48 protein-coding genes and 1 tRNA gene (1 of these 49 running past the window's edge) are annotated in these 57,671 nt (G+C 69.8%); 31 read left to right on the top strand and 18 right to left on the bottom strand.

What is annotated here, in order from left to right; translation table 11 throughout:
* Positions 1–4 carry the end of a MarP family serine protease gene (locus tag J7E88_RS22430; protein WP_215183854.1) on the top strand. It extends 1,196 nt beyond the left edge of the window, so the window shows 4 of its 1,200 coding nt (coding positions 1,197–1,200); its start codon lies off the left edge, out of view; the stop codon is at positions 2–4.
* A gap of 60 nt (positions 5–64) precedes the next feature.
* Here the strand turns inward: J7E88_RS22430 and J7E88_RS36090 are convergent, their stop codons facing one another.
* From J7E88_RS36090 to J7E88_RS22405, 6 genes are all read right to left on the bottom strand, one after another.
* On the bottom strand, positions 65–253 hold the full coding sequence (locus tag J7E88_RS36090; RefSeq protein ID WP_251023035.1) for a hypothetical protein: 189 nt from the start codon (positions 251–253) through the stop codon (positions 65–67).
* Positions 254–404: 151 nt separating this feature from the next.
* The gene (locus tag J7E88_RS22425; RefSeq protein WP_215183852.1) at positions 405–1,352 is read right to left on the bottom strand and encodes an alpha/beta fold hydrolase; all 948 of its coding nucleotides are present in this window, start codon (positions 1,350–1,352) and stop codon (positions 405–407) included.
* Between the two features lie 76 nt (positions 1,353–1,428).
* Positions 1,429–1,920, bottom strand: coding sequence for a phage holin family protein (locus J7E88_RS22420; RefSeq protein WP_215183851.1), 492 nt, complete (start codon positions 1,918–1,920; stop codon positions 1,429–1,431).
* A gap of 40 nt (positions 1,921–1,960) precedes the next feature.
* Positions 1,961–3,355 carry a Na+/H+ antiporter NhaA gene (gene nhaA / locus J7E88_RS22415; RefSeq protein WP_215183849.1) on the bottom strand — a complete coding sequence of 465 codons (1,395 nt, stop codon included), beginning with the start codon at positions 3,353–3,355 and terminating at the stop codon, positions 1,961–1,963.
* Between the two features lie 266 nt (positions 3,356–3,621).
* Positions 3,622–5,583: an acetate--CoA ligase gene (gene acs, locus J7E88_RS22410; protein ID WP_215183846.1), complete on the bottom strand. Its 1,962-nt coding sequence runs from the start codon at positions 5,581–5,583 to the stop codon at positions 3,622–3,624.
* 306 nt (positions 5,584–5,889) lie between these two features.
* Positions 5,890–8,235, bottom strand: coding sequence for a bifunctional SulP family inorganic anion transporter/carbonic anhydrase (locus J7E88_RS22405; RefSeq protein WP_215183844.1), 2,346 nt, complete (start codon positions 8,233–8,235; stop codon positions 5,890–5,892).
* A 295-nt stretch (positions 8,236–8,530) separates the two neighbouring features.
* Here J7E88_RS22405 and J7E88_RS22400 point away from each other — a divergent pair, with 295 nt between their 5' ends.
* A complete protein-coding gene (locus tag J7E88_RS22400) occupies positions 8,531–9,802 on the top strand; it encodes a hypothetical protein (RefSeq protein WP_215183842.1) in 1,272 nt (423 codons plus the stop codon).
* Positions 9,803–9,858: 56 nt separating this feature from the next.
* Here J7E88_RS22400 and J7E88_RS22395 read toward each other — a convergent pair whose 3' ends face one another.
* The gene (locus tag J7E88_RS22395; RefSeq protein WP_215183840.1) at positions 9,859–10,845 is read right to left on the bottom strand and encodes an ATP-binding protein; all 987 of its coding nucleotides are present in this window, start codon (positions 10,843–10,845) and stop codon (positions 9,859–9,861) included.
* Between the two features lie 101 nt (positions 10,846–10,946).
* Between J7E88_RS22395 and J7E88_RS22390 the strand changes: the two genes are divergently transcribed.
* The gene (locus tag J7E88_RS22390) at positions 10,947–11,777 is read left to right on the top strand and encodes an oxidoreductase (RefSeq protein WP_215183838.1); all 831 of its coding nucleotides are present in this window, start codon (positions 10,947–10,949) and stop codon (positions 11,775–11,777) included.
* A gap of 322 nt (positions 11,778–12,099) precedes the next feature.
* Here the strand turns inward: J7E88_RS22390 and J7E88_RS22385 are convergent, their stop codons facing one another.
* Complete coding sequence (locus J7E88_RS22385) at positions 12,100–12,978, bottom strand: HAD family phosphatase (RefSeq protein WP_215183836.1); 879 nt, start codon at positions 12,976–12,978, stop codon at positions 12,100–12,102.
* 488 nt (positions 12,979–13,466) lie between these two features.
* Between J7E88_RS22385 and ssd the strand changes: the two genes are divergently transcribed.
* From ssd to J7E88_RS22350, 7 genes are all read left to right on the top strand, one after another.
* Positions 13,467–14,570, top strand: coding sequence for a septum site-determining protein Ssd (gene ssd, locus J7E88_RS22380; RefSeq protein ID WP_215183833.1), 1,104 nt, complete (start codon positions 13,467–13,469; stop codon positions 14,568–14,570).
* Positions 14,567–15,715 (top strand): TadA family conjugal transfer-associated ATPase, encoded by a 1,149-nt coding sequence (locus J7E88_RS22375; protein WP_215183831.1) that lies wholly within the window; start codon positions 14,567–14,569, stop codon positions 15,713–15,715. Before ssd ends, J7E88_RS22375 begins: the two co-directional genes overlap by 4 nt.
* A 14-nt stretch (positions 15,716–15,729) precedes the next feature.
* Entirely contained in the window at positions 15,730–16,563 is an 834-nt protein-coding gene (locus tag J7E88_RS22370; protein ID WP_215184114.1) for a type II secretion system F family protein, read from the top strand.
* The gene (locus J7E88_RS22365) at positions 16,560–17,351 is read left to right on the top strand and encodes a type II secretion system F family protein (RefSeq protein WP_215183829.1); all 792 of its coding nucleotides are present in this window, start codon (positions 16,560–16,562) and stop codon (positions 17,349–17,351) included. The genes J7E88_RS22370 and J7E88_RS22365 overlap by 4 nt, the downstream gene beginning before the upstream one ends.
* Positions 17,352–17,450: 99 nt before the next feature.
* A complete protein-coding gene (locus tag J7E88_RS22360; RefSeq protein WP_374196311.1) occupies positions 17,451–17,696 on the top strand; it encodes a DUF4244 domain-containing protein in 246 nt (81 codons plus the stop codon).
* A complete protein-coding gene (locus J7E88_RS22355) occupies positions 17,683–18,219 on the top strand; it encodes a TadE family type IV pilus minor pilin (protein WP_215183825.1) in 537 nt (178 codons plus the stop codon). The genes J7E88_RS22360 and J7E88_RS22355 overlap by 14 nt, the downstream gene beginning before the upstream one ends.
* Positions 18,216–18,626: an Rv3654c family TadE-like protein gene (locus J7E88_RS22350; RefSeq protein WP_215183823.1), complete on the top strand. Its 411-nt coding sequence runs from the start codon at positions 18,216–18,218 to the stop codon at positions 18,624–18,626. The genes J7E88_RS22355 and J7E88_RS22350 overlap by 4 nt, the downstream gene beginning before the upstream one ends.
* On the opposite strand, the gene J7E88_RS22345 is transcribed toward J7E88_RS22350, so the two are convergent.
* The gene (locus tag J7E88_RS22345) at positions 18,517–21,045 is read right to left on the bottom strand and encodes a DEAD/DEAH box helicase (protein WP_251023034.1); all 2,529 of its coding nucleotides are present in this window, start codon (positions 21,043–21,045) and stop codon (positions 18,517–18,519) included. The genes J7E88_RS22350 and J7E88_RS22345 overlap by 110 nt on opposite strands.
* A gap of 80 nt (positions 21,046–21,125) precedes the next feature.
* Here J7E88_RS22345 and bldG point away from each other — a divergent pair, with 80 nt between their 5' ends.
* From bldG to J7E88_RS22285, 12 genes are all read left to right on the top strand, one after another.
* Entirely contained in the window at positions 21,126–21,479 is a 354-nt protein-coding gene (bldG, locus tag J7E88_RS22340; protein ID WP_093799810.1) for an anti-sigma factor antagonist BldG, read from the top strand.
* Positions 21,480–21,572: 93 nt separating this feature from the next.
* Positions 21,573–22,025, top strand: coding sequence for an ATP-binding protein (locus J7E88_RS22335; RefSeq protein ID WP_215183820.1), 453 nt, complete (start codon positions 21,573–21,575; stop codon positions 22,023–22,025).
* 668 nt (positions 22,026–22,693) lie between these two features.
* Positions 22,694–25,102, top strand: a complete 2,409-nt coding sequence (locus tag J7E88_RS22330; protein WP_215183818.1) for a sodium-translocating pyrophosphatase — start codon at positions 22,694–22,696, stop codon at positions 25,100–25,102.
* A 188-nt stretch (positions 25,103–25,290) separates the two neighbouring features.
* On the top strand, positions 25,291–25,878 hold the full coding sequence (locus tag J7E88_RS22325) for a small secreted protein (RefSeq protein ID WP_215183816.1): 588 nt from the start codon (positions 25,291–25,293) through the stop codon (positions 25,876–25,878).
* A gap of 231 nt (positions 25,879–26,109) precedes the next feature.
* Positions 26,110–27,684 (top strand): methyltransferase, encoded by a 1,575-nt coding sequence (locus tag J7E88_RS22320; RefSeq protein ID WP_215183814.1) that lies wholly within the window; start codon positions 26,110–26,112, stop codon positions 27,682–27,684.
* 280 nt (positions 27,685–27,964) lie between these two features.
* On the top strand, positions 27,965–28,162 hold the full coding sequence (locus J7E88_RS22315; RefSeq protein WP_215183812.1) for a hypothetical protein: 198 nt from the start codon (positions 27,965–27,967) through the stop codon (positions 28,160–28,162).
* Between the two features lie 224 nt (positions 28,163–28,386).
* A complete protein-coding gene (topA, locus tag J7E88_RS22310; protein ID WP_215183810.1) occupies positions 28,387–31,257 on the top strand; it encodes a type I DNA topoisomerase in 2,871 nt (956 codons plus the stop codon).
* 313 nt (positions 31,258–31,570) lie between these two features.
* Complete coding sequence (tmk, locus tag J7E88_RS22305; protein ID WP_215183808.1) at positions 31,571–34,789, top strand: dTMP kinase; 3,219 nt, start codon at positions 31,571–31,573, stop codon at positions 34,787–34,789.
* Between the two features lie 331 nt (positions 34,790–35,120).
* Positions 35,121–36,326, top strand: coding sequence for a DNA polymerase III subunit delta' (locus J7E88_RS22300; protein ID WP_215183806.1), 1,206 nt, complete (start codon positions 35,121–35,123; stop codon positions 36,324–36,326).
* 98 nt (positions 36,327–36,424) lie between these two features.
* Positions 36,425–37,960, top strand: coding sequence for an alpha/beta hydrolase (locus J7E88_RS22295; RefSeq protein ID WP_215183804.1), 1,536 nt, complete (start codon positions 36,425–36,427; stop codon positions 37,958–37,960).
* 127 nt (positions 37,961–38,087) lie between these two features.
* A tRNA-Thr gene (locus J7E88_RS22290) sits at positions 38,088–38,161 on the top strand.
* A 374-nt stretch (positions 38,162–38,535) separates the two neighbouring features.
* Positions 38,536–38,727, top strand: coding sequence for a hypothetical protein (locus J7E88_RS22285; RefSeq protein ID WP_215183802.1), 192 nt, complete (start codon positions 38,536–38,538; stop codon positions 38,725–38,727).
* Between the two features lie 87 nt (positions 38,728–38,814).
* On the opposite strand, the gene J7E88_RS22280 is transcribed toward J7E88_RS22285, so the two are convergent.
* The 5 genes from J7E88_RS22280 to J7E88_RS22260 all read right to left on the bottom strand — a co-directional run bounded on the left by J7E88_RS22280 (position 38,815) and on the right by J7E88_RS22260 (position 44,424).
* Complete coding sequence (locus J7E88_RS22280; RefSeq protein ID WP_215183800.1) at positions 38,815–40,311, bottom strand: FAD/NAD(P)-binding protein; 1,497 nt, start codon at positions 40,309–40,311, stop codon at positions 38,815–38,817.
* A gap of 290 nt (positions 40,312–40,601) precedes the next feature.
* Positions 40,602–41,978: an FAD-binding oxidoreductase gene (locus J7E88_RS22275; RefSeq protein ID WP_215183798.1), complete on the bottom strand. Its 1,377-nt coding sequence runs from the start codon at positions 41,976–41,978 to the stop codon at positions 40,602–40,604.
* A gap of 18 nt (positions 41,979–41,996) precedes the next feature.
* Positions 41,997–42,827: a PhzF family phenazine biosynthesis protein gene (locus J7E88_RS22270; protein ID WP_215183796.1), complete on the bottom strand. Its 831-nt coding sequence runs from the start codon at positions 42,825–42,827 to the stop codon at positions 41,997–41,999.
* Between the two features lie 59 nt (positions 42,828–42,886).
* Positions 42,887–43,375: a PhzA/PhzB family protein gene (locus J7E88_RS22265; RefSeq protein ID WP_215183794.1), complete on the bottom strand. Its 489-nt coding sequence runs from the start codon at positions 43,373–43,375 to the stop codon at positions 42,887–42,889.
* Between the two features lie 158 nt (positions 43,376–43,533).
* The gene (locus J7E88_RS22260) at positions 43,534–44,424 is read right to left on the bottom strand and encodes a LysR family transcriptional regulator (RefSeq protein ID WP_215183792.1); all 891 of its coding nucleotides are present in this window, start codon (positions 44,422–44,424) and stop codon (positions 43,534–43,536) included.
* A 140-nt stretch (positions 44,425–44,564) separates the two neighbouring features.
* Here J7E88_RS22260 and J7E88_RS22255 point away from each other — a divergent pair, with 140 nt between their 5' ends.
* From J7E88_RS22255 to J7E88_RS22245, 3 genes are all read left to right on the top strand, one after another.
* Positions 44,565–44,975 carry a hypothetical protein gene (locus J7E88_RS22255; protein WP_215183790.1) on the top strand — a complete coding sequence of 137 codons (411 nt, stop codon included), beginning with the start codon at positions 44,565–44,567 and terminating at the stop codon, positions 44,973–44,975.
* Between the two features lie 199 nt (positions 44,976–45,174).
* Positions 45,175–46,704, top strand: coding sequence for an MFS transporter (locus J7E88_RS22250; RefSeq protein ID WP_215184113.1), 1,530 nt, complete (start codon positions 45,175–45,177; stop codon positions 46,702–46,704).
* Between the two features lie 107 nt (positions 46,705–46,811).
* Complete coding sequence (locus J7E88_RS22245; protein ID WP_215183788.1) at positions 46,812–47,165, top strand: nuclear transport factor 2 family protein; 354 nt, start codon at positions 46,812–46,814, stop codon at positions 47,163–47,165.
* 226 nt (positions 47,166–47,391) lie between these two features.
* On the opposite strand, the gene J7E88_RS22240 is transcribed toward J7E88_RS22245, so the two are convergent.
* Positions 47,392–48,342, bottom strand: a complete 951-nt coding sequence (locus J7E88_RS22240) for a superoxide dismutase (protein ID WP_251023031.1) — start codon at positions 48,340–48,342, stop codon at positions 47,392–47,394.
* 505 nt (positions 48,343–48,847) lie between these two features.
* Here J7E88_RS22240 and J7E88_RS22235 point away from each other — a divergent pair.
* Positions 48,848–49,756: a nitroreductase/quinone reductase family protein gene (locus J7E88_RS22235; protein ID WP_215183786.1), complete on the top strand. Its 909-nt coding sequence runs from the start codon at positions 48,848–48,850 to the stop codon at positions 49,754–49,756.
* A gap of 66 nt (positions 49,757–49,822) precedes the next feature.
* On the opposite strand, the gene J7E88_RS22230 is transcribed toward J7E88_RS22235, so the two are convergent.
* Entirely contained in the window at positions 49,823–50,995 is a 1,173-nt protein-coding gene (locus J7E88_RS22230) for a hydrolase (protein ID WP_215183785.1), read from the bottom strand.
* A 517-nt stretch (positions 50,996–51,512) separates the two neighbouring features.
* Here J7E88_RS22230 and J7E88_RS22225 point away from each other — a divergent pair.
* The 5 genes from J7E88_RS22225 to J7E88_RS22205 all read left to right on the top strand — a co-directional run bounded on the left by J7E88_RS22225 (position 51,513) and on the right by J7E88_RS22205 (position 55,808).
* Complete coding sequence (locus J7E88_RS22225; protein ID WP_308307567.1) at positions 51,513–52,352, top strand: AfsR/SARP family transcriptional regulator; 840 nt, start codon at positions 51,513–51,515, stop codon at positions 52,350–52,352.
* Between the two features lie 45 nt (positions 52,353–52,397).
* Complete coding sequence (locus J7E88_RS22220) at positions 52,398–53,336, top strand: MBL fold metallo-hydrolase (protein ID WP_215183783.1); 939 nt, start codon at positions 52,398–52,400, stop codon at positions 53,334–53,336.
* A gap of 156 nt (positions 53,337–53,492) precedes the next feature.
* Positions 53,493–53,924, top strand: a complete 432-nt coding sequence (locus J7E88_RS22215; protein WP_215183781.1) for a nuclear transport factor 2 family protein — start codon at positions 53,493–53,495, stop codon at positions 53,922–53,924.
* Between the two features lie 76 nt (positions 53,925–54,000).
* Positions 54,001–54,732: an SDR family NAD(P)-dependent oxidoreductase gene (locus J7E88_RS22210; RefSeq protein WP_215183779.1), complete on the top strand. Its 732-nt coding sequence runs from the start codon at positions 54,001–54,003 to the stop codon at positions 54,730–54,732.
* Between the two features lie 41 nt (positions 54,733–54,773).
* Positions 54,774–55,808 carry an LLM class flavin-dependent oxidoreductase gene (locus tag J7E88_RS22205; protein ID WP_215183777.1) on the top strand — a complete coding sequence of 345 codons (1,035 nt, stop codon included), beginning with the start codon at positions 54,774–54,776 and terminating at the stop codon, positions 55,806–55,808.
* Between the two features lie 103 nt (positions 55,809–55,911).
* Here the strand turns inward: J7E88_RS22205 and J7E88_RS22200 are convergent, their stop codons facing one another.
* Complete coding sequence (locus J7E88_RS22200; protein WP_215183776.1) at positions 55,912–57,126, bottom strand: nucleotide disphospho-sugar-binding domain-containing protein; 1,215 nt, start codon at positions 57,124–57,126, stop codon at positions 55,912–55,914.
* 40 nt (positions 57,127–57,166) lie between these two features.
* Positions 57,167–57,671: serine hydrolase (locus J7E88_RS22195; RefSeq protein ID WP_215183774.1), on the bottom strand; the 505-nt coding region annotated here is incomplete at its 5' end.

The following is a 57,671-nucleotide window of genomic DNA, read 5'->3' as shown; positions in this document are numbered from 1 at the left end:
GTAGGGATGCGTCGCGGTGGGACGCTTCGTGATGTGAGGGTGCCCGGGCCGAGCCGTCGCCGGCTCAGGCCCGCGGATGCCGCAGTCGCGCGGACACCCAGCGCGCGCGGCGCCGGAGGATTCGCGGAATGCCCATTCCCTGCCCCGGATGCTCCTGGCTCTCATGCTGAGAGCCACCACTGTCGTGGATGATCGGCCCATTGGCCGAGCGGCGGTTGCGTGCTGCGTCACCGTAGTCGTGCGTCCAGCCCATACCCGGACGTCTGCCCGGGCCTCATGGTCGGTAACCGTGTCAGCGCCCGCCAATTGGCCTATGCGCCGGGCATGTGGCCGTTCGTAGGACAAAGGTTCCACCGGGTGTCCGGACGGATCCGGCCGGCCGCTCCTCGTCACGCCGGGAAGCCTCAGCGATCGGGTTCCGGATCCTTGAGCCAGCTGATGAGTTCGTTCGAGAAGGCCACCGGGTCCTCCTCGTGCGGGAAGTGGCCGAGACCGTCGAACAGCCGCCAGCGGTACGGCGCTTCGACGTACTCGCCGGAACCGGCCGCGCTGCGCGTCCGCATCGCCGGATCGAGTGACCCGTGCAGATGCAGTGTCGGAACCCGCACGGGACGCTTCATCCGGCGGTTGAACTGGATGCCGTCCGGCCGGGCCAGCGAGCGCACCATCCAGCGGTACGGCTCGATCGAGCAGTGCGCCGTCGAAGGGATGCACATCGCGCGCCGGTAGACGCCGACGGCCTCCTCGTCGAGCGGCTGGGGTCCCGACCAGTCCTCGATCAGCCGGCCCACCAGCGCGGCATCGTCGGCGACCAGCTGACGCTCGGGAATCCAGGGCCGCTGGAAACCCCACACATACGACCCGGCACGGCTCTGCGCGAAGTCCGACAGCATCGCCGAACGCCAGCGCCGTGGGTGCGGCATCGAGGACACGGCCAGACGGCGCACCAGCTTGGGGCGCATCACGGCCGCCGTCCACGCCAGATAGCCGCCGAGGTCGTGCCCGACCAGCGCGGCGTCCGGCTCGCCGAGGGACCGTACGACGCCGGTGATGTCGAGTGCGAGGTTGGCCGGGTCGTAACCCCGCGGCGTGCGGTCGCTGCCGCCCACCCCGCGAAGGTCCATCGCCACCGCCCGGAAGCCCGCGTCGGCGAGCGCGGGCAGCTGGTGCCGCCAGGTCCACCAGAACTGCGGGAACCCGTGCAGCAGCATCACCAGCGGCCCGTCGCCCATCTCGGCGATGTGGAAGCGGGCACCGTTGGCCGCGACGTCGCGGTGGGTCCACGGACCGTCGAGACGTACGGGGCCGGCGGGGCTGCCGAAGCCGCCGGGGCTGGAAACAGGTGCCGTCATGCTGATGAGCGTGCCACAACCGGGCACCGTGCGTTTGCCACGCCCGGGCCGGCGGCCTCCGTGCCGGTCCGCCGGGTCACACCGGGACCCTGTCCTCCCGGGAGCCGGCCGGGAGCTCCGGGCGCGCGGGGCGGCGAGGATGCGGCTTGGCGTTCTGCAGCACAGCCGCGGTCTCCTTGGCCGAGGCGACCGCCTTCTGCGGGCCCTTGCCCTTCTTCGCCTTCTTGACGAAGAACAAGCCGATCAGGCCGAGAAGACCTGCCACGGCGACATTGACGGCGAACGACAGCAGGAAGCAGACGGACAGGTGCCAGTCGGTCCAGGCCTGGAAGCCGTAGGCGAGTGCGAAGCTCAGCATCGGCAGCGAGAAGAGCAGCACCGCGCCCGCGGCGGCGAACGCACCGCTGCCGATGCCCGCCTTCTTCACGTCCCGCCGCAGCTGCGCCTTGGCCAGCGCGATTTCGTCGTGCATCAGCGCCGACATCTCGGCGGTCGCCGAGGCGACCAGCTGACCGAGACTGCGGTCGGCGCCGACAGCGTTCGCCGTGGTGTTGCCGGGGTCGGTCATCGCTGACTCCCTCTCCAAAGTTCTACGGTCCGATGTCAGATCATGCCGGACTGTCGCCGCCGTCGCGCGATGCCCCCGCCGCTTCGGCCTTGCGGCGGTGCTCCGCGGCCTTCTCGTCGTAGATGGCGGCCATCCTCAAGTGGTAGGCAGGGTCGTCCTGTTCGTATACGTCGGGGATGCCGGACATGTCCTCGTCGCGCTCCTCCTCCGCCGCCAGCGCCAGGTAGGCACGTACCCGCATCTTGAGGACGATGCCGGAGAGAATTGCGGCGATCAGGGAACCGATCAGGACCGCGGCCTTCACCTCGTCCGTGAGCGTGGCGTCTCCGGCGAAGGCGAGCTCGCCGATCAACAGCGAGACGGTGAAGCCGATACCGGCGAGCGAGGCGAGCGCGAAGATGTCCGGCCAGCGCAGATCCTCGTTCAGTTCCGCCTTGGTGAAACGTGCCGTCAGCCAGGTGCCGCCGAAGATGCCGAACGCCTTGCCCACGACCAGACCCAGGACGACACCAAGTGTCTCGGGCTTGCTGAAGACGTCGCCGAGGGACTTGCCGGTGACCGTGACGCCCGCCGAGAACAGGGCGAACAGCGGTACGGCGATACCGGCGGACAGCGGCCGCACGACATGCTCGATGTGCTCGCCCGGCGAGGACTCCTCGCCGTCCCGGCGGCTGCAGCGCAGCATCAGGCCCATCGCGACACCGGCGATCGTGGCATGGACGCCGCTGTTGTACATCAGGCCCCAGACGGCCAGGGCGAGCGGCACGTACACGTACCAGCCCCGCACACCCAGGCGCAGCAGCAGCCAGAAGAGGGCGAGGCCGGCGAAGGCCCCGCCGAGCGCCGCGAAGTTCAGGTCGTCCGTGAAGAAGACCGCGATGATCAGGATGGCGAAGAGGTCGTCGACGACCGCGAGCGTCAGCAGGAACGCGCGCAGCGCCGATGGCAGCGACGTACCGATGACCGCGAGCACGGCCAGGGCGAAGGCGATATCGGTGGCGGTGGGGACAGCCCAGCCGGCCGTGGAGCCGTCGCCGAACGTCGTGACCAGCAGGTAGACGAGGGCGGGCATGATCATGCCGCAGAGGGCGGCGATCACGGGCAGGGCGGCGGCCTTCGGGTCGCGCAGTTCTCCCACGACCAGCTCACGCTTGAGCTCGATACCGGCGACGAAGAAGAAGACGGCCAGCAGACCGTCCGCCGCCCAGTGCTGTATCGACAGATCCAGGCCGAGCGCCTTAGGACCCAGGTGGAAGTCGCGCACGGCGGCGTAGCTGTCACCGATAGGGGTGTTCGCCCAGATCAGGGCGGCAACCGCGGCGAACAGGAGCAGCACACCGCCGACCGTCTCCGCGCGCAGCGCGTCCGCGACGAAGTTCCGCTCGGGCAGGGGCAGACGTCCGAAGAGCCTGGGAGTGGTCTGGGGCGCGGCCACGATGCGTAACCTCCGGTCGGTCGGGCACGACAAAACTGTTGCCGACCAGACTTCCCGGCGCACCTGAGATCGTTCCTTGCGTCATTGACGCGTTCTTTACTCTACCTAACGGCTCCGTCGGCCGTTCGGTGAGCCGCGGCAGACCGTACCGCGGCCCGTCCCCGCCCGCGCGACGGCCTGCCCGCCCCGCCACGCCCCGTACGCGGGCACGGCCCCGGCGCGGGCTGCGCCGGGGCCGTGCCCGCGTACGGGTGCCCCGCCGGGGGTCAGTCCTCGCTGGCGGCGCCGGGCAGGCGGGACTGGATCAGGTCCATCACGGAGGAGTCCGTCAGCGTGGTGACGTCACCGAGCTGACGGTTTTCGGCCACATCGCGCAGCAGGCGGCGCATGATCTTGCCCGAGCGGGTCTTCGGCAGCTCGGCCACCGGCAGGATCCGCTTGGGCTTGGCGATCGGGCCGAGCGTCGTGCCGACGTGGTTGCGCAGCTCGTTCACCAGCCCGTCGTCCTCGCTCGCGGTGCCCCGCAGGATGACGAACGCGACGATCGACTGACCGGTCGTCTCGTCCGCCGCGCCCACGACCGCGGCCTCGGCGACCTTGGGGTGGGAGACCAGGGCCGATTCGACCTCGGTGGTCGAGATGTTGTGACCGGACACGAGCATCACGTCGTCGACGCGGCCGAGCAGCCAGATGTCTCCGTCGTCGTCCTTCTTGGCACCGTCACCCGCGAAGTACCTGCCCTCGAAGCGGGACCAGTAGGTGTCGATGAAGCGCTGGTCGTCGCCCCAGATGGTGCGCAGCATTGACGGCCACGGCTCGGTGAGCACCAGGTAGCCGCCGCCTCCGTTGGGCACCTCGTTCGCCTCGTCGTCTACGACGGTGGCGGAGATGCCGGGCAGCGGGCGCTGCGCGGAGCCGGGCTTGGTCTCGGTGACACCGGGCAGCGGCGAGATCATCATCGCGCCGGTCTCGGTCTGCCACCAGGTGTCGACGATCGGGGTCTTGCCCGCACCGATGTGCTCCCGGTACCAGATCCAGGCCTCGGGGTTGATCGGCTCACCCACCGATCCGAGGATCCGCAGGCTCGACAGGTCGAACTTGGCGGGGATGTCGTCTCCCCACTTCATGAACGTGCGGATCGCGGTCGGCGCCGTGTAGAGGATCGTGACGCCGTACTTCTGCACGATCTCCCAGAAGCGGCCCTGGTGCGGGGTGTCCGGCGTGCCCTCGTACATGACCTGCGTCGCGCCGTTGGCCAGAGGACCGTAGACGATGTACGAGTGGCCGGTGACCCAGCCGATGTCCGCCGTGCACCAGTAGACGTCGGACTCGGGCTTGAGGTCGAAGACGGCATGGTGGGTGTAGGCCGCCTGCGTGAGGTAGCCGCCGGAGGTGTGCAGGATGCCCTTCGGCTTACCCGTGGTGCCGGAGGTGTAGAGGATGAAGAGCGGGTGCTCCGCATCGAAGGCATCGGGGGTGTGCTCGGCGTGCTGACGGCCGACGATGTCGTGCCACCAGACGTCGCGGCCCTCGGTGAACGCGGTCTCCTGTCCCGTGCGCCGCACGACCAGGACGTGTTCGACCTGTGGGCAGCGGGAGACAGCCTCGTCGATCGCGGGCTTGAGCGCGCTCGGCTTGCCGCGGCGGTAGCCGCCGTCGGAGGTGATGACGAGCTTGGCGTCGGCGTCCTGGATCCGGGAGGCGACGGCGTCGGCGGAGAAGCCGCCGAAGACCACGGAGTGGGCCGCGCCGATCCGGGCGCAGGCCAGCATCGCGACCGCGGCCTCGGGGATCATCGGCAGGTAGACCGCGACACGGTCGCCCTTGCGGACACCCAGCTCCGTCAGGGCGTTGGCCGCCTTGGAGACCTCGTCCTTGAGCTCGGCGTAGGTGATGGCACGGGTGTCGCCGGGCTCGCCCTCGAAGTGGATGGCGACCCGGTCGCCGTGGCCTGCTTCGACATGACGGTCCACGCAGTTGTACGCGACGTTGAGCCGGCCGTCCGCGAACCATTTCGCGAAGGGCGGGTTGCTCCAGTCGACGGTCTCGGTCGGTTCGGTGGCCCAGTCGAGCCGCCGTGCCTGCTCGGCCCAGAAGCCAAGCCTGTCCGCCGCGGCCTGTTCGTACGCCTCCGCGGTCACGTTGGCGTGCGCGGCCAGCTCGGCCGGAGGCGCGAACCGCCGCTCTTCCTTCAGCAGGTTGGAGAGTGAAGAACGCTCGTTGGTCATCAGCTCGCCTCCCTCAGAAGGTTGGCCAGGCTTTCGTTGCTCACGACATCTCCCTTTCCCAGGGCGTCTTATGTGCGTAGGTGTCCCAGGCCATAGCTCATCAGCCAGAAGGCCGGGTGACAAGGGCCTTCCGGAAATTGGTTTAGACCTGTGAGGTGGCCCCTCTACCCCGGGCGGTGGGGAAGAGGGGCCACACGTTCTCACGGACGCCGTACGGCACTGGTTCAGCCACGCCCGTGTGCGCTCGGTCACCCACTGTGTGCGTGGCCGCACGCGCGCGTGCCGCGCATCAAGGGGCCGCGCGCGTCAGACGCGGGCCTTCTCCAGGGCTGACGGTGCGGGCGCGACGCGGTCGAAGACCTGCTCGACCTCGTGCTCGGCCGTGTTCGTGAGGAGATATGCCTGGGCCTCACCGACATGGAAGTACATGCCGTGCAGTTGCAGAGTGCCCTCGGCGAGCCGGCGGGCGACCGACTCATGGGCCCGAAGATGCTCCAACTGCTGGACCACATTGGTCAGACACAGCTGCTCCACTGCGTCCGTGGGCATCCGTCCCGAGATCCTGGCCCATGCGTGGTGCCGATTGCGCATGCGCTCCAGGCTGGGCAGACCATGCCGCAGCCAGCGGCGCAGGGGAGTCGGGGCGCCGTCCGGCGGGCTGTTCAGCAGGGCCTGCATCGCTCCGCACCCGGAGTGGCCGCAGACCGTGATGGACTCCACGCCCAGCACCTCGACCGCGTACTCGATCGCGGCCGCGACCGAGTCGTCGCCGCTCTCCTCGCCGGGCAGCGGCACCAGGTTGCCCACATTGCGCACCGTGAACAGATCGCCGGGGCCGCTTGCCGTGATCATGCTGGTGACCAGTCGGGAGTCGGCGCAGGTGAGGAACAGCTGCGAGGGCCGCTGCCCCTCCCGCGCGAGGCGCGCCAGCTCGTCGCGGACCAGGGGGGCCGTATTGCGCTGGAACGAGCTGAGCCCAGTGGCCAGTTGATGGGTCTCGGTCGTCGGCTGCGGGCTGTCGCCGCAGTGATGGTTGCGCCAGGGCGTCCAGGGCCGGCAGCAGCCGTGCGTCTCGTGCGCGGGCTCGCTGATGCGCGACCCCGACCGGCCCGTGAACTCCACGGTGCCGCCGTGTGCGCAGTGCGCGGCCTGCCAGTCGTGCAGCGCCTCGTACGCCGCGTGATCCATGAAGGAACCGTCCAGCTCGACCACACAGTCGACGCCGTGCGGCACCTGCCCCAGCACCCGGCTCAGCCGGGGAACCGCCAGGAACGTCAACTGGCCGCGTACGCGCACCCGGTGCACGTCCCCGCCCTCTTCCTCCACGGTGATCCGGGTCCTGGTGAGCCGGTGCAGCGCCACGCCGACCGCCACCGCGATCCCGATCAGCACCCCTTCCAGCACTCCGGTCAGGACCACCGAGCCCAGGGTCGCCGCGTACACCAGGATTTCGCGGTTGCGCTTCACACTGCGCAGATGCGTGATGCTGACCATCTGCACACCGATCACCATCACCAACGCGGCGAGGGTGGCCAGCGGGATCAGGTCGAGGACCGGCACCAGCAGCAGTGCGGCCACCGCGATCCACACACCGTGGAGCATGGTGGAGTGGCGGCTGACCGCCCCGGCGGAGACGTTCGCCGCGCTGCGGACCGCGACGCCCGTGATCGGCAGTCCGCCGAGGGCACCCGACACGACGTTTGCCGCGCCCTGCCCGGCGAGCTCGCGGTCGAGGTTCACGCGGGGGAGCCGTACGTCCGGGTGCTTGCGGGCCGCCGCCAGCTTGTCGATCGCGACGGCTGACAGCAGTGACTCCACGCTGCCGACGAGCGTGATGGTGAGCACTGCGGCGAGCAGCCCGAGCACGGGTCCCTCGGGCAGCTCGGGCAGCGCGTGCGAGCGCCACGAAGGAAGATCGACGCGCGGCTGGTGCAGCTGGGCGACCGTCGCGAGCACGGTCGCGGCGGCGACGGCGGCCAGGGCGGCGGGCACGGTCCGCACGATCCGGCCGGCTCGCCCCGGGATGCGCGGCCATGCCAGGACCACGGCGACGGTCAGGACGCTGACGGACAGTGCGGCCGGACGGAGATCGGCCAACTGGCCGGGCAGCGCACGTACATTGGCGACGGCCGAACTCTGCGGCGTGCCCCCGAGGACGATGTGAAGTTGTGCCAGGGCGATGGTGACCCCGATGCCGGCCAGCATCCCGTGGACGATCGCGGGGCTGACGGCGAGCGCGGAGCGCGCCACCCGCAGGGCGGCGAGACCGAGCTGGCACAGGCCGGCGAGGACCGTGATGGCGCATGTGGTGCGCCAGCCGTACCGCTGGATCAACTCGGCCGTGACGACGGTCAGTCCGGCAGCCGGGCCGCTGACCTGGAGCGGGGAGCCGCCGAGCCGCCCCGCCACGATGCCGCCGACGGCGGCGGCGACGAGGCCGGCCTGGAGCGGCGCCCCGGTGGCCAGGGCGATGCCGAGGGACAGAGGCAGGGCGATCAGGAAGACGGAGACGGACGCGGACACATCGGCACCCGCGATCCGGAAGCGGCGGTGCGGCCCGGCGGGCGGCGGACTGTGCGGCCGCCGGAAGCGGGCGAGCGGGGGCGTAGGGGGCTGAGATGCATTGTCGGTGCGGGTGGGGACGCAGGACATTCCCGTCTCCTCCAGGGTGGCGCGGTCGCGGAACGTGGGGGCGCGGCCATGAGTCACGGCATGCAGCGGCGGGATGCTCGAATCGCACGAGCGCTCAACGTTGAGTAAATGGATCGTAATGCAGAGTAAAGACTCTGGCATGATTTTCTGGGCAAATAGGGCAATCAATCACCCGATTCGGTGATTAATCATTTGATTGCGGCTCGTCGTTCCGTTCGCCTCCCCCTCCGGTGTGACCGTGTCGGCCTCTCATCACCGCCGAAAGTCATATCGGCATACGAAAGAGGGTGGACGGATGCTGGCTGTCACGAAGAAGGCCGCCGCCGTCGGCGCAGTCGCCACGGCACTCCTCGCGGGACTCGCGGGCTGCTCCGGGCCGGGCGGCGCGAACGGCTCGGGCACCAAGCACGGCGCGCCCGCCCAGAAGAAGGGGGGCGCCGTCCGCCTCATCGGAGACGGCTCCACCGCCTTCACCGGCGCCCAGCCCGGTCTGCTCAAGCCGCAGCGGCTCAAGCCCGGTGAGAAACCCCCGCAGTTCGTGGTGTTCTCGTGGGACGGCGCCGGGGAGGACAGCCAGAAGCTGTTCTCCCACTTCCGCGAGGTCGGCAAGAAGTACGACGCGACGATGACGTACTTCCTCAGCGGCGTCTATCTCCTGCCCGAGAAGAAGCGGCACCTGTACGACCCGCCCCAGCACGCTGTCGGCCGCTCCGACATCGGCTTCAACGACATCAAGGGAATCAGGGACACCGTGCGCGAACTGCGCGGTGCCTGGCTGGACGGCAACGAGGTGGGCACCCACTTCAACGGGCACTTCTGCGGCAACGACGGCGGCGTCGGCACCTGGTCCGTCAAGGAGTGGAAGAGCGAGATCAGCCAGGCCAAGTCCTTTGTGAAGAACTGGAGGACGAACGCCGGACTCCCCTCGGCCGAACCGCTGCCCTTCGACTACGACCAGGAGCTCATCGGCGCCCGCACTCCGTGTCTGGAGGGCCGCGACAACTTCCTGCGCGCGGCGCGGGACCTCGGCTTCCGCTACGACACCAGCGGCGCCAGCGATCAGGTGTGGCCCAAGAAGACGCTGGGCATGTGGGACCTGTCCCTTCAGATGGTCCCCGTCCCCGGCCGAGCCTTCGAAACGCTGTCGATGGACTACAACTTCATGGTCAACCAGTCGGGCACGGCCAAGGGCAGTCCGTCGATGCACAAGTACTGGGGCAACCAGATGCGCGACGGCCTCCTTCGGGCTTTCGACCGCGCCTACAAGGGCAACCGCGCCCCGCTCATCATCGGCAACCACTTCGAGTCCTGGAACGGCGGGACGTACATGAAGGCGATCGAGGAGACGATCGCGAAGGTCTGTGTGAAGAGCGACGTGAAGTGTGTGTCGTTCCGTCAGCTGGCCGACTGGCTGGATGCCCAGGATCCGCTGGTTCTGGAAAAGCTGCGGCAGCTTGAGGTGGGTAAGGCGCCCAAGAGCGGCTGGTCCGACTTCCTCTCGACGCCGCCTGTGGCACCGCCCGCCCCGAAGCGGGAGGCGCAGCGGCAGCAGGAGTCGCGCCACTGAGAGCGGCCGCACAGGGAGCACGAGGGCGGTCCGGCCGGACCGCCCTCGTGTCATGGTCAGCCCGGCTGCGGCACCGGGGTGTGCTCGCTGAGCACGTACGCCGGATCCACCTGGGCCGCCAGGTCCACCCCCGTCTTCGAGTTCCCCCAGCTCTCCGCGTTCTTCAGGTGGAAGTGGACCATCTGGCGGGTGTAGCGCTCCCAGTCCCGGTGCGCGTACGAGTCCTCGGCGGCGTCCTGCAGGGCCTGCAGGGCCGTCCGGTTGGCGGCCTCCAGCAGCTCGAACCGCGGCGGCCTGCCCTTCTCCATCGCCCGGACCCAGTTCGAGTGCCCGACCGTGACCAGCAGGTCCTCGCCCACCTCGTCCCGTAGGAACTCCACGTCGTCCGGGCCCTGGACCTTGTTGCCCACGACCCTGAGCGACACCCCGAAGTCCCGGGCGTACTCCTTGTACTGGCGGTAGACCGACACGCCCTTGCGGGTCGGCTCGGCCACCAGGAACGTCATGTCGAAACGGGTGAACATCCCGGAGGCGAAGGAGTCGGAGCCCGCGGTCATGTCGACGACGACGTATTCCCGCGGCCCGTCCACCAGATGGTTCAGGCACAGCTCGACCGCACCGACCTTGGAGTGGTAGCAGGCGACGCCGAGGTCGGACTCGGTGAACGGCCCCGTGGCCATCAGCCGGATCTCGGCGTCGTCGAGCCGCACGGTCCGTGCGCACGCTTCGTACACCGGGTTGTCCTCGACGACGCGCAGCAGCCGGGAACCTTCTCCTGGCGGCGTGGTCTTGATCATCGCCTCGGCCGAGGTGATCCGCGGATTCGTACCGCGCAGATACTCCTTGATCAACGGCAGATGCGCGCCCATCGCGGGCAGAGCGGCGGCCGCCGCGTCATCGAGGCCGAGCGCGGCCCCCAGATGCTGGTTGATGTCGGCGTCCACCGCGACGACAGGTGCTTCAGCGGCGGCCAGGTGGCGGATGAAGAGCGAGGACAGCGTCGTCTTGCCGCTGCCGCCCTTCCCTACGAAAGCGATCTTCATGTTCACCTAGAGTAGTGGTACGAGTGCGGGCCGTTGTCAAGGTGCGTGAAGAAGACCACTCCAAGGTGGGGCGGGGGGCCCGGGCGGTAGCCTCGCTACCTATGAGTACGAACGCCTCGCCGGCCGACCCTCTCGCCACTCTCGGCACGCTGCCTGGCGTCGCCGACTCCGTGGAGTCCGTGCGCAAAGCCGTCGACCGGGTCTACGGCCACCGGGTCATGCGGCGGCGCAGCAACGAGATCACGTCGGAGGCCGCACTGCGCGGTGCCCGCGCCTCCGCTGCTCTGTCCGGCGCCGACTGGGCGCTGGAGGAGGTGCGCCGGCGCACCGATTTCGGCAGCGACGCCGAAGCGCGCACCGTCGGCGCGGCCCTGAGGCTGACGGCCGAGGCCGGCCAGCTGTTGTCGATCTGGCGGCAGTCACCCCTGCGGGTGCTGGCCAGGCTGCACCTGGTCGCGGCGAGCGGCGGCAGCGCCGACGAGACGGTGGGCAGGCCGCGCCTGGCCGGCGAGCCGGTCGACGAGCCGCTGATCGAGGCCCCGCTGCCCGGCGCGGCCGAGGTGGCGGCGCGCCTGGACGGGCTGGCAGAACTGATCATCACGGGCAGCTCCGCCCCGGCCCTGGTTACGGCCGCCGTGGTGCACGGGGAGCTGCTTGCGCTGCGCCCGTTCGTCTCGTGCAACGGTCTGATCGCGCGGACGGCCGAGCGGATCGTTCTTGTCGGCAGCGGCCTGGACCCGAAGTCGATCTGTCCGGCGGAAGTCGGACACGCCGAGCAGGGCCGCGCGGCGTACACCGCGGCCTTCGAGGGATATCTGTCCGGCACGCCGGAGGGCATGGCGGCTTGGATCGCCCATTGCGGGCGGTCCGTGGAGCTCGGGGTCAGGGAGTCGACTGCGGTGTGCGAGGCGCTGCAGCGCGGTGCCGCCTGAGGCAGCGAAAGGCCCCAAATCCTGCCGAAATGGGTTGCGGCGGTACCAATTGGTACCGCCGCTGGCATGTCCACAGAGTTACCATGCGTCCTCGAAGGTTGCCCATCAGGTCGGGAACTTCGCCCGTCACCTGGTGCGGCTGGCCCGTAATCGACGGGTCGACGTCGCGTGGGTGCTCCGCTTTCATGCTTCGGTCCGTGGGGCCTTGTTTGCGTTTAAAGGTGATCCTTTCGGATGTCCTCGGTCTCGCGGGCCGTTGAATCCTTTGTACTCCAGCAGGCCGGGAAGGGAAAGCCCTGGCCGCCCTTCTTTACTTTTAGGTTCAAATACGGGCGAACCGGTGGTCGAGTCGGCCGGTTGTCCGGGCCGCCCGCGCCGCCACCCGGCGGCGGTTGGCGTACCAGACGAGTCCGGCGGTCGCGGCCGCCGCTCCGACCGCCGCGGCGGCCATCAGCGCCGGGCGTGCAGGCATCGAGAACGCGGGGAGCCGCTGCTTCAGCCGGACCGGCTTGTTGAAGACGAGAACCGGCCAGTTGCGCAGTGCGGCCTCGCGGCGCAGCGCACGGTCCGGGTTGACGACGTAGGGGTGGCCCACCGCGGAGAGCATCGGGATGTCGGTGGCGGAGTCGCTGTACGCGTAGCAGCCGTCCAGGTCGTAGCCCTCCGAGGCGGCGAGCTCCCTGACGGCTTCGGCCTTCGTCGGTCCGTACGCGTAGTACTCCACCTCGCCCGTGAAGCAGCCGTCGTCGCCGACGACCATGCGGGTGGCCACGACGCGGTCCGCACCGAGCAGCTCTCCGATGGGCTCGACCACCTCGGCGCCGGAGGTGGACACGATGACCACGTCCCGGCCGGCCATGTGGTGTTGCTCGATGAGGGAGGCGGCCTCGTCGTAGATGATCGGGTCGATGAGATCGTGCAGCGTCTCGGCGACGATCTCCCTGACCTGCTGCACGTTCCAGCCCTTGCAGAGAGCGGACAGGTACTCGCGCATCCGCTCCATCTGGTCGTGATCGGCGCCGCCCGCGAGAAACACGAACTGGGTATAGGCGGTGCGCAGCGCGGCGCGCCGACTGATCAGCCCGCCTTGGTAGAAGGACTTGCTGAAGGTCAGTGTCGAAGACTTCGCAATGACCGTCTTGTCCAGGTCAAAGAAGGCGGCCGTGCGCGGCAAGGAGTGGTTTTCCACGGGGCTGAGCATATGTGCCCGCCATTCGGCGTACTCTCGGGCGTGTGGGTTTGCCTGAGAAGGCTCTCGGGTACACCATGGAAGTCACGGATCGTTCGCGACCGTGCTAACCCGGTCCGGCTCCTCCCCCCCCGAGTCGGCCGGAGAGACGACCCCCGCTCTCCCCCCCGGCGGGGGTCGTCGCATGTCCGGATGGGTTTCCCCTCATCTCCGCGGCCGTCGCCGCCCGCTGCGCGTCTGCGCCATCTGCGGGTGAGGCGGAAGGTACCTCCCCGAATTCATTACGCTGAGTAGTCATTGTGCTGCGCTGCGGAAACTTTCGAAGGCTCACCGGTATGGGCTACGGGGATATTCACAAGTGGCCGGTTGTCCACAGTTTTTCGGCAAGATCCACACGATTTTTCAGCGGGTTGCACCGTGATTCCAGCCGCGAAGTTCGTGGCTGGAAGGAATCACGGATCTCGCCACCGGGCGAGATCGCTGGAAGAGGGGTGGAGATCGTGGCCGGATCCATCACATCGGACCGTCCCCGTGCTGCCGAGGGGCGGCGCGAAGGACCGCTGATCGTCACCGAGGACGCCGATCTGCTCGACGACCTTCTGCGGTTGTGCGCCGCGGCGGGGGCCGAGCCCGACGTCCACCACACGGTGCCCGAACGCAGGGGTGCCTGGGAGGGCGCTCCCCTGGTCCTCGTCGGGGACGACGCGGCCGAGCGGTGCCGCGGGGCCACCCGTCGGCGCGGAGTGCTGCTCGTGGGCCGTGACCAGGACGACCCGGACGTCTGGCGGCGGGCCGTGGAGATCGGGGCCGACAGCGTCCTGCGCCTGCCGGACGCGGAGAGCTGGCTCGTCGACCGGATCGCGGACGTCGCCGAGGGCGTCGGACGGCAGGCACTGACCGTGGGAGTCATCGGCGGCCGGGGTGGCGCCGGGGCGTCGACGCTGGCCTGTGCCCTCGCCGTGACGGCCGCCCGCGCCGGCCGGAGGACCATGCTCGTCGACGGGGACCCGCTCGGCGGTGGCCTCGACGTCCTGCTCGGCGGCGAGCAGACCGAAGGCCGTCGATGGCCTGATTTCGCCGCTTCGAAGGGTCGTGTCGCGGGCGGGGCGCTGGAGGAGTCGCTGCCGGAGCTGCACCAGCTGCGGGTGTTGAGCTGGGACCGCGGCGATTCCGTCGTCGTCCCGCCGGAGGCGATGAGGTCGGTGCTGGCGGCGGCGCGCAGGCGGGGCGGCGTGGTCGTCGTCGACCTGCCGCGCCGCGTCGACGAGGGCGTGGCCGAGGCACTGGCCCAGCTGGATCTGGGGCTGCTGGTCGTCCCCGGCGAACTGCGCGCGGTCGCCGCGGCGAACCGGGTCGCGTCGGTAGTGGGCATGGTCCTCACGGACCTGCGCGTGGTGGTCCGCGGCCCGTACGCCTCGGGCCTGGACGAGCAGTGGGTGGCGGCCGCCCTCGGCCTGCCACTCGCGGGCGAACTACCCGTCGAGGCCGGGCTGCCGGCGGCCCAGGACGGCGGAGCGCCGCCGGGCGCGGGCGGGCGGGGGCCGCTGGCCAGGTTCTGCACGGCCTTCTGGGAGCAGGCGCTGGCCGGGGAGACGGTCTCATGAGCACAGGACTGCTGGAGGCCGTACGGCAGCGGCTGGCCGAGAGCGGCGCCGAGCCGACACCGGCCAGGGTGGCGGCAGCCCTTCGGGCGCAGGGACGGCTGCTGGGCGACGCCGAAGTGCTGGGCGGCACCGAGAAGTTACGGGGCGAGCTGGTGGGCACGGGCCCGCTGGAGCCCTTGCTGTCCGACCCGTCGGTCACCGATGTGCTGGTCTCCGCACCGGACCGGGTGTGGGTGGACCGGGGCAGGGGCCTGGAGCTCACGGAGGTGACATTCCCCGACGCCGCCTCGGTGCGCAGACTGGCGCAGCGGCTCGCGGCGGTGGCGGAGCGCAGGCTGGACGACGCCCGGCCCTGGGTGGACGCACGGCTGCCGGACGGGACGCGGATGCATGCCGTGATTCCACCGGTGGCGGTTGGCTCCACGTGCCTGTCGCTGCGGGTGGTGCGGCCACGGGCCTTCTCGGTGCGTGAGCTCGTCGCGGCGGGGACGGTTCCGCCGGACGGCGAGCGCGTGCTGCGAGCGCTGATCGCGGCCCGGCTCTCCTTTCTGATCAGCGGTGGGACCGGTTCGGGCAAGACGACCCTCCTGAGCAGCCTGCTGGGGCTGGTGGGCGACCGGGAGCGCATTGTGCTCGCCGAGGACTCGGCGGAGTTGAGGCCCGACCATCCCCATGTGGTGCGTCTCGAATCGCGTACCGCCAATCAGGAGGGCGCGGGGCGGGTGACCCTGCGGGACCTGGTCCGGCAGGCCCTGCGCATGCGGCCCGACCGGCTGGTCGTCGGAGAGGTCCGGGGCGCCGAGGTCACCGAACTGCTGGCCGCGCTCAACACGGGGCACGAAGGCGGCTGCGGCACCGTGCACGCCAACGCCGCGGCGGACGTGCCGGCGCGGCTGGAGGCGCTGGGGACTGCGGCGGGGCTCGACCGGGCGGCGCTGCACAGCCAGTTGGCCGCGGCCTTGTCCGTCGTCGTCCATCTCGCGCGTGACGCCGGCGGACAGCGCCGCATCGCCGAGGTACATGTGCTGGAGCGGGACAAGGCCGGTCTGGTGGTGACGGTCCCGGCGCTGAAGTGGGGCGCGGAGGCGTTCACGCGTGAGGACGGCTGGGCACGGCTGCGTGCCTTGATCGGGGAGGCGCTGTGAGGGCGGCCGAGTCGATGTGCGCGGCGGCGGTCTGCGCCGGCGCCGCCGCCTGGCTGATCACCGGCCAGGACCAGGGCCTGCGCCGTGCGCGACTGCTTCTCGCGGACGGCGGGGCCGTGGCCGGGCCGCCGTGGTGGTCGTGGGAGCGGGTACTGCTCGCGGTGCGGCCGCGCAGGGAGTGGCTGTGCCTGCCTGCGGCGCTGGTGGTCGCCGTGCTGGGGAAATCCGTCGTCCCGCTCGTCGTGGGGGCCGTGGCGGTGCCGTTGGTACGGCGCCGGTTGCAGGCCCGGCAGCGCAGGAGCGAGAAGGACCACAGGGCCGAGGGGGTGGTCGCGCTGTGCGGCGCGGTTGCGGGGGAACTGCGGGCCGGACTGCAGCCAGGGCAGGCGCTGTTGTTCGGCGCCCGGGAGACGAAGGCGCTCGGTGAGGGGGAGGCCGCCGTCCTGGCGGCGGCGCGGTTCGGCGGCGACGTGGCCGACGCCCTCAGGGCCGCGGCACGGCAACCCGGTGCGGAGGGCCTGGCCGGGCTCGCCGCCTGCTGGCGGGTGGCGGTGGACAGCGGTGCGGGCCTGGCTGCCGGACTGGACCGGCTGGAGGCGGCGCTGCGGGCGGAGCGGGACCAACGGAAGGATCTCGCCTCACAGTTGGCCGGCGCGTGGTCGACCGTAATGCTTCTCGCACTGCTGCCCGTCGCCGGGCTCGGGATGGGCTGGGCACTCGGGGCGGACCCGCTGGCGGTCTTGTTCCACACGTCGGGCGGTATCGCCTGTCTGGTGGCCGGAGGACTGCTGGAGGCAGCCGGCCTGTTCTGGGCGGGCCGGATCGTACGGGCGGGTGAGGAGGCATGAGCCCGGAGTTCGTCCACAGGCTGGGGGCGGTGCTGGCCGGTCTCGCGGCGGTGACGTGCGTGGGCTCGGTGATCGCGGCGCACCGCCGTGGCAGGGCGGTGCGCACCCGTATCGAGGCGCTGCTGTCGGTGGAGCGCGAACAGCGCCGCAGCAAAGCAGAGTTGGCGGGCAGGGCAAAGCAATGGGCGGCACCGTTCGGTGCCGCGGCCCTCTGCTACGTCCTGATCGGCGGAGTGGCCGGCGGCATCGCGGGGATCGTGTCGGGGGCCGGTGTACGGCACTGGCTCCGACGCCGGGGGCGCCTCGCGGCGGCGGCCGCTCCAGGGGACGCCGGGGACGGGCACGAAGCAGCGCGTCAACTCCCGCTCGCCGCTGATCTTCTGGCCGCGTGCATCTCGGCCGGCGCGGGGCCGCGTGAGGCGGCGGAAGCCGTGGGCGAGTCGCTGGGCGGGCATCTCGGCGAACGGCTCGCCAGAGCCGGGGCCGAGCTGCGGCTCGGCGGCGAACCGGCCCACGCATGGGGTTGGTTCGGCGGGATTCCGGGTGCCGGACCACTGGCCCGCTGCCTGGAACGCGCCGACCTGACGGGCGCACCGGCGGCGGAGCAGGTGGCACGGCTGGCCGAGAGGCTTCGGGCGGATCGTGCCCGAGCGGTGGCGGCACGCGGGCGGAAGGCACAGGTGCTGATCACGGCACCCGTGGGCCTGTGCTTCCTGCCCGCCTTTCTCGCGGTCGGCGTGGCACCGGTGGTGATCGGACTGGCGAGCGGACTGCTGGCCGCCGACTGACCGCGCCTCCTTCTCTCTGATTTCTCGCTGCTTTCTCAACTGCGTAAACGCACTACGACAACTGGGGGTTGACCCATGTGGAACACGTTGTGGCACCGACTGAGCGGACACCGGTCGGACGTACACCGGTCGGACGGGCATCGACCGCACGGAGGCCGGCTCGGCCGACTGCGCGGCCTGGCAGTCGCGCTGCGCACGGACAAGGGCATGACGACGTCCGAGTACGCGGTGGGGACGATCGCCGCCTGCGGCTTCGCGGCCGTTCTGTACAAGGTCGTCACGAGCGACGCCGTGTCGAAGGGACTCCAGGAGCTGATCGGCAAGGCCCTCGATGCCCACTTCTGAGGGGAGAGGAGAGAGCACGGCCGGGGGCAGCGACCAGGGGTCGGTGACCGCGGAGGCGGCCGTGGCGGTTCCCGCTCTGGTGGTGTTCGCCATGGCCCTCGTCTGGGCGTTGATGGCCGCGTCCGCGCAGATCCAGTGCGTGGACGCGGCACGGGCCGGAGCTCGGGCGGCGGCCAGGTCCGAACCGCGTGCGGCGGCGGTCGCCGCCGCACGCTCCGCGGCGCCGTTCGGAGCGCGGGTGACTCTGGCCAGGGCAGGCGACCTGTGGCGGGTACGGGTGGAAGCGGATGCCCCCGGCCCAGGTGGGCTGGGGCTCACCTTGAGCGCGGAGGCGGCGGCCCTGGCCGAGGGCACGGTGGGCGCGGGCGCGGAGGCGGCCTCGGCCGAGCGTGCCGGTGGCCCGGAAGATGCCGTGTTCGGGGGCGCGGCAGCCGCCCAGTCCGGCGGGGCCGAGATGAGTGTCGTGCGGGCCTCGGCTCGCACGACAGTCGCCGTGCCCGCCGCCCTGGCGGTGGCGCCATGAACCGGGACCAGGGATCGGCCACCGTCTGGGTGGCCTCCGCCACCACGGTGCTGTGCGTGGTCTTCGCGATCGTGCTGGCGATGGGCCAGGCGGTCGTGGCACGTCATCGCGCGGGGGCGGCTGCCGATTTGGCGGCCCTCGCGGCGGCCGACCATGCCCTGAGCGGCCGGGACGAGGCATGCGCCAAGGCTGCCGAGGTGGCCCGGGCGCAGGCTGCGGAGATCGCCCGCTGCGTGGTGACGGGCGAGATCGCCGATGTGATCGCCCGCTCCCGCTTCGGACCGTACGCGCCCCAGGTCAGGTCGAGGGCGGGGCCGCCCGACCCGGCTCAGGCCCCTCCGCAGCTGCGGCCGAGGGCTCCTGCTCCTCCGGCACTTGGGCAGGGGCGTTCCGGAGCAGTTCCGTGAGCAGACGGACCGCGCCGCGCTTGTGCAGCGGGTCGTTGCCGTTGCCGCACTTGGGCGACTGAATGCACGAGGGACAGCCCGCCTCGCACTCGCAGGACGCGATGGCCTCACGGGTTGCGGTCAGCCAATCACGGGCCGTGTGAAAGGCGCGCTCGGCGAAGCCCGCGCCGCCGGGGTGCCCGTCGTACACGAAGACTGTCGGGAGCAGCGTGTCGGGATGGAGCGGGACGGACACGCCGCCGATGTCCCAGCGATCGCAAGTGGCGAACAGCGGCAGCATGCCGATCGAGGCGTGCTCGGCGGCGTGGAGGGCTCCGCCGAGCTGTTCCGGTCCGACCCGTGCGGCCTCGAGCTGGTCCTCCGTGACCGTCCACCACACAGCCCGGGTGCGCAGGGTGCGCGGCGGGAGGTCGAGTTTCGACTCGCCGAGCACCTCTCCGGTGACGACCCTGCGGCGGAGGAAGGAGACGACCTGGTTGGTGACTTCGACGGAGCCGTAGCACAGGCGCCCGTCGCCCCAGGGGACGTCGATGTCGGTGTCGAGGACGGAGATGGCGGTGGTGTCGCGTGCGGTGGTCGAGTACGGCGGGTTGGCCTCCTCGACCAGGGCGACGGAGTCCTCCAGGTCGAGCTGCTTGACCAAGTAGGTGCGGCCCTGGTGCAGATGGACGGCACCGTCGTGGACGGCCGTGTGGGCGGCGGCCTCGTCGACCGTGCCGAGCAGGCGGCCGCTGGCAGCCTCGACGATCTGGACGGGCCGTCCGCCTCCGCCCCGGATGTCGGTGAGATCGCAGGCCCGCTCGCGCCGTGTCCAGTGCCAGCCGGAGGCCCGGCGACGCAGGAGCCTGGCGCTCTCCAGCTGGGGCATCAGGTCCGCGCAGGCGGGACCGAAGAGTTCCAGATCGGCTTCGGTGAGCGGGAGTTCGGCAGCGGCCGCGCACAGGTGGGGCGCGAGGACGTACGGGTTGTCGGGGTCCAGGACGGTGGACTCCACCGGCCGTCGGAACAGCGCCTCGGGGTGATGGACGAGGTAGGTGTCCAGCGGGTCGTCGCGGGCGACGAGGACGGCGAGGGCGCCCTGGCCGGAGCGTCCCGCCCGGCCGGCCTGCTGCCACAGGGATGCGCGGGTCCCCGGGTAACCGGCGATCACGACCGCGTCGAGTCCGGAAACGTCGACGCCGAGTTCGAGGGCGGTGGTGGCGGCGAGGCCGAGGAGTTCACCGGAGTGCAGGGCGCGTTCCAGGGCGCGGCGTTCCTCGGGGAGGTACCCGCCGCGATAGGCGGCGACGCGCCGCGGCAGCGAGCGGTCCACCTCGGCGAGGCGCTCCTTGGTGATCAAGGAGATCAGCTCGGCCCCGCGGCGGGATCGTACGAAGGCGACGCTGCGCACACCCTGCACGGTCAGATCGGTCAGGAGGTCGGCGGTCTCGGCGGTCGCGGTGCGGCGCACCGGGGCGCCCCTCTCGCCGTGGAGCTCGGTGAGCGGCGGCTCCCAGAGGGCGAAGACGAGCTCGCCGCGGGGTGAGGCGTCGTCGGCGACCTCCTTCACGGGCAGGCCGGTGAGGCGGCCTGCGGCCACGGCAGGGGCCGCGGCGGTGGCGGAGGCCAGGAGGAAAACGGGGTTCGCGCCGTAGCGGGCACACAGGCGGCGGAGGCGGCGCAGCACCTGGGCGACGTGGGAGCCGAAGACGCCCCGGTAGGTGTGGCACTCGTCGATCACGACGTAGCGCAGGGAGCGCAGGAAGGAGGACCAGCGTGCGTGGGACGGGAGTATCCCGCGGTGCAGCATGTCGGGGTTGCTGAGCACGTAGGTGGCGTACTGCCTCACCCACTCGCGTTCTTCGACGGGCGTGTCCCCGTCGTAGACGGCCGGCCGGATGCGGTTGCCCAGGGGCGCGGCGAGCTCTTTGACGGCGCGGAGCTGATCGGCGGCGAGGGCCTTGGTGGGGGCCAGGTACAGGGCGGTGGTGCCCCGGCCGTTCGGGGCCTCGGCACCGTCGAGGAGGGTGCTGAGGACGGGGGCGAGGTAGGCCAGCGACTTGCCCGAGGCGGTGCCCGTCGCGATGACCACGGATTCGCCGTCCAGCGCGTGCTCGGCGGCGGCCGCCTGGTGGGCCCACGGGTGGTCGATGCCCGCCTCCTGCACCGCGTCGATCACTTCCCTGCGGATGCGGTCGGGCCAGACTGCATGCCTGCCCGGTCGCGGGGGCAAGTGCTCCGTATGAGTGATGCGCGCAGCCCGGTTCGCCCCCGTGGCGAGCCGGTCGAGGACCGCACCGGGGGAGGGGCGGGTTTCCCCGCTCTCGGGAGGTCGTCTGGGACGGTGATTCTTGGCCATCGGCACCGAGTGTGTCACTGGCGAGACGGACAATGGTCCCAAGGCGTCGTGCATGGCTGCTGGTAAGTGATTGAATGCCATCGCGGCTGGCGACCGTCCTCCGGCCTCCGTCGGGGAGACCTGAGGGGGCGGCCGCTCGATAGCAAGGTGCTGGAGGATCCGTGGACCTGTCCCTGTCGACTCGCAATGTGTCCGGCCCTGGTGGCGACCGTACGGTCGTCGAGGTCGGTGGCGAGATTGATGTGTATACCGCGCCCAAGCTGCGCGAGCAGTTGGTCGAGTTGGTGAACGACGGCAGCTACCACCTGGTTGTCGACATGGAGGGCGTGGATTTTCTCGACTCCACCGGCCTCGGCGTGCTCGTCGGCGGCCTGAAGCGCGTGCGCGCTCACGAGGGCTCGCTGCGCCTGGTCTGCAACCAGGAGCGCATTCTCAAGATCTTCCGGATCACGGGTCTGACCAAGGTGTTCCCTATCCACACCTCGGTCGACGAAGCCGTCGCGGCGACCGACTGACGGTCGGCCGGAGACTGCCGGAAGCAGTGAGGGGCACCGGGCATCCAGCCCGGGCCCCTGAGAGTCACGCTCGTACGTCCGAGGGGGATCTGCATGGCCACCGTTGAGCTCCGCTTCAGCGCCCAGCCCGAGCACGTCAGGACGGCCCGGCTCGTCGCCGCTGCCGTGGCGCGCAGGGCCGGGGTCGACGAGGCGGTGCTGGACGAGGTCCGCCTCGCCGTCGGCGAGGCCTGCAGCCGCGCGGTCGGGCTGCACCGCAGCCATGGCCTCACGGCGCCCGTGAGGGTCCTGCTGTCCGAGGAGGAGAAGACCTTCTCAATCGAGGTCGGTGACGAGGTCCCCGGCTCGGGCGGCGGTGCGGCCGCGGGCGGGCGCGCCACGGATGGGGAGGCGGCCGACGCCGAGGAGGAGGACGAGATGGGCCTCGCGGTGATCAGCGGCCTCGTCGACGACATGGAGGTCTCGTCGTCCGAGGGTGGCGGCGTGATCCGGATGAGCTGGCCCGCGGCGCCCCCCGCGGCGGCCCCTGACCGAGCGGCGCCCTGACCTGTCGGGCCCGGCCCGCGACGTGGGAGCCCGCCTGTCCGGGCTCGCCCACCCCATGCTCGCCCACCCCATGCTGGCCCACCCCATCCGGGTCTGACAGCCGCTCCAGGCCGGTCTGCCCGGCCTTGTCCGGGGCACCCGCCCCGGTCCGGCCCCTTCTCGCCTCCGTCCGGGCATACACCGCCGTCGGCCCGGCACCCGTCCCGGTCTGCTGACCGACCCGTCAGCCCGTCCGGGCGCGCTGCCCTGCCACGCCGCCCCGGCGCCGGACTCTCGGACCCGAGCCCCGTCGTGACCCGATCGGCCCAGCGCGGGCCGGCCAAAAACGACGAACCAGCCGGGCGGCCGGCGAGCGCCGTGGTGGACCGGACAGATGCGGCGGCCGGCCCGGTGCGCGGGCTTGACGACCGTCCAGATGATCGATCTTTTGGTTCTCCGGTCAATCTCATATGAAAAGGCCCTGCTGAGCAGGGCCTCTTTCACATTTCTAGATCGTCGATCAACGGTCAATGCCTTTGTCCCGTTACTTCTTTCGGGGGCCTTTTCGGAACGCGATCGTTTGCTGAGTAGCGAGTGAAGGTCAATTACATTTACCGCGCCCTGTTTTGATCAGGTTCCGCTACCTACAATCCGTCCACATCTTGGGCTCTGAACGTCAAGGAGGACGAATGGCGGGGCTCTTCAACCCACAAATGACCGATCATCCCACTTCTTACGCAGCCGCGGTACTCACGGACGAAAACCGGATGATCGTGGTGGTCATCGCAGCCGTCGCACTCGCGGCCCTGGCCGTCGCCCAGCTGCTCGTGCGCCAGGTCCTCGCCGCCGGCGAGGGCACCGATTCCATGAAGAAGATCGCGGCAGCCGTTCAGGAAGGCGCGAATGCCTATCTTGCGCGGCAGCTGCGCACCCTCGGCGTGTTCGCCGTGGTGGTGTTCTTCCTGCTCATGCTTCTTCCGGCCGACGACTGGTCGCAGCGTGCAGGGCGCTCGGTGTTCTTCCTGGTGGGCGCGATCTTCTCGGCGGCCACCGGATACATCGGCATGCGCCTCGCCGTGCGCGCCAATGTCCGGGTGGCGGCGGCCGCACGGGAAGCGACCCCGAAGGAAGGAGAGCCGGAAAAGGATCTGACGGCCGTCGCGCACAAGGCCATGAAGATCGCGTTTCGTACGGGCGGCGTGGTCGGCATGTTCACGGTCGGCCTCGGCCTGCTCGGCGCGTCCTGCGTCGTGCTCGTCTACGCGGCCGACGCGCCCAAGGTGCTCGAGGGCTTCGGCCTGGGAGCCGCTCTGATCGCCATGTTCATGCGTGTCGGCGGTGGCATTTTCACCAAGGCGGCCGATGTCGGCGCCGACCTCGTCGGCAAGGTCGAGCAGGGCATCCCCGAGGACGACCCGCGCAACGCCGCGACCATCGCCGACAACGTGGGCGACAACGTCGGCGACTGCGCCGGCATGGCGGCCGACCTCTTCGAGTCGTACGCCGTCACGCTCGTGGCGGCCCTCATCCTCGGCTCGGCGGCCTTCGGTGACGCCGGACTCGCCTTCCCGCTGATTGTCCCGGCGATCGGCGTGGTCACCGCGATGATCGGCATCTTCGCGGTCGCCCCGCGGCGCGCCGACCGCAGCGGGATGACCGCCATCAACCGCGGGTTCTTCATCTCCGCGCTGATCTCGATCGTCCTGGTGGCCGTCGCGGTGTTCGTGTACCTGCCCTCCTCGTACGCCGAGTTGGACGGTGTCGGCGACGCCGCGGTCCGGGCGCACGACGGCGACCCGCGCGTCCTCGCGCTCATCGCCGTCGCCATCGGCATCGTGCTGGCGGCCCTGATCCAGCAGTTGACGGGCTACTTCACCGAGACCACCCGGCGTCCCGTCCGGGACATCGGCAAGTCGTCGCTCACCGGCCCCGCCACCGTCGTCCTGGCGGGCATCTCGATCGGCCTCGAATCGGCCGTCTACACCGCCTTGTTGATCGGCCTCGGTGTGTACGGGGCGTTCCTGCTCGGCGGTACGTCGATCATGCTCGCCCTGTTCGCGGTGGCGCTGGCCGGCACCGGCCTGCTCACCACGGTCGGCGTCATCGTCGCGATGGACACCTTCGGGCCGGTCTCCGACAACGCCCAGGGCATCGCGGAGATGTCCGGCGACGTCAGGGGCGCGGGCGCGCAGGTCCTCACCGATCTGGACGCCGTCGGCAACACGACCAAGGCCATCACCAAGGGCATCGCCATCGCCACGGCCGTGCTCGCCGCCGCCGCGCTCTTCGGCTCCTACCGCGACGCCATCTCGACCGCGGCCAGGGAGGTCGGCGAGAGGCTGGGTGACGGTGCCCCGATGAACCTGGTCATGGACATCTCCCAGCCCAACAACCTGGTGGGTCTGATCCTGGGGGCCGCGGTCGTCTTCCTCTTCTCCGGACTGGCGATCAACGCGGTGTCCCGCTCGGCGGGCGCCGTGGTCTACGAGGTGCGGAGGCAGTTCCGCGAGCACCCGGGGATCATGGACTACTCGGAGAAGCCGGAATACGGCCGCGTCGTGGACATCTGCACCAAGGATGCGCTCCGGGAGCTGGCGACTCCGGGTCTGCTCGCCGTGATGACGCCGATCGCGGTCGGCTTCTCGCTCGGCGTCGGCGCGCTCGGGGCGTTCCTGGCCGGCGCGATCGGCACCGGCACGCTCATGGCCGTCTTCCTCGCCAACTCCGGTGGCGCCTGGGACAACGCCAAGAAGCTCGTCGAGGACGGTCACCACGGCGGCAAGGGCAGTGAGGCCCATGCCGCGACGGTGATCGGTGACACGGTCGGCGACCCGTTCAAGGACACGGCCGGTCCGGCGATCAACCCGCTGCTGAAGGTGATGAACCTGGTGGCGCTGCTCATCGCGCCGGCGGTCGTCCAGTTCAGCTACGGGGACGACTCCAGCGTCGGCGTCCGCGCGGTGGTGGCCGTGATCGCCATGCTGGTCATCGTGGGTGCCGTGTACATCTCCAAGAGGCGCGGCATCGCCGTGGGCGACGACGAGGAGGGCGCGGCCGAACGCAGCACCAAGTCGCCCGATCCGGCGGTGGTTTCCTGATAGTTGCTCAATGCACGGGCGGGCGGCGCGGACTGACGCGGCGCCCGCCCGTTCGCGCGTGCGGGTGAGTCATGTCTCCCTTGGTGCAAATGGCTTCATAGGTGATGAATCGGGCACACGACACGCGTTTGTCGCCCACTTGGCGTGTATGTTCCGGGGCCGAGAGAGCCTTGGAAGGGACCAATCCGGTGAACAAGAAGCTTGCGGCCGCACTGTCCGGCGGTGCGGTACTGGTACTGGCGCTGTCGGGATGCGGGGACGACAGCGAGGAGAAGGCGAACGCCTGGGCCAAGAAGGTCTGTGACCAGGCACAGCCGCAGATCCAGAAGAGGGCGAACGCCCAGCAGGCCATCATCTCGACGGCCGCTGACGGCAAGCCCGCCGACATCCAGGCAGCCGACTCCAAGGCGTTCGCGGACATCGCCGCCGCGGACAAGGCACTTGCCAAGGCCGTCAGGGACGCCGGCGTACCGCCGGTGGACAACGGCGAGAAGCTCCGTACGGACGCGGTGAACGAACTCGAGGCCACCGCCACGGAATACCTGGCGCTCAAGAAGAAGGTCGACGACCTCGACCCCAAGGACCAGCAGAAGTTCGCCGACGGCCTCCAGGAGGTGGCGGACGGCCTGAAGAAGATCGAGCGCATGGACCAGGCCGCGCTGGCCAAGCTGCAGTCCGGTGAGTTGGGCAAGGCCATGGCGAAGCAGCCGGGCTGCCAGAGGGCCAAGACGTCGAGCCCCGCGTCGGGTGCGTCCGCGTCCCCGAGCAAGGCGTGACCACCGGAGCCTCGGCGCACGGCAACGCGGCTGCCTGAGGCCCCACTCGGCCGGCGTGTGGGACAAGTCGGGCCCCGGCGGCCCGCGTCGCGACCATGCCGAGTCAGGCCCGGCTCGGCCATCCCGCCCAGCTCGGCCATCCCGCCCGGGCCGGCCATCCCGCCCGGCCCGCCTGTGCCGTCCGGGCCGGGCGGTGCGGCGATTGTCAGTGGCGGCCGCCACAATGGGTTCGTGAGTACGACCAGTCTTCCCGCGCCCGATCACGCTCCCCGGCTTCGTGACGCCTTCCTTGCCGCCGGGTTCACCGCCGATGGTCTTCTCGACCTGCTCGGAGCCCCTGCGTACGCGGCGCTCGCGCGCAGCGAGACCGTTCCCGCCCTGCGCGCCACCCGCGGGGACACCGCGCTGGAGACGCTCGTCCGGCTGTTCCTGCTGCAGCGGCCCGTGGCGTACGGGCGGGCACGTGCCGCGCTGCCGATCGAGGAGTGCCTGGCGGACGGCTGGGTGCTGCGCGACGGGGACGAGGTCCGGGCCACTGTTGACGTCCGGCCGTACGGGGGGCCGCAGGGACAGGACTGGTTCATCGTGGCCGACCTGGGCTGCGCTGTCGGCGGCGCGGGCGGTGCGGGGGGACAGGGCGAGGGGGTCGTCCTCGGCGTCGGCGGCGCCTCCACCACGCTCGCCGGCATCACCGTGCGGATGCCCGTCGATTCCGCACTCGACGTGGGCACGGGATCCGGCATCCAGGCGCTGCACGCCGCGCAGCACGCGACGCGGGTCACGGCCACGGACCTCAATCCGCGCGCCCTGCACTTCACACGCCTCACTCTCGCCCTGTCCGGCGCGCAGGAGGCGGATCTGCGGGAGGGCTCGCTGTTCGAGCCGGTCGCCTCGGACACGTTCGACCTGATCGTGTCCAACCCGCCCTTCGTCATCTCCCCCGGCGCCAGGCTGACCTACCGGGACGGCGGGATGGGCGGGGACGATCTGTGCCGCTCGCTTGTCCAGCAGGCGGGCGACAGGCTGAACGAGGGCGGCTTCGCCCAGTTCCTCGCCAACTGGCAGCACGTGGAGGGGGAGGACTGGCAGGAGCGGCTGCGCTCCTGGGTGCCGCGCGGCTGCGACGCCTGGATCATCCAGCGCGAAGTGCAGGACATCACGCAGTACGCGGAGCTGTGGCTGCGCGACAGCGGCGACCATCGCAGCGATCCCGCGCGGTACGCGGCGCGGTACGACGCATGGCTGGACGAGTTCGAGGCGCGCAAGACCAAGGCGGTCGGCTTCGGGTGGATCACGCTTCGCAGGTCCGGTGCGGACCGGCCGTCGATCGTGACGGAGGAGTGGCCGCACCCGGTCGAGCAGCCGCTCGGCGATGCCGTGCGCGCGCATTTCGACCGGCAGGACTATCTGCGCACCCACGACGACGCGGCGCTGCTCTCCGACCGGTTCAGGCTGGCGCCGGAGGTGGTGCAGGAGCAGGTCGGGCTGCCGGGTGCCGAGGATCCGGAGCACGTGGTCCTGCGCCAGAACCGGGGCATGCGGCGGGCGACCAAGGTGGACACCGTCGGCGCGGGGTTCGCGGGGGTGTGCGACGGGACGCTGAGCGCCGGACGGATTCTGGACGCCATCGCCCAGCTGATCGACGAGGACCCGGTGCTGCTGCGTGACCGCACGCCGCAGGCGCTGCGACTTCTGGTGGAAGAGGGCTTCCTCGAACCGGCCGATGTGATCGATCCGACCGATCCCGCCACGACGGCCGATCCGATGGATCCGACCCGGCCGGGCAGTCCGGGCACGACGGCCTAGGGACCCGCACGGTTCACGCCGCTCACCGCGGGAGAACCGGCCAATGTTCGGTCAGCGGCTTCTCCCGGGACCGGGCCGCCCCGGCTCCGGACCGTCCCCACCTGAAGAAGGCGCGCCCGCCACCACAAAGAAGAGGAGCGGGCTCCTCCCAAAAAAGTTGCCGACGCGACCGCGTGGGTGAACCCACGCGCCGTTCACCCGGAATTCGCGCGGCCGACGCCCGGGGGTGGCAGCCTCTGCATCCGACAGCCATGGCACCAGGGAAGGACCGGGTACGGGCATGGAGAGCGGGCCAGCGATCTTCGCCGGGACGGCATTCGCGCTGTTCGGAGCCGGGCTGCTGCTGTGGACGGGGACACGGCTCGCACACCGCGCACCCGTCGCGCACGGAGTGAGCCCCGCCACGGCCACCGCCTCCGGGATCCTCTTCGGCGCGGCCTTCCTCGCGCTCGGGGTGTGGTGCTTCGCACGTATCTGAAGCGGCGCACAGGCGAAGACGTGCCGGTCCGGGCGGCAGAAAAGGCTGGAGTCGGGTTACCGTTCGAGTGGCCGTTGCGGTCTTTTGCCGTTTGACACGGGGGCGGGTTGTACCGTCACACTCCGCAGCGACAGCAGCGCCACAGCAGTGCCCTAACGCTGGCAGTACCGCGTACCGCACCGCCGTGAGCGCCCATCGAATGTCGACCGGAGAGAAGAGCGAAGTTGTCCCCGACCAGCGAGACCGCACAGGGCGGCCGCCGACTCGTGATCGTCGAGTCGCCTGCCAAGGCGAAGACGATCAAGGGCTATCTCGGCCCCGGCTATGTCGTCGAGGCGAGCGTCGGGCACATCCGCGACCTGCCGAACGGTGCCGCCGAGGTGCCGGAGAAGTACACCGGCGAGGTGCGCCGGCTCGGCGTCGACGTCGAGCACGATTTCCAGCCGATCTACGTCGTGAACGCCGACAAGAAGGCCCAGGTCAGGAAGCTCAAGGAGCAGCTCGCCGAGTCCGACGAGCTCTTCCTCGCCACCGATGAGGACCGCGAGGGCGAGGCCATCGCGTGGCACCTGCTCGAGGTCCTCAAGCCCAAGGTCCCCGTCCACCGCATGGTGTTCCACGAGATCACCAAGGACGCGATCCGCGACGCCGTCGCCAACCCGCGCGAGCTCAACAAGCGCATGGTCGACGCCCAGGAGACCCGACGCATCCTCGACCGCCTCTACGGCTACGAGGTCTCGCCGGTCCTGTGGAAGAAGGTCATGCCGCGGCTGTCCGCCGGACGTGTGCAGTCCGTAGCGACCCGGCTCGTCGTCGAGCGGGAGCGCGAGCGCATCGCCTTCCGCTCCGCCGAGTACTGGGACCTGACCGGAACCTTCGCCACCGGCCGCGCCGGGGACACCTCCGACCCTTCGACCCTCACGGCCCGCCTCAACACGGTGAACGGGCAGCGGGTCGCGCAGGGCCGCGACTTCGGTCCGGACGGCCGGCTCAAGAGCGACCAGGTGCTGCACCTCGACGAGGCGAACGCCCGCGCCCTGGCCGCAGCCCTCCAGGACGCGTCCTTCGCGGTGCGTTCCGTCGAGTCCAAGCCCTACCGCCGCTCGCCGTACGCGCCGTTCCGCACGACCACGCTGCAGCAGGAGGCCTCGCGCAAGCTCGGCTTCGGGGCCAAGGCGACGATGCAGGTCGCGCAGAAGCTGTACGAGAACGGCTTCATCACCTACATGCGTACGGACTCCACCACGCTGTCCGACACCGCCGTCGCGGCGGCCCGGGCCCAGGTGACGCAGCTGTACGGCGGCGACTACCTGCCCGACAAGCCCCGCACCTATGCCGGCAAGGTCAAGAACGCGCAGGAGGCGCACGAGGCGATCCGGCCCTCGGGTGACCGTTTCCGCACTCCCGCGGAGACCGGACTGACCGGCGACCAGTTCAGGCTCTACGAGTTGATCTGGAAGCGGACCGTCGCTTCCCAGATGAAGGACGCCGTCGGAAACAGCGTCACGGTGAAGATCGGCGGCCTGGCCTCCGACGGCCGTGACGCCGAGTTCACCGCCTCCGGCAAGACGATCACCTTCCACGGCTTCATGAAGGCATACGTCGAAGGTGCCGACGACCCGAACGCAGAGCTGGACGACCGCGAGCGGCGCCTCCCGCAGGTCACGGAGGGCGACGCCCTGTCCGCCGAGGAGATCTCGGTCGACGGCCACGCCACCAAGCCGCCGGCCCGCTACACCGAGGCGTCGCTGGTCAAGGAGCTGGAAGAGCGCGAGATCGGCCGTCCCTCGACGTACGCCTCGATCATCGGCACGATCCTGGACCGCGGCTACGTCTTCAAGAAGGGCACGGCGCTCGTGCCGTCGTTCCTCTCCTTCGCAGTGGTCAACCTGCTGGAGAAGCACTTCGGCCGGCTCGTCGACTACGACTTCACCGCCAGGATGGAGGACGACCTCGACCGCATCGCGCGGGGCGAGGCGCAGGCCGTGCCGTGGCTGAAGCGCTTCTACTTCGGCGAGGGCGACGCGGCGGGTGCCGCCTCCGAGGCGGGCAACGGCGACGGCGATCACCTCGGTGGCCTCAAGGAGCTGGTGACCGACCTGGGCGCGATCGACGCCCGCGAGATCTCCAGTTTCCCCGTCGGCAACGGCATCGTCCTGCGCGTGGGCCGCTACGGCCCGTACGTCGAGCGCGGCGAGAAGGAGGCGGAGGGCCACCAGCGCGCCGACGTCCCCGAGGACCTCGCTCCCGACGAGCTGACCGTGGAGCACGCGGAGGAGCTGCTCGCCAAGCCGAGCGGTGACTTCGAGCTGGGCACCGACCCGGCGACCGGACACCAGATCATCGCCAAGGACGGCCGCTACGGCCCGTACGTCACCGAGGTGCTGCCCGAGGGCACGCCGAAGACTGGCAAGAACGCGGTCAAGCCGCGTACGGCATCGCTGTTCAAGTCCATGTCGCTGGACACGGTCACGCTCGAGGACGCGCTGAGGCTGATGTCGCTGCCCCGCGTGGTCGGCACCGACGCCGAAGGCGTCGAGATCACCGCGCAGAACGGCCGGTACGGCCCGTATCTGAAGAAGGGCACCGACTCGCGCTCGCTGGAGAACGAGGAGCAGCTGTTCGGCATCACGCTGGAGGAGGCCCTCGCGATCTACGCGCAGCCCAAGCAGCGCGGTCGGGCCGCGGCCAAGCCGCCGTTGAAGGAGCTGGGCACGGACCCGGTCAGTGAGCGCCCGGTCGTCGTCAAGGACGGCCGCTTCGGCCCGTACGTCACCGACGGCGAGACGAACGCGACGCTGCGCACCGGCGACAGCGTCGAGGACATCACGCCGGAGCGCGGGTACGAGCTGCTCGCCGAGAAGCGTGCCAAGGGGCCGGTCAAGAAGAAGACGGCGGCCAAGAAGGCGCCCGCGAAGAAGACCGCGGCCAAGAAGACGGCGGCGAAGAAGACCGCCGCCAAGAAGACCACGGCCGCGAAGAAGACGACGGCGGCGAAGACGACGGCCGCCGCCAAGAAGGCCCCGGCGAAGAAGACCACCACGAAGAAGGCCGCGGCGTCGGCCAACGCGTCGGCGGCTCCGGGCGAGGAGTAGGGAACCGAGGGGCTCCGGGCGTGGAGCCGGGGAAACCGCGGGGGCTCCCGGCGTGGAGCCGGCGAACCGCGGGCTCCGGGCGTGGAGCCGGGGAACCGCGGGGGCGGCCGGGAGGCACTTCCGGTCGCCGGGCCCCGGCCGCCGTGTACCGCCCCCGGTCGCCCCGCCCCGGCCGCAACATACCCGTCCCGGCCCCCCGAACGCCGCGCTCTGTCTCTCTTCTCCGCACGAGAACCTTCACACTCGTGTGACAAAGCGCCAGTGTGTTCGCACACCCCTCCGGGGAGCGACCCGCTCCGGATAGGCTGGGCGGATGACGCGAGCCGAGCAGCCAGCCGAGCAGCAGGCGGTCATGAGTACCGCTGCAGAGACTGCTTCCGACGCATCTGATTCCGACGCCCTCGCCGCGGACTCGCGGGAGCGCGCCGTGCGCGCCCTCCTGCGCCACGCACCGCTGAGGCGGCTGTGGAACGCACAGGTGGTCGGCGGAATCGGGGACGCACTGGGCGTTCTCGTCCTGATGCTGCTGGCCTTGCAGGCGGCCGTAGACTCCGGCGACTTCGGGTCCGGCTACCGCGGGGCGGCCTTTGCCGTCGCCGCTGTGCTCGGCGCTCGGGTGCTGGCCACTCTTCTCTTCGGGGCCGTGCTGCTCGGTCCCATGACCTCGCTCACCGCGCCGAGCGGGCCGCTGGACCGGCGCTGGACCATGATCGGCGCGGACGGCGTGCGGGTCGCGCTTTTGGTGGTCGCCCCCTTGTGGATCGACTGGACGCCCGCCAACGCACTCGCGATCCTCCTGATCAGCGTCTTCGTGGCCGGTGTCGCGGAACGTTTCTGGACCGTCGCCCGCGACGGCGCAGCTCCCGCGCTACTGCCCGCGCCACCGCCGGAGGGGGCTGCGGTACGGCCGCTGCCCGACCACCTCGACGCGCTGCGCAGGCTGTGGCTGCGCACCGGTTTCGCGGTCGTCCCCGCTGCGGCCGCCGCTCTTCTCGCCGCCACGCTGGTCGGCAACCTGCTCGGCTCGGGCATCGAGTGGTTCACGCTGCATCAGGCCGCTCTCCCCTCGTACCTGGCGGCCGGTCTGTTCGCCGCGTCCGTGTCGACGCTGTACTTCGTGGAGCTGCCCGGCGCACAGACGCCCCGGCCGCGATCGCCGCTGGAGGGCCTGCGCCGCCCGTCGGGCGGGAACGGCGGGAACGGTGTGGACAAGGGGCGCACGGGCGGCATCCCGCTGTTCGTCATCGCCTGCGCCGCAGTCACCGGAGCGATCGCATCCGCGACGGCCGTCGCCGTGCTCCACGCCATCGACCTCGGCGGCGGGCCGGTCGCGTTCGCGCTGCTCGTCCTCGCCCTGATCGGCGGCACCGGAGTCGGGATCCGCGCGGCCGGATCCGTACTGCCCTCGCTGTCGCGGCGCCGGCTGCTCGCCCTCGCGCTCACCGTGACCGGCGTGGCGCTGCTGGCCATGGGGCTGGTGCCGGACACGTCCACCGTGCTGTTCATCGCGGCGCTCGCCGGCTTCGCGGCGGGTGTCGCCGCCAACACCGGGCACGCCCTGATCGACCAGGAGACCGAGGACTTCCGCCGGCCCCGTATCACCGCTCACCTCCAGGCTGTCGTCCGCGTCGCCATCGGGCTCGCCGCGATCGCGGCCCCGCTGCTCGCCGCGGCGATCGGTCCGCACCGGCTCGCGAGCGGGGACTTCGTCTTCGCGCACGGCGGGGCCGCGTTCACGCTGATGCTCGTCGGCGCGCTGCTGCTGCCCGTCGCCGCGGTCGTGCTGGCCAAGACGGACGACCGTTCAGGGGTGCCTCTGCGCCGTGATCTGCGCGACGCGCTGCGCGGTGGCGCGGACCCGGCGCAGGTGCCTGCGGCGAACGGATTCTTCATCGCCATCGAGGGCGGCGACGGAGCGGGCAAGTCCACCCAGGTCGAGGCGCTCGCCGAGTGGATCCGCGCCAAGGGCCACGAGGTCGTCGTCACCCGTGAACCCGGTGCCACCCCGGTCGGCAAGCGGCTGCGCTCCATCCTGCTGGACGTGTCGAGCGCCGGACTGTCCAACCGGGCCGAGGCCCTGCTGTACGCCGCCGACCGCGCGGAGCACGTCGACTCGGTCGTCCGCCCGGCGCTGGAACGCGGCGCCGTCGTCATCTCCGACCGCTACATCGACTCCTCCGTGGCCTACCAGGGCGCGGGCCGCGACCTTTCGCCGACGGAGATCGCGCGGATTTCGCGCTGGGCGACGGACGGACTCGTACCGAATCTGACCGTGCTGCTCGACGTCTCGCCGGAGGCCGCGCGCGAACGTTTCACCGAGGCGCCGGACCGGCTGGAGTCCGAGCCCGCGGAGTTCCATCAGCGGGTGCGCGCCGGGTTCCTGACCCTGGCGGCGGCCGACCCCGGCCGCTACCTCGTCGTCGACGCGGGCCAGGAGCCCGGGTCGGTCACCACTGTCGTACGCCACCGGCTCGACCAGCTGCTGCCCCTCTCCGACGCCGAGATCAAGGCCCGTGAGGAGGCGCGCGAGGCGGCCGCGGAGGAGGCCCGCCGCAAGGCCGAGGAGGAGGCCGCGCGGAAGGCGGAGGAGGAGCGCCTGGAGCGTGAGCGCCAGGAGCAGCTCGCGAGGCTCCGTGCCGAGGAGGAGGAGCGCAAGCGGCGCGAAGAGGAGGAGGCGCGGCAGCGCGAGGCCGAGCGCCAGGCCGAGGAGGCCAGGCAGCGCGCCGAGGAGGCGCGCCGGCGGGCGGATGAGGAACGCCGCCGCCGCGAGGCCGAGGAGAAGGCGCGCCAGGAGGAACAGGAGCGCCTTCGCCGCCAGGCCGCGGAGGAGGCCCGCCTGCGGGCCGAGGCCGAGGCGCGTCGGCTGGAGAAGCAGCGCAAGGCGGAAGAGGCGCTGATGAAGGCGGAGCAGGCGCGGCGGGCCGCGGAGGCTGCCGCTGCCGCGGCGGCAGCGGCGTCCGCGCAGGCGGCCAACGAGGTCACCGTGCCGACGCCGGTCGTGAGGCCGGACGAGGCGCCGTCGGCGAGTCCCGACGAGATCACGCAGGAGGTCCCGAGGCCGGGCACGGCAGCGGGGGACGACGAGACGACGCTGCTGCGGAAGGTCCCCGACGAGGCGGAGACTTCCGTGCTGCCTGCTGCGGAGGGTCCGCGGGCCGAGGCGGAGACCTCCGTGCTCCCGGCCGTGGCGGATCCGCGGGCGGCCGACGAGACGGCGGTGCTGCCGCCGGTGCGGGACGCGCGCCGGGACGCGCGCCGGGACGCCGACCCCGCGGACCGGGTGCCGCCGGGCTTCTTCCGTGACGAGCGCCCCGAGGACCAGGCGGGGCCGGAGGACGCCAACGAGCGCACCCGGGAACTGCCTCAGGTCGACCCGGCCGCCCCGGCCCACCCGGTCGACCCGCAGGCGGGCCGCCGGCGCCACCGCCCGGACTGGGCGGAGGAGACGCCGCTGGACGACCTGCCGACGCTGGCTGACGAACTGCTGGGCCCGCACGAGGACGAGGACGACCGGCGCGGCCGCTCGCGCTGACGCCGCTCGTGCCGGCACCGCTCGTGCCGGCACGGCTCGCGGTGGCGCCGGCGAACGGGGCGCGCGTCCCGGGAGCCGGCCCGTGTGGGCCGCGGGCGCGGCCCCGACGGGAGCCGGCCCGCACGGGCACGTGACGGGACCCGGTCGTACGGCGCGGGCCCCTCGCCGGACTGTTGGGACATGGCAACTGTCGGGGGGCGTCGGGCCGCTGGGACGCCGGGAGGTCGTAGGGACCGGGTCTGCGACCCCTCGCTGGACCCGGGTGTCAGAGGGCTGGACCACAATGGAGGCGCACAGGACACTCCACGGCGCGAAGGGGCGGTGACGGCGCATGGCCGTATGGGACGACATGGTCGGCCAGGAGCGCGTCCGGACACAGCTCTGCGCCGCCGCGGGGGACGCCGATGCCCTGGTCACCGCCCACGTCCAGGGCGCGCCCGCCCCCGCCGCCTCGAAGATGACGCATGCGTGGCTGTTCACGGGGCCTCCCGGGTCCGGACGGGCCACCGCAGCCCGGGCCTTCGCTGCCGCCCTGCAGTGCACCAGCCCCGACCGTGCCCTCGGCGGCGCCCCCGGCTGCGGTTTCTGCGACGGCTGCCACACCACGCTCGTCGGGACGCACGCCGACGTCGAGGTGATCCGCACGGACCTGCTCTCCATCGGCGTCAAGGAGACCCGTGAACTGGTCCGCCGCGCGCAGCTCGCCCCGGCCGGGGGCCGCTGGCAGGTGATCATCATGGAGGACGCCGACCGCCTCACCGAGGGGGCTGGGAACGTCCTGCTGAAGGCCGTCGAGGAGCCGGCCCACCGCACTGTGTGGATGCTGTGCGCACCCTCCCTGGAGGACGTGCTCCCCACCATCCGCTCCCGCTGCCGCCACCTCACCCTCCGTACGCCCCCGGTCGCGGCAGTCGCCGACGTGCTGATCCGGCGCGACGGCATCGAGCCGGAGGTCGCCGCGGCCGCCGCGCGTGCCACCCAGGGCCACATCGGTCGCGCCCGCAGGCTGGCCACGGACGAGCGCGCCCGCGCCCGGCGCGCGACCGTCCTCAAGCTGCCTCTGCGGGTCGAGGACATCGGCGGCTGCCTCAAGGCCGCGCAGGAGCTGGTCGACGCGGCGGCGGAGGACGCCAAGCAGGTCGCCGAGGAGACCGACGTCAAGGAGACGGAGGATCTGAAGGCCGCGCTCGGCGCGTCCGCGGGCGGTCGTATGCCGCGTGGGACGGCGGGTGCGATGAAGGAGCTGGAGGACAAGCAGAAGCGCCGCAAGACGCGTACCCAGCGCGACAGCCTCGACCTCGCGCTCTCCGACCTGACAGGCTTCTATCGCGATGTGCTCGCGCTCCAACTGGGCTCGCGGGTCCAGCTCGCCAACGAGGACGTGCGCGACTCGCTCGACCGCATCGCCCGTGGCTCGACGCCTGAGGGCACGCTGCGCCGGATGGAGGCGGTCGTCGCCTGCCGCGAGGCGCTGGAGAGCAATGTGGCGCCGCTGCTGGCGGTGGAGGCGATGACGATGGCACTGCGCGCGGGCTGACCGCGGCCGCCACCGGGCCGTCGGGTTCCCCCGGTTGACCGGATCACCCGTACGAGCACGGACGGGCACCGGCGGCCTGCTGCCATTACGCTCCGGGGATGGACACCAGGCGCCTGCTCCGCACTCTTGCCCTCCCCCTGGCCACGGTCGGCCTGCTCGTCTCCGGCTGCAGCGGCGATGGCGGCGGTTCGTCGCCCGGCTCCACGGCATCCGGCCGGGCGGCCCCGTCCGCCGACCTCGAGCGCTACTACGCGCAGAAGCCGTCCTGGCGCTCGTGCGGTGTCCCCGGCTTCCAGTGCGCCACCCTGAAGGCCCCGCTGGACTACGCGGACCCGGAGGGCGAGTCCATCGACCTCGCGGTCGCCCGCAAGAAGGCCACGGGCCCGGGCAAGCGCCTCGGCTCCCTCCTGGTCAACCCGGGCGGGCCCGGCGGCTCGGCCATCGGTTACCTCCAGAGCTACGCGGGCATCGGTTACCCCGCACCGGTCCGGGCCCAGTACGACATGGTCGCCGTCGACCCGCGCGGTGTCGCCCGCAGCGAACCGGTCGAGTGCCTGACCGGCACCGAGATGGACACGTACACACAGACCGACCAGACGCCGGACGACTCCGGTGAGAGGGCGAAGCTGGCGGCGGCCTACAAGGAATTCGCCGCGGGGTGCGAGAAGCGCTCGGGCAAGGTCCTTCCACATGTCTCGACCGTCGAGGCGGCGCGGGACATGGACATCGTCCGCGCGGTGCTGGGCGACGCCAAGCTGAACTACGTCGGGGCCTCGTACGGCACCTTCCTCGGCGCGACGTACGCCGAGCTGTTCCCCGACCGGACCGGCCGGCTCGTCCTCGACGGCGCCATGGACCCGGCGCTGCCCGCACGTGCCATGAACCGCGACCAGACGGCCGGGTTCGAGACCGCCTTCCAGTCCTTCGCCGCGGACTGCATCAAGCAGGCCGACTGCCCGCTGGGCCGTACGTCCGCAGCGGACGCGTCCGAGCGTCTGAAGGCCCTGTTCAAGAAGCTGGACGCGACGCCCGCACCGACCGGCGAGAGCCGCGAGCTCACCGAGTCGCTGGCCACGACGGGCGTGATCGCGGCGATGTACGACGAGGGCGCGTGGCCCCAGCTGCGCGGGGCGCTGGCCGCGGCCCAGGAGGGGGAGGGCGCCTCGCTGCTGGCGATGGCCGACATGTACTACGAGCGCGAGACGGACGGCTCGTACTCGAACCTGATGTACGCCAACGCCGCTGTGAACTGCCTCGACCTCCCGGCGCCCTTCGACGCCCCGGAAGCCGTGGAGTCGGCCGTCCCGGACTTCGAGAAGGCGTCGCCGGTCTTCGGTGAGGGCTTCGCCTGGGCCTCGCTGAACTGCGGCTACTGGCCCGAGAAGGCCACCGGCAAGCCCCACCGCATCGAGGCGAAGGGCGCGGCCCCGATCGTGGTGGTCGGCACGACCCGCGACCCGGCCACCCCGTACAAGTGGGCGCGCAGCCTCGCCGGCCAGCTGTCCTCGGGCAGGCTGCTGACCTACGACGGCGACGGCCACACGGCGTACGGCCGGGGCAGCGACTGCGTCGACACGGCGATCAACACCTACCTCCTCCAGGGCACACCCCCGGCGGACGGCAAGCGCTGCTGAACTGCGGACGGGCGCCGGATGGGGCACGGGGGAGGTGGTTCGGGGCACTCCGGAGAACCCTGTAGACTTGGCGCCGCTGCTGATGAGAGCGTGTCCCCGCGGGGACGGGTGTCTCGTCCGGTAGCGCGCCGCCTTAGCTCAGTTGGCCAGAGCAACGCACTCGTAATGCGTAGGTCTCGGGTTCGAATCCCGAAGGCGGCTCAGTTGAAAGCCAGGTCAGACCCTTTCTGACCTGGCTTTTCTCTTGGCCCGAGCCGCTTTGGCCGCGAGGAGGGCTCCTCTCTTCCTGCCATCGAATCCAAGGGGTGCGTGAGGGGAGCGCATGGGCGCAGAACTTTTGCGACGGGGTGCGCGAGGGGATCGCGGGGAGACGCCGCCGAGCCACGCGACGCGTCGTCTTGGCGGACGACCCGATTTGTGGGAACGCTCCAAGCCCAGCTCGTAAGGTGGTCGACGTGGCAGATCCTTGGAAATTCTCTCGTTCCAGTCCCTCGTGACGCAGTCGAGCGCCGTGTTGCCGACCCGAGGTGGAAGCCACATCGGTACAGGGAGTCGCGGCTCACATCGTCGATGTCATGGCCCAACGGGTTGGCATGGAGCGCGTGGAAGCCGTCCAGCTGGTGACTCCCCAGGCGGTGGCCGAGATCATCATGAAGGCGGCCACCGAAGTCGACCAGAGCGCCTCCGTCCGCACGCGATGCGGCCGGTCCGGATCGACGACCGCACGGTCAGTGCCCCCGTCGAATCGCTCGGCCACCTGGTCATAGCCGCGTCGCAGGCCTACCAGGAGCTTCGTCGTCCGTACCGCCCAAGCCCGCCAACCCGCCCGGCACCGCAGTCAGGTTGGAAAGGGCTCAGTGCGCGGCGGGCAGGTCGGCCGACGCTTGGAGCCCGGTGAGGCTCGCCGCGATCTCGTCGGCGCGCCGGGTGAAGGCGGCCACGGCGCTGACGAAGTAATAGGCGCCACGCGTCAGTTCGCCCAGCACGAAGAGCCGCTCGTCGGCTTGACCGGCCGGGTCCACTGCCTTCCCGCTCTTCTCCTCGACACGAATGCCACCGTGCGGGTGGTCGGCGAGGACACCGGCTGTACGAGCGAGTCCCAGAAGCCCTCCGGCCGCCGGGGGCTCGGGCCGGTAGACCGAGGTGACGGCGTTGATCACCAGACTGACGCGGTCGTCCTCACCCCCCGCATACCGCACCCGGAAGCCGACGCCCGCGGGACCTCGCTCCACCGTCTCGATTCCGGCGCGCACGCACAGCCGCTTTTCGTCGTACATCTCGACCAGCGTGGCCGCGGTGGTCTGCGGGATGGGCGAGGCGAAGCTCCACAGTCGGGAGTGCAGGGTCCGCAGCACCCGCTCCTTGTCGCCCTCATGGAGAGCCAGCCACAAGTCCTGACCGATGTCGATGACGGCGCGCTGGAGCAGCTGGGTGCCGATGCCTGGTGAGAGGGCGTCGGCGAGCTGACGGCGTAACCGCTCCTCGGCGGGCTCCGGTTCCATGATGTCAGTGAGGATTGCGGCGAAGTCCTCGCCCGCAGCGCTGACTTCCTTCTCGGCGAGCCTCCCGATGTCCGCGAGACGCAGCGGCTTGGGCAGCCTCGCCAGGGTCTCGGCGGTCAGCACACTGGGCCGCACGGGCACCGCCTTGCGCCGTACCGAGGGAAGCAGCCCAGACCTGGAGGCCAGGGTGACTCGGCCTCGATGGCCCATGGAACGCAGCGCAACCAGCACATCAGTGGCGATCATGCCGGAGCCTATGACGGCGATCTCGGCGTCCGCCGGCACCTGCGCAAGCGCGTCCCGCAGTGGATACGGGTCGTCGATGTAGCCCGGGGTCCCGCGCAGTCCGTACACGTCGTTGTCGGCACGGCCACCGAGGCACAGCACCGCGTGATCCACGCGGACGGTTTCGCTCGCCGAGTGGATGACGACGCCCGATCCGTCCCTGTCGACTCCGGTGGCCATCTCCTCGATCGACCGGATGGTCCACCCGGCAGCCCGAAGGGACGCCAGCGCCTCCTCGACCCCGTCCACCAAATAATCTCCGTAGACCGGCCGGGGCAGAAAGCGGTGGACGCCCCGCTCGTCCGGATGCACAGCGAGGCCCTTGTTCTCAGCCCACCGAACGCCGTGCTCGGGTTCGTTGTGGTGGAGCGACATGCCGATCATCGGCCCATTGGCGAGGACCATCTCCGTGTCTCGCTGGTAGGCGCGCCCGCGCCAGCGGCCCTCCAGGCGGTCGACGAGGACCAGCTCGTTCGGCCCGGCGAACTGCTCTGCGCGGGCGGCCAAGGCGGCCACCAGACACGCACCTACAGTTCCGCATCCGATCACGCCGATGCTGGGCATGTGGCGCCCTACCTTTCTCGTCGGGTTCGAACTGGTCATTCGTAAGATCGGCAGACCCAGGGGGCGTGCCCCACTCCTGGAGATCTACCCCGCGTTGGAAGGACCCTGGATCTGACCAACAAGGGCCCCGTCCTGCAGCTGACGGGCTGCAGACCCAAGGCCGCGTCCGAGGGGCCGGCGCCAGACGTATCGAGACCTGGCTGTGCAGCCGCAAGGTCCGAAGCTTCGCTGTATTCGCCCAAAGCCGCAGTAGAGGCCGCCGAGGCGAAAGATATGTGGGCCACGGGTACTCAGCGGACGCCGGCCGAGGGCGGGGGAATGTTGTGGTAGCCGCGGAACAGGTTCTCGGGGTCGTAGGCGGCCTTCAGCTCGACAAGGCGCGCATAGTCCTTCTCGTCGTAACAGGCGCGTACCTGATCAACCGTCACGGGCCCGCCCAGCAGGAAGTTCGGCGCGATGCCGAGCACGCGGTACCCGAAGACCTCGAAGACCCGCTCGTGGTCCGCCCGCGCAGCGGCGACGGCGGCGGATCCCGCCCCCGGGGAGAGACGGGTCAGCACCCGGACGGCGTATCGGGCGTCGCGGTGTCCGACTGCGGAAGCCGTGCCACTCTGCCGCGCGAGGGCTCCGCCGAGGTGATTGATCTGCACGACACAGTTCAGTCCGGTGTCCGGCCCGGTCAGTTCGAGGATCCGCTTGGCCGCCGCCGAGTCCAGCGCGTCCACCAGGACATTCGTCCCGTAGTACGCCATCGGAGTCGGTGGATCGCGGTAGATGGCATCCGCGTCGGTGTACGGCATCTCCGTGAGCGTGTTGAGTGCGCAGGGGCCGATGACGCCCAGTGGTTCCACCACCTCCGCGCCCTGGGAGGCGCTTCCGGTGTGGACGATCCGAATATGGGCGGTGTACCGGCCTCGTACGGGAGCGGGCACGGCTGGCTTGTCCGGGAAGGGGACCAACCCGATCGACGAGGTCGTCTCCTCGCCCAGGCCTACCGTCCAGTCCAGCCAGGCGTGAAGAGCGTCGGGGACATGCTGCTCGGTGAAGTACAGCCCCCCGCCGTAGATGCGTGGCTGGCCGACCAGCTCCACGTCCAACGAGGTGACGACGCCGAAGTTGGCACCGGCACCGCGCAGTGCCCAGAACAGGTCCGGATCGCTCTCGGCGGTCACGTGCCGCAGTTCGCCGTCGGCCGTGACGATCTCAGCCGCGGTGATCCGGTCGGCGGCGAAGCCGTACGTGCGCGCCAACAGGCCGATGCCGCCTTCGAGGGTGTAGCCGACCGCGCCGACGCCGACCGCGCTGCCGGATAACGGCGCCATACCGTGCCGCGCCGCCTTCCGGATCACGTCCTCCCACGGAGTGCCGGCCTGGATTCGGGCGATGCCGCGGACGTGGTCGATGTCAACTCCGCGCATTCGCTTGGTGGTGACCAGGACCCCGCCGATCCGGTCGCCTGGCAGGCCATGACCGGTGGCCTGTACGGCGAGGGGCAGACCACGCCTGGCGGCCAGGCGAACGGCGGCACGGACGTCATCCGGTCCCGTCGCTCCGACCACCATCTCCGGCTGCTGACGGAACCCGGTCTGGTAGGCGGCCAGCTCTTCTTCGTAGCCCGCCGTCTCCGGGCTGTAGACCGGGCCTTCGCTCACGATGTCCGCGGACACATTCACAGGACAGCCTCTCTAGACGTAGATGGAGCCGCGGGCGAGCACGGCACCATGCCCGCCGACGCGCACCGCGTCGACCCGGTCGCCCTCGCCCTCTGCTCTCGCGTGCATGGGGGACGGGCGGCCCATCTCAACACCTTGCAGGATCTCCATATCCTGCCCATACTCGGCGAGCCCGTGGCGCGCGAGGTGCACGGCGAGCGGACCGGCCGCCGATCCGGTTGCCGCGTCCTCCACGACGCCATAGGCCGGCGAGAACATGCGGGTCCGCCAGTGCGTACCCGAACCGGCGAAGCAGTTGGCCGCCATGTCCGGAAAGGCGCGCAGCGCATTGTGGTCCGGAGTCAGCGCGGACAGCGCCTCGACGCTTTCCAGGCCGACGAACACATGGCGGGGCCCATTGCGATAGGCCTCGACCGGAGTGATCGAGGCGTCGACGCCCAGCGCCACGAGCAGCTCCGCGCTGTGCTCGTACGGTTCCCAGACGGGAGTCGGCTGGAGCATGCTCACAAAGGTGGCATCGCCGTGGGTCAGCTCGAACGGGATGATGCCCATCGCCGTCTCCAGGCGCAGCCGTTCCGCCTCTTGCGGACGTCCAAGGGCGACCGCGGTGCCGAGGATCGGATGCCCGGCGAAGGGCAGCTCGTTGACCGGCGTGAAGATGCGGATGCGCGCGTCTCCGCCACGCTCGGGCGGCAGCACGAAGGTGCACTCCGAGAGGTTCATCTCCTTGGCGATCCGCTGCATCATCGTGGCCGAGAGATCTTCTGCGAGGAAGAACACAGCTACTGGGTTGCCTTTGAGCGGGGTACGCGCGAAGGCATCCACCACCACGTACTCATGCACGGAACGGAACCTCCTGAAGCGTGCGCGTGAAAACGAATGCGACGGAAATCACCCGTCCGTCAGGTGGGAATTCCTTCGCGCTTGACCGGAGGAACCGGGATGCCCAGGGCACGCAGCTGCTCGTTCGGATTCATGAACTCCCGCTCCAGCTTGATTTTTCCGTTCTCGAACTCGAAGGAATGGATGAAGTGGTTCTTGTAGTGCCCCTCCGGATATCCGGGGAAAACGATCTTCCCTTCCCCGTCGCACTCCACCCAGAACCGGTTCGGGTCCTGCGTCTCGAAGATCTCGATATTGGTCCACACCCAGTCGGGGAAGCACTTCAGCGACCACACCGCGTGCTCGCCGAGCCGGTCCAGGCCGCGGACGACGATCGGCTCCCCGGTGTCGTTGGTCCACAGACCGCTGGCGCCGTCCTCGGCGAACAGCAGGTGACGCGTCAGCCGGTCCTGTCCCCGGGCGTTCATGTACTTTTCGACGACCGCACGGTTGTGCCGACGGAGTTCCGCGTCATCGTGGAAGGCCTGCTGCTCGGTGGTCTCGGACATCGAAAGTCCTCCATATGCGCTCGCCAGTGATCTGGCCCTGTCTTGCTGCGACCCTCATCCGGAGCCCGAGGCACTGGCAACTTCGCCGGGGAACTGTGGCAGGTGGCGGCGAGACTGCGGGTGGACCTGACAGAGTTCCGGGCAGCTCGCCCCAGGACTCATAGCGCTTCCGGCAGCAGGGCGCGGGCATGGGCGATGAGCGCGGCCGCGGCCGGACTGGTCGGGCCGTCGGTCCGCCATGCGAGGGCCAGGCGGCCGCAGGGGCGCTGCCGGATGTCGATGAGATGGACCTCCATGCCGAGTGCTCGGGCCGGGGAGGTTGGGATGATGGCCACTCCGAGTCCGCGTCCGGCGAGTTGGGCCAGCACATGCGGGTCGGCAGCCTCGAGGGCGATGTGCGGCCGGAATCCCGCCGCCGCGCACGCCGCCTCGACAGTGCTGCGCAGCCCCGTGCCCGGGGGCAGGCAGATCAGGGCACGGTCCGAGAGCTCGTCGATGCCGATGCGCTTGCGGCCGAACAGCGGGTCCTTGCGGCCGACGGCGGCGACCAGCGGCTCGTTGACGATGTCGTAGAGGGCGATGCCGGGCGGGCGGGGACCGGTGCGGCCGATGACCGCGAGATCGATGCGGCCCGAGCGCAGGGCCTCCACGAGATGCTCCGAACCGTCCTCGGTCAGGCCGATCTCCACCCCTGGGTACGCCTCGTGGAAGGAAGCGAGCAGCGCCGGCAGGTCGATGGTCCTGCCCATGGCAGTGACGGTGCCCATGGTGACCCGTCCGCGCACCAGGCCGTTGAGTTCGGCGATCGTCGCGTGGATCGAGGCGACCGCCCTGAGCGCGGCCTGTGCATAGGGCAGGACCGTGACGCCGACCGAAGTCAGCTGCACTGTGCGGGTGGAGCGATCGAGCAGGTCCTCGCCCAGCTCCCGTTCCAGTTTGCGTACTTGGGCACTCACGCCGGGTTGAGAGACATGCAAGGCGTCGGCCGCCTTCGTGAAGCTCGCCAGCTCGGCGACGGTGACGAAGTATTCCAACTGCCTCAGTTCCATAATCGCTGATTATAGTTCGCAGAAAACATAGATGTTGGACTTCTGTATGAGGACGGCTCAGAGTGAACAGGCGCCCGGAAGCCGAGCGGGCGGCTGTACGCCGAGAGGACCGTCCCGATGATCCAACGCACCAGTCATACATGCGCGTTCGCTTCCTCGACCACCCGTGCCGTGAAGAGGTGCCTTTCGCTCGTCAGCGTGACGGGGATCACGCAGGTCTGCACGATCTCTTCGCCGAGCGGGTCGACCTCTTCGCCCCGGGAGCCGCAAGTATCGATGCAATGTGCCCCACGTGCAGTCGGTCGGAAGTCTCGCAATTCTTCGCGGCACTCGACCAAGTTCTCGTGAAGAACCGGGACTTCGTGGTTCTGAGCCAGGATGCGGTCGTCACCGGGTTCGCTCACAAGGCCATGAGCGCCAATCCCATGACCCCTGCACTTCACCGTGGTCGGAGCGAGAACCGTCCGCCGGTACTTCACCGAGGTCAGCGCACAGTTCTGAACGCGGCGAATCCGGATCGGCGCCTCCTCACCTTCACGGTGGGTTTCTGAGTAACCGTCTCTTCAGCCGCAGCTCGCGTACACCCGCTTCCTCGGCAGGAAGCAGATCTCTGCCGAAGGGCGTCCGTATGCGTTTGTTCAGGAATGCCAAAATAGTTACAGGAATGCCAAGGAGTCATCAGTGAATGCCACGGCCATCACCCCGACGACGGGAGGTCGGCGACGCGACCATCGCGCAGCCACCGTCGTCATGGCCTGCGTGGGTGTGTTCGTCGCCTATCTGCCGGTCACCACCGTCTCGGTGAGCCTGCCGATCATCCAGCGCAGCCTCGACGCGTCGACCGCCGACCTGTCCTGGGTCACCGATGCCTTCGTCCTGCCGATGGCTGCCCTCATCCTCACTGCCGGAGTCGTCGGCGACGTGTACGGCCGGCGCAAGGTCCTCCAGGCCGGACTCGCCTTCTGTGCCATAGGGGCGGCCATCGCCCTGAGCGCCAACAGCGTGGAAGTCCTCTGGTTCGGGCAGGCGTTCACCGGGGTCGGCGCTGCTGCTCTGCTGCCCGCAACGCTCGGCCTCATCAGCCACGCGGTGCCAGACCCGCGCGAGCGCGTCAAGTACGTCAGCATGTGGACCGCATCTCTCGTGGGCGCGCTGGCCGTCGGCCCCGTGATCGCCGGCGTGATCCTGGAGAACGCTTCCTGGCGCTGGATCTTCGTGACGCCCATCCCGGCCTCGCTGCTCGCCATGGCCGCGGCTGCCCGATACGTGGCCGACTCCCGTGCCCCCGGGATCCGCCGACTCGACTGGTCCGGCCAGATCACGGCCGCCGTCGTCATCACTTCGCTGGTGTACGCGGTGATCGAGGGCGGCAGCGGGTCCTTCGGCGATACCCACGTGATCGCGGCACTCGCCCTGTCCGCCGCAGCGCTCCTGGCCTTCGTCGTCACCGAAATGCGCAGCAGCAGCCCGATGTTGGACCTGAAGTTGTTCCGCAGCGCCGCGTTCAGCGCCACAGCGCTGGTCGCGTTGATCAGCTTTCTCGGGCTGATCGGCTTCATCTTCGTCCTCAGCTTGTACCTCGGACAAGTCCAGCAGCTCGGCACACTGGACGCGGGCTATCGGATGCTGATGTTCACCCTCACCACGATGCTCGCCGGACCGGTCTTCGGCCGAATCATGCACCGCGTATCGGCCCGCGTGCTCATCACCGTGGGCCTGCTGTTGGCCACTGGCTCGCTGCTGTCGCTCACTTCCATCGACGCGGAAACCTCGTTCGGGGCGCTGGCATGGCGCTTGATCGTCCTTGGAGTAGGTTTCGGCGCAGTCTTCGCCCCGATGACTGCCACGGCGATCAACTCCGTCCCGCACCACCTCGCGGGCATGGCGGCAGCGGGCAGCAACGCCTTCCGCCAGGTGGGCGCGGCACTCGGCCCGGCCCTGATGGGTGCGCTCCTCACCACCAAGGTCGGCAACGTCCTGCCCGACCGCCTCTCCGATGCCCAACTCGGCCCGGCGGCACAGCACCAGGTGACCGATGCAGTCGAGAGTGCAGGCTTCGGCGCCGTCCACGCGATCGACCTCGGAGCAGACACCCCCACGATGCTGCACGCGTTCAGTCGTGCATTCCTCGACGGCATCCACCTCTGCTTCACCATCGCCGCGGCCATCATGCTGCTCGCGGCAGTGACCAGCGCGGTACTGCTGCGCCGCCCGCGCAGCGGGACCTCTGTGCCGGTGACCGCGCCGCGGCACGCCGCAGGGCCCGCACTGACCCGGTGACCCGCCACCGTCGTACGGACCGCGCAGGGCAAGCCCCGACGGACGAGTCCTGCCGGAGGACGACGGCGGACAGCACCACGAAGACAGCTCGAGAAAGGGACACGAGCGTGACTGCCATCCCTCTGGATGTGATGTCTACGTACTACGCCGCCTGGAAGGCCAAGGACTCCGCCACACTGAGTTCAGTGCTCGCTGAGAACGTGGACTTCACAGGGCGGTTCGGAGCCGCGCACACCGCGGACGGGTATCGGGCGAAGATCGAGGCGGTGTCGGAGATCAAGACCGACATAGCGGTCCAGAAAGTCTTCAGCGACGGTGCGGACGTAGTGACCTGTTTCGAGCACCACACCCAAGTCGGCACCGGTCCTGGTCGCTGCGTGGACCGCGTGAAGGGCGGCAAGATCACACATCAACGGGCGGTATTCGACCCGGGATCGATCCTGGCGGCGCTCGGACGATAGTCCCGGGCCTCAACGGCGTGCGAAACTCACGCCCCACAATCGGCGGACGGACCGGCCTTCCCCCGGCGCCGGCCCGTCCGCCTCGCCGCCCTCCGTCTGGTCCAGGAACGTTGTCGGCGTCGCCGGCAAGACGTCGCAGACACGCCCCACTGTCACCCGGACCGTTTGTCGACGGGTGCAGGTCCTGCTCAGCGCCTCCCTGAGAAGGACCTGCACCTACCAGGTGCTACCGGAGCGGCACCGCCACCGCGGTGTAGGGGGTGTCAGGAGTCGGCGGCAAGGGGAAGCGGGCGTTGGGAAGGTAGAGACGGCCGCGGTACACCGCCGCCGCGCACGGGGTGTCGAACCGGGAATCGGTGATCGTCTCGACCAGGCGGCCACGGTGGCCCGCTCGGTCGAGCCGGACAACGGCGACGTCGGACATGCGCGGGGCGTAGAGGGTACGGCCGTGCACCAAGATGCCGTTGGTCGTGGGCAGTTCCAGTCCCCCGAGGTCGACACGGCGGCTCTGCCCTGTGTCCGGGTCCACACGAAACAGTCCGCCCCGGTCGGCAAGGGTGTTGACCACGAGCAGCGCGCGTCTGTCCGGAGTGGCCGCAATGCCGGTGGCGGTCAGGTGGTTCGGGGATCCCTGGACCCAGTCCCCAGAGAGCGGGAGCGTCACCACCGCGTCGGCGGCAGGAAGTTCGCCGTACCGGCCGATGGGCAGGCCGTAGAGCCGGCCGACGAAAGAATCGGTGAACCAGGCCATGCCGGGCGTCAGCGCGACGTGGTCGACGAAGGTGTTGGCCGAGCCCACCTCATAGGTCCGCAGGACGCGGCCGTTCGTGCCGTCCATCACAGTGATGGTGCGTCCCCAGCCGCCCGCGATGAACAGACGCTGCCGGTCATCGACGCCGATGCCCACGGCGTAGTGGCCCTCGCCGGCCCCGGGGTGAATCGTTGTGCCCTCGCCTGTGGACAACCGGACGCGGTGGATCGCGCCGCCGAGGAGCGAGCCGAAGTACGCATACGGTGCGGGGCCGATACCGATCCCTGCTGGATGGAAGCCATCGGGTAGGTGCAGCAGCGTGGGCCATGGCGTATGTGCCGGGCGGGCTGCGGCCGGCACAGCGGTGCCCAACATGCCGGCGGCGCTCAGCGTCGCCGCCAGGCCGAGGAGCCGTCGCCTGGACAAGCCCGTGCTGCCCGTGCCGCCTCGGGGTATCGGCGGGATGCTTCCGGACGGGTGCGTTCGTCTGGTCTCAGTGATCACGACGGCAGGTTGATCCGTTGCGCCTGAGGATGACTCAAGTCTTACTCACTGCCGCTTTGGGCGCGTTGACAGCGCCGCGCGGTATTGGTTTCAATTGGAGCGTGGCGCGTGGCGTCGGCCAAAGAGATGTGGGCCGGCCGGCGATCGGGCGACCACCTGTCACCAGGGAGTGATCCCTATGCGTTCACTCATCACAGGCGAAGCCTGATCTGCCGCCTTTGCGTCACCTCTGCGTCTTCGCGTGCCCTGCGTCCTTGTCGTGCCCGATGTGCTGCGCTCATAGCCCGGGCGGCGACGCGGTGCCCTTCCAGCCGGCCTGAGGCTGAAGACTGTGTGCGCGCTTCGAGCAGGTTGACACATCGTCGCCCCTCCACGTCATCACGAAGGCGCCATGCGCGTCCCACGTTCCAAGGAGATCCACCTACGCATGTCCACATCCTTCAATCAATGGGTCATCGAGGAGTTTCGAGCCAACGAAGGAAAGGTCGGGGGCCCTTTCGAGGGCAGCGACCTGCTGCTGCTCACCACAACCGGCGCCAAGTCCGGTGAGGAGCGAACCACCCCACTGGGCTACATCCGACATGAGCGTGGGCTGCTCGTCGTCGGATCCAATCTCGGTGGGCCCCGCCACCCGGACTGGTACCACAACCTCCTGGCCCATCCTCTGGTGCAGGTGGAGACCGGAACAGAGGAGTACGAGGCCGTCGCGGTGCCCGCTGAGGGGAATGATCGCGACCAGTTGTTCGCACACGTCGTGCAGAGTGAACCCGGCTACGGCGAGTACCAGGAGAACACTGACCGGCTCTTGCCCGTAGTGGTGCTGGAGCGCAGTGACCCGGCGCCGGGCGAGGGGCCTGGAGAGGTCAGGAATCTCGCCGACAAGCTGGTGGAGGTGCATGTCTGGCTTCGTGGTCAGCTACGACATGTCAGCGCCGAGGTGGACGCCTACTTCGCGGCACGGGCTTCCCAGGGGAGCACTGCTGTGCAGGCGGCACCCGGGCTCGGGCTGCAGATCCGGCAGCACTGCCTGGCTTTCTGCCAAACGCTGGAGTTCCACCACGTGAGCGAGGACGCACACATGTTCCCCGCGATGGAGGCTGCGCACCCGCACCTGAAGGACGCGTTCGAGAGGCTGCGTTCCGAGCACCAGATCGTCGCGAAGCTCCAGCAGGACCTTGCCACGCTGCTCAACGACATTGCACAGGCGGAACCCAAGACGTTCCGGTCAGAACTGGAGCGGATGACCAAGGAACTGTCAGCACACCTCGACTACGAGGAGGAGCAGCTGATTCCCGTGCTTGCGGAAATCCCCTTCCCTCCCGGGCCGCCGGCCTGACAGGCCGGCTACGGGCCGTCCGTCCACGAGCCCTCCGCCCGGCCGGGCGGAGGGCTCGTACCGTATTCACGAAGCGGATCGGAGTACCTGCTGGGCATAGGCGGCCGCAGCGGGACCGAACTGGAGCACCACGTGCCCAGCCGCTGAATGCACATCACGCCACATGCGCTGGAGCGGCGCGTGCTCGCTGTGCCCGGCCGTTCCAGCGGACCGGAACAGCCGCTCCACCGCGCCGACCAGCAGATCAGCGGCGAGGGCGCAGTCGCGCTGGCTGCGTGCCACCTCGCTGGGGGTGACGTCCGCACCGGAATCGGCGACAGCAGCGACGCGGGAGAGCAGCAGTTCCGCCGCATCGATCTCACCTGAGCTGCGGGCCAGGGTTTCCTCATAGAAGGATCGGCCGGGGCCCGGTCCGCCGGGCCGTGCCGCCCCTAGACGCTTCGCGGTGAGGGCCGACCACTCAGTCAGCGCGCCACGGGCAGCACCCCACATCGGCAGGGTGAAGAACAACCCGTTGACCATGGCCAGCGGAACGGTATGGCACTGCGCCGCGGGTGTGGGCGCGCGCCCGGCCATCAGGTCCTCGGCCAGGAAAGTATCGGAGGCGGGGACGAACACGTCCTCGGCGACCAACGTGTCGCTGCCAGTGCCACGCATGCCGATGTCGGACCAGGTCTGCTCCATGCGGTACGCGGCGCGCGGCAACGCGAAGATCCGGCGTTCGGTGCTGCCGTCCGGCTGCTCGACCAACCCCAGCACCAGAGCCCAGTCGGAGTGGGCGACGGCACTGACGTAGGGCCACTTCCCGGACAGCAGCCAGCCATCCTCCGTGCTGCGGGCCCGTCCGCTGGGGATGACCGACCCCACGACCACGACATCCGGACCGTCCTGCCAGACTCGTTTGCGTCCCTCCTCCGGCAGGAAAGCGGCCATACGCGCGAGCCCCGCCATGATGGAGGCGCACCATGCGGTGGAAGGGCATACGGCTCCCAGCGCGCCGACTGCGGGGAGGAGCGCGGCGAAGGAACCGCCCTCCGCGCCGGGGTCTTCCTGGCCGGCCCGGCCACCGCTTGCGGCCGGCACGAAGTGCCGGGCGAAGCCCGCATTGAGCAGAGCCGTCACCACCTCGGGTGCCAGCGACCGGTGTACCTCGGCACGTTCGGCGTAGGTGGATGCAACACGTGCGGCCCCCTGAGCCGCTTGGGCCAGGCGCATCGATGACGCGCTCCGTAGAGGCATGGGGACTGTCTCCTTCATTCGGTGGCCCGCCGATCTTTGAACAGTCGCTTCGGAGCATGCTCAAGCCTCGCTAGAGCGACAATGGAGCGAGGCGATTCCCGGGCGTGAGGAACATCACGAGAAGATTTCAGGGGATTTGGCAACCACCCCAACGCGTGCGCACGCCCGATTCCGGCAGCACCGAAGAAGGCGATGCTGGACAGGTTCATCGTCCCAGCTCAGAGGTACTCTCGTGTTACGGCACAAAAAACCCGGACCCACGCCAAGTGAAACGACGAGGCTAGGTATTCTCTCGCGGAGAGCTAGGAATTTACTTGATCCTCGAGTCTGCAAGTCATAGTGTCGACGGTACCGACAGGTCGCCCACGGGGGCGTGACTACTGTTGAGCGGCGAAATGGTATTGCGGCCGATTTGACCAGTTGGCCCGCCAGATCTAGTTCTCTGGCTGCCCGTTTCGCAGCGTTCTGCAATTGTCACTTTCTGTGGTTTCTTCCTTTATTTTAGCGGGGGCTTTGCGTGAAGAAGAAGACGACACTTTCAGCAGATGCTTTTCCCTCTATAAACATCGGCGTGCTCGGGCCGATGGTGGTGACTGTCAACGGGCAGTCGATCGTGCCGACGGCGGGGAAACCGCGGCAACTCCTCGCGCTGCTGGCGCTGCGCTGTGGCCGAGCCGTTCAGGTACCCACTTTCATGAAAGAGATCTGGGGCGGGGACGTCCCGAAGACCGGGCTGACCACCCTGCAGACGTACGTCCTCCAACTGCGCCGCCTGGTCGCGGACGCGCTGCCTGACGACGCCGCGCAGTCCCCCAAGCAGTTGCTGGCCACCCAGTACAACGGCTATCAACTCTGCTTCAACACCGAAGGCACCTTCGACCTGGCAGAGTTCGAACGGCTGGCGAGCTCCGGGGCCGGCGCGCTCGACCGCGGGGACGCCGCTGCTGCCTCCAAGGCGCTGGGGACGGCGCTGGAGCTGTGGCGCGGCTCGGCACTCTTGGATGTGCCGACCGGACAGGTCCTCGGTGCCGAAGTCATCAGCATGAACGAGGCGCGCATGCGCGTGCAGGAGCAGCACATCCTGGCCGAGCTCTGGCTCGGCAAGCACGCCATGCTCATCCCTCGGCTGCGCAAACTCTTCGCCCAGCATCCCCTGCACGAGAACATGGCCGCGTGCTTGATGATCGCCTACCAGCGGTCGGGCGCTTCCTGGCGGGCGTTGGAAGTCTTCCGCATCCTCCGCAAGGCGCTCGCGGAGGAGTTGGGCGTTGAGCCGGCTGCCCGTTTACAGAGCCTGTACCGAGAGTTGTTGTCCAACACCAGCGAACTCTCCCTGCGCGAGTTCGTCCTCACGTGACGACGTCCCGACAAGCTCGAACGGCATACGAAGGAATGGGCACCCATGTCCCGAACCCCGACCCCGGCTGACGCGGTCCTGCACGAGGTTGCAGAGGGCGTCTTCGCTTACATCCAACCCGACGGAGGCTGGTGCGTGAACAACGCGGGCCTCCTCGTCTCGGGCGACAGCGCTGCGCTCGTCGACACCGTGGCCACCGAGACGCGTGCCCGGTTGCTCCGAGAACGAGTCCTGGACTCCGGACGGCCGGTGCCGACCGCGCTGATCAACACCCACTCCCACGGGGACCACACGTTCGGCAACTGGTTGTTTCCAGAGGCGACGGTGTACGGACACCACGAAACCCGGCGCGAGATGGAGGCGGCCGGACTGCACCTGACCGGACTGTGGCCGCACGTGACATGGGGCCGCATTGAATTGACGCCGCCCACGGTCACGTACAGCACAGGGATGACGCTCCATGTAGGCGAACTGACCGCCCACCTCCAACACCCGGGGGTTGCCCACAGCACCAACGACACGCTGGTGTGGATCCCCGAGCGCAGGGTGTTGTTCGCCGGTGACGTCATCATGTCCGGCGTCACCCCGTTTTGCCCCATGGGGTCAGTGGTCGGCTCCCTGCGGGCTGTTCGCGCGATGCGCGAACTGGCCCCCGAGGTGGTGGTGCCTGGTCATGGGCCGGTCGGCGGCCTGGAACTCCTCGACACCGCCGAGGCGTATCTGTCCTGGATCCAGCAGCTTGCCCGGGACGGATTGGCTCAGGGACGGACACCCGGTGAGGTGGCACTGGAAGCCGACCTCGGTCCCTTCGTCGATCTGCTTGAACCGGAGCGCATCATCCCCAATCTGTATCGGGCGTACGCCGAGGAGCACGAACTCGGACATGGTGCCTCGCTGGACATGACGGCCGTCATCAAGGAGATGGACCGTGTCTTCGAAGAGATGGTCGCCTACCGAGGCGCTCCGCTGCGGTGCACCGCCTGACGGCGTAAACCCCAGTCGATGGCCAAGGGACGGCCATCGACGCTCGACGTGCACTTGAGAACAGCTTGACCTGGGCTCTAGGTCGGCGTTTCAAGATCGGCGCCGGGGTGCGCAAGCGCACCCCGGCGCCGCACGACTTCGAGTATCGGAGCCCTCATGACCGACTCCCTCTCCTTCGCCGAACTCCGCGCCCATGTCGACCAGCACTATGCCCATCAGGTGCAGTGCCTCGACAGCGGCCGATTCGAGGAGTACGCCGCTACCTTCACCCACGACGCGGAGTTCCAGCACACGCCCGGCAAGGAGCCGGCCCGTACACGCGCCGGGATCATCCGTGAACTGCACACCTTCCACGAACGGTTCCGCGGCAACCCGGTACAGCGCCGCCACTGGTTCAACATGGTTCGCCTGGAGCAGCGCGTGGACGGCGCTTACGACGTCACCTTCTACGCCCTGGTGATCACGGTCGAGCCAGGCGTCAAGGAGCCCGTGATCGGCCCCAGTTGCTTTGTCCACGACGTCCTTGAGATCGAGGGCGGCACGGTCCGCAACCGGTCCCGGCGCGTCGAACACGATCAACTCCTGTGATCCCGGGACACCGACCCATCGCTCCACCAGGCGCGCCGAGCAGGTCCGCGCATGACCGAAAGGACACCACCTCCTGATGGCACACAAGCCCGTTGCGCTGGTAACCGGATCGTCTTCCGGGATCGGTGCTGCCATTGCGCGTCGACTCTCCGCCGAGGGCATGACCGTGGTTGTCAACGGATCCCGGGACGTCGAGGCGGGGGAGATGCTGGCCGCCGAATTGCCGAACGCCTGTTACATCCGCGCGGACATCGCGGACCCAGCGCAGGTCCGCGCGCTGTTCAAGCAGGTAGAGGAGGATCACGGCGCCCTGGAACTGCTCGTGAACAACGCAGGCGTCACCCGCGCCATACCGCATGCCGATCTGGAAGGGGTGACGGACGATGTGTGGCGCGCCATCCTCAACGTCAATGTCATCGGCACTTGGCAGACGACCGTCGCCGCCATGCCGCTGCTGCGCCGCTCCGGCGTCGGGCACGTCGTCAACGTCTCATCGGTCGCCGGGGTTCGGCCCGCCGGAAGCTCGATTCCCTATGCCGTGAGCAAGTCCGCCATCAACCACATGACCCGGCTGCTGGCCGCAGCCGTTGGACCTGACGTGCGGGTCAACGCGGTGGCACCGGGGCTGATTGACACCCCCTGGACCGAGACCTTCACGGAAGTGCGGGAGCGGGTACGGACCACCACCCCGCTGCGCCGCACCGGAACACCGGACGATGTCGCCAATCTCGTTCTTGGGTTGCACCGGGCGGCCTACACGACCGGTGAGGTAGTGCTCACCGACGGCGGCGCGCATCTGTTGATCTGATACGGCGCCGCTTCTCCGGCGGGCGCACAGGAAAGAGACTCATGAAGCTAGGAGTGAACCTCACCTATCAGGGCGCGGGCGAATTGGCGGTCGCGGCCGAGCAACTCGGATACGACGTGGCGCTCGCACCTGAGGGGCATCGTTCGGACGCGGCCAGCGTTCTCGGGCTGGTGGCCGGCCGTACGGAACGCATCGGCCTGTGTTCCGGTGTGATGCAGATCCCCGCGCGTACCCCTGCACTGGCAGGGCTGACCGCCGCGACGCTCCAGGCCCTGTCCGGAGGAAGATTCCGGCTCGGGCTCGGCGTCTCCAACCCCGATGTCTCGGAGGGCTGGTACGGCGTTCCCTTCGCCGAGCCGCTGGCCAGGACCCGCGAGTACGTGGAAGTGGTGCGACTGGCGTTGCGCGGCCAGCCGGTCCGCTACGAGGGACGTCACTACCAGTTGCCCTCCTCCGGCTCTGGTGCCGCCCCGCTGCATGTGATCACCGAATGGGAAGGACCCACCACTCCAGTCTACTTGGGGGCCGTCGGCCCGCGGAACCTCTCGCTGGCGGGGGAGATCGCGGACGGATGGATCGGCGTCTTCGCCACCCCGGAGCAGGTGGCGGGGTCCGTGGCCCAGATCGCAGAGGGCCGCAAGCACGCGGGCCGGCCATTGGCGGGCTTCGACGTGATGCCCTGTTTGGCCACCGCCGTTGGCGAGGACGTGAATTCTTGCGTCGACCGGCTGCGTGCCCACTACGCCTATCTCATGGGCATAGGAAGCCGGGACCGCAACTTCTACTGCGGGCTCGCCACCAGGATGGGACACGGCGAGGGTGCTGCCGAGGTGAGCCGACTGATGGCGATCGGAGACAGGGCGGGAGCTGCGCGGGCGGTACCGGCCGCGTTCATCGACGAGACATCGCTCGTCGGGCCGGTTGAACGGATCGGACAGCAAATGCGCGCGTACGCCGACGCGGGTGTGACCACGCTGAGCATCATGATCTCGGCCGTGCAGGCCGGTCTTGACCAACGGATCACCATGCTGGAACAGGCCATGGAAGCGCTGGAGCTGTCCGGCGTGCGCGGTTGATGCGCGGGGCAGGTGCCGGTTCGGCGCCTGCCCCGTCTCCTTCACCCCGCCCCCCCAAGCCGTTGAGCAGGAAGAACGAAATCCAGCCGGAGCACCAACCGGTTCAGCGGTCCAACCGAGCGACAACCGACTCGAGCAGTGCGGCAGGGGCAGGCTGGTGGGACATCTCGGCGCGCACCTCAGCGGCTGCGCGCCGGAAGCTCTCCTCGGAGAGCAGTCGCTCGGCAGCTGCGCGCACTGCGTCGGCGTTCAGTTCGGCGGGGGCAACCGACAGGCCGACACCCCGGTCTACCACACGACGCGCGCACAGATCGTTGTCCGCACCACTGGGGACCACCAGCTGCGGAATGCCGTAGTGGAGCGCGGCCGCCGTGGTGCCCGAGCCGCCGTGATGAACGACGAGGGAGCAGTCTCCCAAGAAGGCGGTGAGGGGCACGAAGCCGGCAGGGGTCAGGTTCGTGGGCAGAGGTTCCAGCAGGCTCAAATCCGTTTCGTCATCGGCCAGTACCACTTCGACATCCATCGCCGCCAGTGCGTCCACGAGCTGCTTGAGCGTGCCCGTGCCGCCCGGCAACAGCGGGGCAACTGTCCCCAACGTCAAGCAGATTCGCTGCCGCGTGGGACGACGCAGTGCCCAGTCCGGCAGGGCGGCACCCCCGTTGAAGGGCACATAGCGCATGGGCAGCCAAGGGACGCCGTCCAGTTCGTCGGGTTCCTCTCCGGCCAGTCCGCCCAGGCTGGGGGCGCGGGGATCGACCCTCCCGAGGAGGTCCGGGCCCCCGTCGCCGAGCCCAAGTCGGTCGCGAAGCATGCGCACCACGGGGGCATCGTCCGGCTGCACCCCCATACGAGCGTTGTGCCCGGCACCTTGGCGCATCTCCGGGTCTCGCAGCGACCAGGAGATCCGATTGCCGACCTCCAACGCCGGGACGCCGAGCGCCACGGCCGCGAGCTTTCCCGCTTGGTGGTCCGAGCAGTACACCACCAGGTCTGCTCGGAAGCCCCGGCCCGCCGCAACGGTGCCTTCCGTCATGGCCAGGGTGAACAGTTCGAACGGACGCATGGCACGGGCGAGTTCCCAGTAGCCCTCGGGCACCTCCCCGGACCGGTCGCCATCGTCCTGGCCCACCAGGTCCTCGCCGACGTCCCGCTGCGGAAAGACGTCGACGACCGGAAGCCCCGACACGGCCGCGATCTTCACCATGTGCGCAGTGGTGGCGACCAGGACCTCGTGCCCAGCCGCCCGGGCCGCCCACACCAGCGGCACCAGCGGCAGCATCAACCCGTATCCCGGCGCGGCCGGAAAGAGAATCCGCATGTTCAATTCCTTTCCGAGACGGGGGACTGGTCGGCCGTCTTCAAATGCGCCCGACCGAGCGGAATACGGCCTCGACAAGTCTGCGCACCCGCTCGTCCATTCCCCCCATTTGAGCGGATCCCGCATTGGGGGTATAGGCAAAGGCGAGTTCTTCCTCCGGATCCGCAAAGATGAAGACCCCGTTAGCCCCGCTGAGACCGAAGGAACTATTCAGCCCTGTCTCTGATGGAAAGACCGGGCTGTCCGCCAGCTGCATACCCAGCCCCCAGGTCAGCGGGACGTACATAACCCGACAGGGACCTGTTGAGTAGGGGTGGGTCAGCTCGGTGATGCGTTCGGGGCTGATGAGTCGGATGCCGTCGACCGTGCCGACGAGGGCGGCGAGCATGCGGGCCATGGCCCGGGCGCTGGCCAGCCCACCGTAGGAGGGGTCCTCCACCGCCGGGTCCGCCGGGTCCTGCGACATGCTGCCGATCGTTGCCCGATAGGTGAGCGACGTGGAGTCACGCAGTTCCTCCACCTCGCCCGGGTCGGCGCCTGCCATG

This window comes from Streptomyces sp. ISL-10, from assembly GCF_018614575.1.
Taxonomy (GTDB): Bacteria; Actinomycetota; Actinomycetes; order Streptomycetales; family Streptomycetaceae; genus Streptomyces.
The sequence above is the reverse complement of the archived record's forward strand: the minus strand, read 5'-3'. Positions and strand labels throughout refer to the sequence as shown.

Bases quoted from the DNA above. Each gene is read 5' to 3' on its own strand.
- J7E88_RS36090 (WP_251023035.1), bottom strand. From the start codon at position 253: ATGGGCTGGACGCACGACTACGGTGACGCAGCACGCAACCGCCGCTCG.
- J7E88_RS22425 (WP_215183852.1), bottom strand. From the start codon at position 1,352: ATGACGGCACCTGTTTCCAGCCCCGGCGGCTTCGGCAGCCCCGCCGGC.
- J7E88_RS22420 (WP_215183851.1), bottom strand. From the start codon at position 1,920: ATGACCGACCCCGGCAACACCACGGCGAACGCTGTCGGCGCCGACCGC.
- acs (WP_215183846.1), bottom strand. From the start codon at position 5,583: ATGACCAACGAGCGTTCTTCACTCTCCAACCTGCTGAAGGAAGAGCGG.
- J7E88_RS22405 (WP_215183844.1), bottom strand. From the start codon at position 8,235: ATGTCCTGCGTCCCCACCCGCACCGACAATGCATCTCAGCCCCCTACG.
- J7E88_RS22400 (WP_215183842.1), top strand. From the start codon at position 8,531: ATGCTGGCTGTCACGAAGAAGGCCGCCGCCGTCGGCGCAGTCGCCACG.
- J7E88_RS22395 (WP_215183840.1), bottom strand. From the start codon at position 10,845: ATGAAGATCGCTTTCGTAGGGAAGGGCGGCAGCGGCAAGACGACGCTG.
- J7E88_RS22390 (WP_215183838.1), top strand. From the start codon at position 10,947: ATGAGTACGAACGCCTCGCCGGCCGACCCTCTCGCCACTCTCGGCACG.
- J7E88_RS22385 (WP_215183836.1), bottom strand. From the start codon at position 12,978: ATGCTCAGCCCCGTGGAAAACCACTCCTTGCCGCGCACGGCCGCCTTC.
- J7E88_RS22375 (WP_215183831.1), top strand. From the start codon at position 14,567: ATGAGCACAGGACTGCTGGAGGCCGTACGGCAGCGGCTGGCCGAGAGC.
- J7E88_RS22370 (WP_215184114.1), top strand. From the start codon at position 15,730: ATGTGCGCGGCGGCGGTCTGCGCCGGCGCCGCCGCCTGGCTGATCACC.
- J7E88_RS22365 (WP_215183829.1), top strand. From the start codon at position 16,560: ATGAGCCCGGAGTTCGTCCACAGGCTGGGGGCGGTGCTGGCCGGTCTC.
- J7E88_RS22355 (WP_215183825.1), top strand. From the start codon at position 17,683: ATGCCCACTTCTGAGGGGAGAGGAGAGAGCACGGCCGGGGGCAGCGAC.
- J7E88_RS22350 (WP_215183823.1), top strand. From the start codon at position 18,216: ATGAACCGGGACCAGGGATCGGCCACCGTCTGGGTGGCCTCCGCCACC.
- J7E88_RS22345 (WP_251023034.1), bottom strand. From the start codon at position 21,045: ATGGCATTCAATCACTTACCAGCAGCCATGCACGACGCCTTGGGACCA.
- J7E88_RS22335 (WP_215183820.1), top strand. From the start codon at position 21,573: ATGGCCACCGTTGAGCTCCGCTTCAGCGCCCAGCCCGAGCACGTCAGG.
- J7E88_RS22330 (WP_215183818.1), top strand. From the start codon at position 22,694: ATGGCGGGGCTCTTCAACCCACAAATGACCGATCATCCCACTTCTTAC.
- J7E88_RS22315 (WP_215183812.1), top strand. From the start codon at position 27,965: ATGGAGAGCGGGCCAGCGATCTTCGCCGGGACGGCATTCGCGCTGTTC.
- tmk (WP_215183808.1), top strand. From the start codon at position 31,571: ATGACGCGAGCCGAGCAGCCAGCCGAGCAGCAGGCGGTCATGAGTACC.
- J7E88_RS22300 (WP_215183806.1), top strand. From the start codon at position 35,121: ATGGCCGTATGGGACGACATGGTCGGCCAGGAGCGCGTCCGGACACAG.
- J7E88_RS22295 (WP_215183804.1), top strand. From the start codon at position 36,425: ATGGACACCAGGCGCCTGCTCCGCACTCTTGCCCTCCCCCTGGCCACG.
- J7E88_RS22285 (WP_215183802.1), top strand. From the start codon at position 38,536: ATGGCCCAACGGGTTGGCATGGAGCGCGTGGAAGCCGTCCAGCTGGTG.
- J7E88_RS22280 (WP_215183800.1), bottom strand. From the start codon at position 40,311: ATGCCCAGCATCGGCGTGATCGGATGCGGAACTGTAGGTGCGTGTCTG.
- J7E88_RS22265 (WP_215183794.1), bottom strand. From the start codon at position 43,375: ATGTCCGAGACCACCGAGCAGCAGGCCTTCCACGATGACGCGGAACTC.
- J7E88_RS22260 (WP_215183792.1), bottom strand. From the start codon at position 44,424: ATGGAACTGAGGCAGTTGGAATACTTCGTCACCGTCGCCGAGCTGGCG.
- J7E88_RS22255 (WP_215183790.1), top strand. From the start codon at position 44,565: ATGCGCGTTCGCTTCCTCGACCACCCGTGCCGTGAAGAGGTGCCTTTC.
- J7E88_RS22250 (WP_215184113.1), top strand. From the start codon at position 45,175: ATGGCCTGCGTGGGTGTGTTCGTCGCCTATCTGCCGGTCACCACCGTC.
- J7E88_RS22235 (WP_215183786.1), top strand. From the start codon at position 48,848: ATGTCCACATCCTTCAATCAATGGGTCATCGAGGAGTTTCGAGCCAAC.
- J7E88_RS22230 (WP_215183785.1), bottom strand. From the start codon at position 50,995: ATGCCTCTACGGAGCGCGTCATCGATGCGCCTGGCCCAAGCGGCTCAG.
- J7E88_RS22220 (WP_215183783.1), top strand. From the start codon at position 52,398: ATGTCCCGAACCCCGACCCCGGCTGACGCGGTCCTGCACGAGGTTGCA.
- J7E88_RS22215 (WP_215183781.1), top strand. From the start codon at position 53,493: ATGACCGACTCCCTCTCCTTCGCCGAACTCCGCGCCCATGTCGACCAG.
- J7E88_RS22210 (WP_215183779.1), top strand. From the start codon at position 54,001: ATGGCACACAAGCCCGTTGCGCTGGTAACCGGATCGTCTTCCGGGATC.
- J7E88_RS22205 (WP_215183777.1), top strand. From the start codon at position 54,774: ATGAAGCTAGGAGTGAACCTCACCTATCAGGGCGCGGGCGAATTGGCG.
- J7E88_RS22200 (WP_215183776.1), bottom strand. From the start codon at position 57,126: ATGCGGATTCTCTTTCCGGCCGCGCCGGGATACGGGTTGATGCTGCCG.